The 55,485-nt window shown below is 71.1% G+C and carries 58 protein-coding genes and 1 tRNA gene (2 of these 59 only partly in view); 36 read left to right on the top strand and 23 right to left on the bottom strand.

Going from position 1 to position 55,485, the window contains the following annotated elements:
* Positions 1-364, bottom strand: the beginning of a protein-coding gene (locus ACFO0B_RS19965) for an enoyl-CoA hydratase family protein (RefSeq protein ID WP_378614039.1). The gene continues 401 nt to the left of window position 1, outside the view; only the first 364 of its 765 coding nucleotides appear in the window; the start codon lies at positions 362-364; its stop codon lies off the left edge, out of view.
* A gap of 55 nt (positions 365-419) precedes the next feature.
* Between ACFO0B_RS19965 and ACFO0B_RS19970 the strand changes: the two genes are divergently transcribed.
* The 5 genes from ACFO0B_RS19970 (at position 420) to ACFO0B_RS19990 (ending at position 5,124) form a co-directional block, all read left to right on the top strand.
* A complete protein-coding gene (locus ACFO0B_RS19970; RefSeq protein WP_378614040.1) occupies positions 420-1,211 on the top strand; it encodes an SDR family oxidoreductase in 792 nt (263 codons plus the stop codon).
* A gap of 17 nt (positions 1,212-1,228) precedes the next feature.
* On the top strand, positions 1,229-2,137 hold the full coding sequence (locus ACFO0B_RS19975) for an SDR family oxidoreductase (protein WP_378614041.1): 909 nt from the start codon (positions 1,229-1,231) through the stop codon (positions 2,135-2,137).
* Between the two features lie 130 nt (positions 2,138-2,267).
* Positions 2,268-3,623, top strand: coding sequence for a hypothetical protein (locus tag ACFO0B_RS19980; RefSeq protein ID WP_378614042.1), 1,356 nt, complete (start codon positions 2,268-2,270; stop codon positions 3,621-3,623).
* Positions 3,620-4,120, top strand: coding sequence for an ImmA/IrrE family metallo-endopeptidase (locus tag ACFO0B_RS19985; protein ID WP_378614043.1), 501 nt, complete (start codon positions 3,620-3,622; stop codon positions 4,118-4,120). The genes ACFO0B_RS19980 and ACFO0B_RS19985 overlap by 4 nt, the downstream gene beginning before the upstream one ends.
* Positions 4,117-5,124 carry a hypothetical protein gene (locus ACFO0B_RS19990; protein WP_378614044.1) on the top strand — a complete coding sequence of 336 codons (1,008 nt, stop codon included), beginning with the start codon at positions 4,117-4,119 and terminating at the stop codon, positions 5,122-5,124. The genes ACFO0B_RS19985 and ACFO0B_RS19990 overlap by 4 nt, the downstream gene beginning before the upstream one ends.
* Before the next feature lie 311 nt (positions 5,125-5,435).
* Here the strand turns inward: ACFO0B_RS19990 and ACFO0B_RS19995 are convergent, their stop codons facing one another.
* On the bottom strand, positions 5,436-5,852 hold the full coding sequence (locus ACFO0B_RS19995) for a helix-turn-helix domain-containing protein (RefSeq protein WP_011207048.1): 417 nt from the start codon (positions 5,850-5,852) through the stop codon (positions 5,436-5,438).
* A 364-nt stretch (positions 5,853-6,216) separates the two neighbouring features.
* The gene (locus ACFO0B_RS20000; RefSeq protein ID WP_378614045.1) at positions 6,217-7,380 is read right to left on the bottom strand and encodes a steroid 3-ketoacyl-CoA thiolase; all 1,164 of its coding nucleotides are present in this window, start codon (positions 7,378-7,380) and stop codon (positions 6,217-6,219) included.
* A 113-nt stretch (positions 7,381-7,493) separates the two neighbouring features.
* Between ACFO0B_RS20000 and ACFO0B_RS20005 the strand changes: the two genes are divergently transcribed.
* Positions 7,494-8,735: a cytochrome P450 gene (locus tag ACFO0B_RS20005; protein WP_378614046.1), complete on the top strand. Its 1,242-nt coding sequence runs from the start codon at positions 7,494-7,496 to the stop codon at positions 8,733-8,735.
* Positions 8,736-8,787: 52 nt separating this feature from the next.
* On the opposite strand, the gene ACFO0B_RS20010 is transcribed toward ACFO0B_RS20005, so the two are convergent.
* Genes ACFO0B_RS20010 through ACFO0B_RS20030 form a run of 5 tightly spaced genes read right to left on the bottom strand, consistent with a single transcriptional unit; the run spans position 8,788 to position 13,307 of the window.
* Positions 8,788-9,192 (bottom strand): nuclear transport factor 2 family protein, encoded by a 405-nt coding sequence (locus ACFO0B_RS20010; protein WP_378614047.1) that lies wholly within the window; start codon positions 9,190-9,192, stop codon positions 8,788-8,790.
* Positions 9,189-10,073, bottom strand: coding sequence for a TIGR03619 family F420-dependent LLM class oxidoreductase (locus ACFO0B_RS20015; RefSeq protein WP_378614562.1), 885 nt, complete (start codon positions 10,071-10,073; stop codon positions 9,189-9,191). Before ACFO0B_RS20015 ends, ACFO0B_RS20010 begins: the two co-directional genes overlap by 4 nt.
* Before the next feature lie 8 nt (positions 10,074-10,081).
* Positions 10,082-11,251, bottom strand: a complete 1,170-nt coding sequence (locus tag ACFO0B_RS20020; RefSeq protein WP_378614048.1) for a thiolase domain-containing protein — start codon at positions 11,249-11,251, stop codon at positions 10,082-10,084.
* Positions 11,248-12,297 carry a thiolase domain-containing protein gene (locus tag ACFO0B_RS20025; RefSeq protein WP_378614049.1) on the bottom strand — a complete coding sequence of 350 codons (1,050 nt, stop codon included), beginning with the start codon at positions 12,295-12,297 and terminating at the stop codon, positions 11,248-11,250. Before ACFO0B_RS20025 ends, ACFO0B_RS20020 begins: the two co-directional genes overlap by 4 nt.
* The gene (locus tag ACFO0B_RS20030) at positions 12,294-13,307 is read right to left on the bottom strand and encodes a Zn-ribbon domain-containing OB-fold protein (RefSeq protein WP_378614050.1); all 1,014 of its coding nucleotides are present in this window, start codon (positions 13,305-13,307) and stop codon (positions 12,294-12,296) included. Before ACFO0B_RS20030 ends, ACFO0B_RS20025 begins: the two co-directional genes overlap by 4 nt.
* Before the next feature lie 62 nt (positions 13,308-13,369).
* On the opposite strand from ACFO0B_RS20030, the gene ACFO0B_RS20035 reads away from it, so the two are divergent.
* Positions 13,370-14,407 (top strand): LLM class F420-dependent oxidoreductase, encoded by a 1,038-nt coding sequence (locus ACFO0B_RS20035; protein WP_378614051.1) that lies wholly within the window; start codon positions 13,370-13,372, stop codon positions 14,405-14,407.
* 15 nt (positions 14,408-14,422) lie between these two features.
* On the opposite strand, the gene ACFO0B_RS20040 is transcribed toward ACFO0B_RS20035, so the two are convergent.
* Positions 14,423-15,424 (bottom strand): sigma-70 family RNA polymerase sigma factor, encoded by a 1,002-nt coding sequence (locus tag ACFO0B_RS20040; RefSeq protein ID WP_378614052.1) that lies wholly within the window; start codon positions 15,422-15,424, stop codon positions 14,423-14,425.
* A gap of 119 nt (positions 15,425-15,543) precedes the next feature.
* On the opposite strand from ACFO0B_RS20040, the gene ACFO0B_RS20045 reads away from it, so the two are divergent.
* Entirely contained in the window at positions 15,544-15,963 is a 420-nt protein-coding gene (locus tag ACFO0B_RS20045) for a VOC family protein (protein ID WP_378614053.1), read from the top strand.
* A gap of 68 nt (positions 15,964-16,031) precedes the next feature.
* On the opposite strand, the gene ACFO0B_RS20050 is transcribed toward ACFO0B_RS20045, so the two are convergent.
* The gene (locus tag ACFO0B_RS20050) at positions 16,032-16,811 is read right to left on the bottom strand and encodes a crotonase/enoyl-CoA hydratase family protein (protein ID WP_378614054.1); all 780 of its coding nucleotides are present in this window, start codon (positions 16,809-16,811) and stop codon (positions 16,032-16,034) included.
* 61 nt (positions 16,812-16,872) lie between these two features.
* On the opposite strand from ACFO0B_RS20050, the gene ACFO0B_RS20055 reads away from it, so the two are divergent.
* Positions 16,873-18,516: an acyl-CoA synthetase gene (locus ACFO0B_RS20055; RefSeq protein ID WP_378614055.1), complete on the top strand. Its 1,644-nt coding sequence runs from the start codon at positions 16,873-16,875 to the stop codon at positions 18,514-18,516.
* 62 nt (positions 18,517-18,578) lie between these two features.
* Positions 18,579-19,433, top strand: a complete 855-nt coding sequence (locus tag ACFO0B_RS20060) for an acyl-CoA thioesterase domain-containing protein (RefSeq protein WP_378614056.1) — start codon at positions 18,579-18,581, stop codon at positions 19,431-19,433.
* A 64-nt stretch (positions 19,434-19,497) separates the two neighbouring features.
* Here the strand turns inward: ACFO0B_RS20060 and ACFO0B_RS20065 are convergent, their stop codons facing one another.
* Entirely contained in the window at positions 19,498-20,499 is a 1,002-nt protein-coding gene (locus tag ACFO0B_RS20065) for a saccharopine dehydrogenase (protein WP_378614057.1), read from the bottom strand.
* A 75-nt stretch (positions 20,500-20,574) separates the two neighbouring features.
* Between ACFO0B_RS20065 and ACFO0B_RS20070 the strand changes: the two genes are divergently transcribed.
* Complete coding sequence (locus ACFO0B_RS20070; protein WP_378614058.1) at positions 20,575-21,201, top strand: TetR/AcrR family transcriptional regulator; 627 nt, start codon at positions 20,575-20,577, stop codon at positions 21,199-21,201.
* A gap of 1 nt (position 21,202) precedes the next feature.
* Here the strand turns inward: ACFO0B_RS20070 and ACFO0B_RS20075 are convergent, their stop codons facing one another.
* Together ACFO0B_RS20075 and ACFO0B_RS20080 are read right to left on the bottom strand one after the other, a co-directional pair.
* Positions 21,203-22,306, bottom strand: coding sequence for an acyl-CoA dehydrogenase family protein (locus tag ACFO0B_RS20075; RefSeq protein WP_378614059.1), 1,104 nt, complete (start codon positions 22,304-22,306; stop codon positions 21,203-21,205).
* A gap of 25 nt (positions 22,307-22,331) precedes the next feature.
* On the bottom strand, positions 22,332-23,525 hold the full coding sequence (locus ACFO0B_RS20080) for an acyl-CoA dehydrogenase family protein (RefSeq protein ID WP_378614060.1): 1,194 nt from the start codon (positions 23,523-23,525) through the stop codon (positions 22,332-22,334).
* 165 nt (positions 23,526-23,690) lie between these two features.
* Between ACFO0B_RS20080 and ACFO0B_RS20085 the strand changes: the two genes are divergently transcribed.
* The 12 genes from ACFO0B_RS20085 (at position 23,691) to ACFO0B_RS20140 (ending at position 35,498) form a co-directional block, all read left to right on the top strand.
* Positions 23,691-23,879 (top strand): ferredoxin, encoded by a 189-nt coding sequence (locus ACFO0B_RS20085; protein WP_378614061.1) that lies wholly within the window; start codon positions 23,691-23,693, stop codon positions 23,877-23,879.
* Between the two features lie 43 nt (positions 23,880-23,922).
* A complete protein-coding gene (locus ACFO0B_RS20090; protein WP_378614062.1) occupies positions 23,923-24,828 on the top strand; it encodes a 3-oxoacyl-ACP reductase in 906 nt (301 codons plus the stop codon).
* A 252-nt stretch (positions 24,829-25,080) separates the two neighbouring features.
* Entirely contained in the window at positions 25,081-25,845 is a 765-nt protein-coding gene (locus ACFO0B_RS20095; RefSeq protein WP_233015775.1) for an MlaE family ABC transporter permease, read from the top strand.
* 4 nt (positions 25,846-25,849) lie between these two features.
* Entirely contained in the window at positions 25,850-26,701 is an 852-nt protein-coding gene (locus ACFO0B_RS20100; protein ID WP_378614063.1) for an MlaE family ABC transporter permease, read from the top strand.
* Between the two features lie 92 nt (positions 26,702-26,793).
* A complete protein-coding gene (locus ACFO0B_RS20105) occupies positions 26,794-27,924 on the top strand; it encodes an MCE family protein (RefSeq protein WP_378614564.1) in 1,131 nt (376 codons plus the stop codon).
* On the top strand, positions 27,921-28,952 hold the full coding sequence (locus ACFO0B_RS20110; RefSeq protein ID WP_378614064.1) for an MCE family protein: 1,032 nt from the start codon (positions 27,921-27,923) through the stop codon (positions 28,950-28,952). Before ACFO0B_RS20105 ends, ACFO0B_RS20110 begins: the two co-directional genes overlap by 4 nt.
* Positions 28,949-30,037, top strand: coding sequence for an MCE family protein (locus ACFO0B_RS20115; protein WP_378614065.1), 1,089 nt, complete (start codon positions 28,949-28,951; stop codon positions 30,035-30,037). The genes ACFO0B_RS20110 and ACFO0B_RS20115 overlap by 4 nt, the downstream gene beginning before the upstream one ends.
* The gene (locus ACFO0B_RS20120) at positions 30,034-31,308 is read left to right on the top strand and encodes an MCE family protein (RefSeq protein WP_378614066.1); all 1,275 of its coding nucleotides are present in this window, start codon (positions 30,034-30,036) and stop codon (positions 31,306-31,308) included. The genes ACFO0B_RS20115 and ACFO0B_RS20120 overlap by 4 nt, the downstream gene beginning before the upstream one ends.
* Positions 31,305-32,543: an MCE family protein gene (locus ACFO0B_RS20125; RefSeq protein WP_378614067.1), complete on the top strand. Its 1,239-nt coding sequence runs from the start codon at positions 31,305-31,307 to the stop codon at positions 32,541-32,543. Before ACFO0B_RS20120 ends, ACFO0B_RS20125 begins: the two co-directional genes overlap by 4 nt.
* Positions 32,540-33,949, top strand: a complete 1,410-nt coding sequence (locus ACFO0B_RS20130) for an MCE family protein (RefSeq protein ID WP_378614068.1) — start codon at positions 32,540-32,542, stop codon at positions 33,947-33,949. Before ACFO0B_RS20125 ends, ACFO0B_RS20130 begins: the two co-directional genes overlap by 4 nt.
* Positions 33,946-34,869, top strand: coding sequence for a hypothetical protein (locus ACFO0B_RS20135; protein ID WP_378614069.1), 924 nt, complete (start codon positions 33,946-33,948; stop codon positions 34,867-34,869). The genes ACFO0B_RS20130 and ACFO0B_RS20135 overlap by 4 nt, the downstream gene beginning before the upstream one ends.
* Positions 34,870-35,015: 146 nt before the next feature.
* Positions 35,016-35,498, top strand: coding sequence for a h domain protein (locus tag ACFO0B_RS20140; RefSeq protein WP_378614070.1), 483 nt, complete (start codon positions 35,016-35,018; stop codon positions 35,496-35,498).
* Here ACFO0B_RS20140 and ACFO0B_RS20145 read toward each other — a convergent pair.
* The 4 genes from ACFO0B_RS20145 to ACFO0B_RS20160 all read right to left on the bottom strand — a co-directional run bounded on the left by ACFO0B_RS20145 (position 35,485) and on the right by ACFO0B_RS20160 (position 39,603).
* Positions 35,485-36,939 (bottom strand): sensor histidine kinase, encoded by a 1,455-nt coding sequence (locus tag ACFO0B_RS20145; protein ID WP_378614071.1) that lies wholly within the window; start codon positions 36,937-36,939, stop codon positions 35,485-35,487. The genes ACFO0B_RS20140 and ACFO0B_RS20145 overlap by 14 nt on opposite strands.
* A complete protein-coding gene (locus ACFO0B_RS20150; RefSeq protein ID WP_378614072.1) occupies positions 36,936-37,658 on the bottom strand; it encodes a response regulator transcription factor in 723 nt (240 codons plus the stop codon). The genes ACFO0B_RS20145 and ACFO0B_RS20150 overlap by 4 nt, the downstream gene beginning before the upstream one ends.
* Before the next feature lie 66 nt (positions 37,659-37,724).
* A complete protein-coding gene (locus tag ACFO0B_RS20155) occupies positions 37,725-39,311 on the bottom strand; it encodes an alpha,alpha-trehalose-phosphate synthase (UDP-forming) (RefSeq protein WP_378614565.1) in 1,587 nt (528 codons plus the stop codon).
* 121 nt (positions 39,312-39,432) lie between these two features.
* A complete protein-coding gene (locus ACFO0B_RS20160; protein WP_378614073.1) occupies positions 39,433-39,603 on the bottom strand; it encodes a hypothetical protein in 171 nt (56 codons plus the stop codon).
* Between the two features lie 217 nt (positions 39,604-39,820).
* On the opposite strand from ACFO0B_RS20160, the gene ACFO0B_RS20165 reads away from it, so the two are divergent.
* From ACFO0B_RS20165 to ACFO0B_RS20175, 3 genes are all read left to right on the top strand, one after another.
* On the top strand, positions 39,821-40,654 hold the full coding sequence (locus tag ACFO0B_RS20165) for an alpha/beta fold hydrolase (RefSeq protein WP_378614074.1): 834 nt from the start codon (positions 39,821-39,823) through the stop codon (positions 40,652-40,654).
* 115 nt (positions 40,655-40,769) lie between these two features.
* Positions 40,770-41,012, top strand: a complete 243-nt coding sequence (locus ACFO0B_RS20170) for an MbtH family protein (protein WP_233015787.1) — start codon at positions 40,770-40,772, stop codon at positions 41,010-41,012.
* A 101-nt stretch (positions 41,013-41,113) separates the two neighbouring features.
* Positions 41,114-41,185 (top strand) — tRNA-Thr (locus ACFO0B_RS20175).
* 36 nt (positions 41,186-41,221) lie between these two features.
* On the opposite strand, the gene ACFO0B_RS20180 is transcribed toward ACFO0B_RS20175, so the two are convergent.
* Both ACFO0B_RS20180 and ACFO0B_RS20185 read right to left on the bottom strand, forming a co-directional pair.
* Positions 41,222-41,608 (bottom strand): VOC family protein, encoded by a 387-nt coding sequence (locus ACFO0B_RS20180; protein ID WP_378614075.1) that lies wholly within the window; start codon positions 41,606-41,608, stop codon positions 41,222-41,224.
* 26 nt (positions 41,609-41,634) lie between these two features.
* Entirely contained in the window at positions 41,635-42,234 is a 600-nt protein-coding gene (locus ACFO0B_RS20185) for a TetR/AcrR family transcriptional regulator (RefSeq protein WP_378614076.1), read from the bottom strand.
* A gap of 97 nt (positions 42,235-42,331) precedes the next feature.
* Here ACFO0B_RS20185 and ACFO0B_RS20190 point away from each other — a divergent pair, with 97 nt between their 5' ends.
* From ACFO0B_RS20190 to ACFO0B_RS20205, 4 genes are read left to right on the top strand one after another with little or no spacing between them, the layout of a single operon-like run.
* Positions 42,332-43,192, top strand: coding sequence for a metal-dependent hydrolase (locus ACFO0B_RS20190; RefSeq protein WP_378614077.1), 861 nt, complete (start codon positions 42,332-42,334; stop codon positions 43,190-43,192).
* Between the two features lie 35 nt (positions 43,193-43,227).
* Positions 43,228-44,214 (top strand): PDR/VanB family oxidoreductase, encoded by a 987-nt coding sequence (locus tag ACFO0B_RS20195; RefSeq protein ID WP_378614566.1) that lies wholly within the window; start codon positions 43,228-43,230, stop codon positions 44,212-44,214.
* Positions 44,215-44,224: 10 nt separating this feature from the next.
* Entirely contained in the window at positions 44,225-45,676 is a 1,452-nt protein-coding gene (locus tag ACFO0B_RS20200; RefSeq protein WP_378614078.1) for a flavin-containing monooxygenase, read from the top strand.
* Positions 45,673-46,542 (top strand): short-chain dehydrogenase/reductase, encoded by an 870-nt coding sequence (locus tag ACFO0B_RS20205; RefSeq protein ID WP_378614079.1) that lies wholly within the window; start codon positions 45,673-45,675, stop codon positions 46,540-46,542. Before ACFO0B_RS20200 ends, ACFO0B_RS20205 begins: the two co-directional genes overlap by 4 nt.
* Here the strand turns inward: ACFO0B_RS20205 and ACFO0B_RS20210 are convergent, their stop codons facing one another.
* Together ACFO0B_RS20210 and ACFO0B_RS20215 are read right to left on the bottom strand one after the other, a co-directional pair.
* A complete protein-coding gene (locus ACFO0B_RS20210; RefSeq protein WP_378614080.1) occupies positions 46,543-46,968 on the bottom strand; it encodes an HIT family protein in 426 nt (141 codons plus the stop codon).
* A 14-nt stretch (positions 46,969-46,982) separates the two neighbouring features.
* The gene (locus ACFO0B_RS20215) at positions 46,983-47,360 is read right to left on the bottom strand and encodes a PH domain-containing protein (RefSeq protein ID WP_378614081.1); all 378 of its coding nucleotides are present in this window, start codon (positions 47,358-47,360) and stop codon (positions 46,983-46,985) included.
* Between the two features lie 94 nt (positions 47,361-47,454).
* Between ACFO0B_RS20215 and purD the strand changes: the two genes are divergently transcribed.
* Positions 47,455-48,729, top strand: coding sequence for a phosphoribosylamine--glycine ligase (gene purD / locus ACFO0B_RS20220; protein ID WP_378614082.1), 1,275 nt, complete (start codon positions 47,455-47,457; stop codon positions 48,727-48,729).
* On the opposite strand, the gene ACFO0B_RS20225 is transcribed toward purD, so the two are convergent.
* A complete protein-coding gene (locus tag ACFO0B_RS20225; protein WP_378614567.1) occupies positions 48,716-49,588 on the bottom strand; it encodes a M23 family metallopeptidase in 873 nt (290 codons plus the stop codon). The genes purD and ACFO0B_RS20225 overlap by 14 nt on opposite strands.
* A 479-nt stretch (positions 49,589-50,067) precedes the next feature.
* Between ACFO0B_RS20225 and ACFO0B_RS20230 the strand changes: the two genes are divergently transcribed.
* From ACFO0B_RS20230 to ACFO0B_RS20245, 4 genes are all read left to right on the top strand, one after another.
* On the top strand, positions 50,068-51,231 hold the full coding sequence (locus ACFO0B_RS20230; protein WP_378614083.1) for a pyridoxal phosphate-dependent aminotransferase: 1,164 nt from the start codon (positions 50,068-50,070) through the stop codon (positions 51,229-51,231).
* Positions 51,232-51,390: 159 nt separating this feature from the next.
* The gene (locus tag ACFO0B_RS20235) at positions 51,391-52,029 is read left to right on the top strand and encodes a TetR/AcrR family transcriptional regulator (RefSeq protein ID WP_378614084.1); all 639 of its coding nucleotides are present in this window, start codon (positions 51,391-51,393) and stop codon (positions 52,027-52,029) included.
* Between the two features lie 6 nt (positions 52,030-52,035).
* The gene (gene purB / locus ACFO0B_RS20240) at positions 52,036-53,499 is read left to right on the top strand and encodes an adenylosuccinate lyase (protein ID WP_378614085.1); all 1,464 of its coding nucleotides are present in this window, start codon (positions 52,036-52,038) and stop codon (positions 53,497-53,499) included.
* Between the two features lie 7 nt (positions 53,500-53,506).
* The gene (locus tag ACFO0B_RS20245) at positions 53,507-53,932 is read left to right on the top strand and encodes an HIT family protein (RefSeq protein ID WP_378614086.1); all 426 of its coding nucleotides are present in this window, start codon (positions 53,507-53,509) and stop codon (positions 53,930-53,932) included.
* A 1-nt stretch (position 53,933) separates the two neighbouring features.
* Here ACFO0B_RS20245 and ACFO0B_RS20250 read toward each other — a convergent pair whose 3' ends face one another.
* Entirely contained in the window at positions 53,934-54,986 is a 1,053-nt protein-coding gene (locus ACFO0B_RS20250; protein WP_378614087.1) for a DUF2330 domain-containing protein, read from the bottom strand.
* A gap of 46 nt (positions 54,987-55,032) precedes the next feature.
* On the opposite strand from ACFO0B_RS20250, the gene ACFO0B_RS20255 reads away from it, so the two are divergent.
* Positions 55,033-55,485, top strand: partial view of a S9 family peptidase gene (locus tag ACFO0B_RS20255; RefSeq protein WP_378614088.1) — the 5' portion only. The gene runs 1,704 nt beyond the window's last position; the window shows 453 of its 2,157 coding nt (coding positions 1-453); it begins with the start codon at positions 55,033-55,035; its stop codon lies off the right edge, out of view.

The following is a 55,485-nucleotide window of genomic DNA, read 5'->3' on the forward strand; positions in this document are numbered from 1 at the left end:
TGGCGACGATGATGTCGGCATTGCCGACCAGCCCGATCCCGCCGCCCAGGCAGAACCCCTGCACCACCGCGATCACCGGCACCGGGCAGTCGTACACCGCGGCGAAGGCCTCGAAGCAGCCGTGGTTGGCGTCGATCAGCGCCTGGTGCCCCGGCTTGCTCTGCATCTCCTTGATGTCGACGCCCGCGTTGAAACCCCGGTTCTCCGCGCGCAGCACCACCACCCTGGTCTCCTGATCGCGCCCCGCCGCGCGGATCTCGTCGGCCAGGGTGAACCACCCGGCCGACGGAATGGCATTGACCGGCGGGTAGTCGACCGTGACGACGGCGACGCCCGGGGCGGCGGAGTGACGGTTGATTCCCATCGCGTGTCCCATCGAAGCGTTGGCAAAGCAAGCAGTTGCTTGGTAGGTTAGCACGGTGGCCATCGATATCGACCTGACCGATCACGTCGTGCTGGTGACCGGTGGCGTTCGCGGTGTCGGCGCCGGAATCAGCCGGGTCTTCCTGGCCGCGGGCGCGACCGTCGTGGCCTGCGCGCGGCGCCCGCCGGACGCGCCGATCACGGTGGGCGAGCGCACGGTCGAGTACCTGCCCGCCGACGTTCGCGATCCGGAATCCGTTCGCGTGCTGATCGACTCGATCGTCGAGCGGCACGGCAGGCTGGACCACCTGGTGAACAATGCCGGTGGCGCGCCCTTCGCCCTCGCCGCCGACGCGAGCCCGAGCTTCCACAGCAAGATCGTGGCGCTCAACCTGCTCGCCCCGCTGCAACTCGCGCAGGCCGCGCAGGCGGTTATGCGGGACCAGCCGAGCGGCGGAACGATCACCAGTATCACCAGCGTGAGCGGGGTGCGGCCGTCGCCGGGCACCGCCGCCTACGGCGCCGCCAAGGCCGGGGTGGACAGCATGACCACCTCGCTCGCCGTGGAGTGGGCGCCGAAGGTGCGGGTGAACACGATCGTCGCGGGCCCGGTCGAGACTGAGCTGAGCGAACTGCACTACGGCGATGCCGACGGCGTCGCCGCGGTGGGCCGGACCATTCCCATGGGCAGGCTGGCCAGCCCGGAGGACATCGGCCGCTGCGCCGTCTTCCTTGCCTCGCCGCTGGCCGGCTTCATCACCGGAACCGCGCTGCTGGTGCACGGGGGCGGCGAGCTGCCGGCCTTCCTCGGCGCCGCGACCACCGAACACCACGAGCAGCTGAGCTGACCAGGAGAAGGACGAGCATGAGCGAGCAGATCTGCGCCGGGCGCACCGTCATCGTCACCGGCGCCGGCCGCGGTATCGGCCGGGCGCACGCGCTGGCCTTCGCCGCGGCGGGCGCCAGGGTCGTGGTGAACGACCTCGGCTCGGCGCTGGACGGCGCCGCCACCGGCGAGACCCCGGCCGAGCAGGTGGTCGCCGAGATCCGCGCCGCGGGCGGCGAGGCCGTCGCCAACGGCGACGACGTGGCCGACTGGGACGGCTCGCGCAACCTGGTTCGCCAGGCCATCGACACCTTCGGCGGGCTCGACGTGCTGGTCAACAACGCGGGCTTCGTCCGGGACCGGATGCTGGTCAACCTGGCCGAGGACGAGTGGGACGCGGTGGTCCGGGTGCACCTCAAGGGGCACTTCGCGCCGCTGCGGCACGCCGCCGAGTACTGGCGCGGGGAGTCCAAGGCCGGGCGCACGCCGTCCGCGCGGGTGATCAACACCAGCTCCGGGGCCGGGCTGCAGGGGTCGGTCGGGCAGGGCAACTACGGCGCAGCCAAGGCCGGCATCGCCGCGCTGACCCTCACCGCCGCAGCGGAATTCGGCCGCTACGGCGTCACCGTGAACGCCATCGCGCCCTCCGCGCGCACCCGGATGACCGAGACCGTCTTCGCCGAGATGATGTCCACCCAGGGCTCCGACTTCGACGCCATGGCGCCGGAGAACATCTCGCCGCTGGTGGTCTGGCTGGGCAGCGCGGAATCCGGCGACGTCACCGGGAAGATCTTCGAGGTCGAGGGCGGCAAGGTCGCACTGGCCGACGGCTGGCGGCACGGCACCCCCATCGACAAGGGGCAGCGCTGGCACCCGGCCGAGCTCGGCCCGGTGGTTGCCAAGCTGATTGCCGAATCGGTGCCGCAGGAGCCGGTCTACGGCGCCTGAGCCGATTTCGGCGAGCACCTTCCCAGTCGGTGCGCTCCGGCTATGATGGGCTCGCGTTCGCCCGAAACCCCTGACTGAAACAGCAGCAGGCCCGTGGGTCGAGCTCGCTTCAGGAGGGGAGGGCTGGCGCATGCCCGGTGGTCGTTCGGTTCGCCGCATAGCTGTTGCTGCGGCTGTTGCCGCGATTGCGCTGTCGGTTCAGGTCGTGGCGATTGCCGAGCCGTCCGAGACGGGTTCGGCGCCGCCGTCCGCGACCACCACGCCGAGCATGACGCCGTCGGAGGCGCCGACCACCACTTCTTCCGTGCCAGACCCTACCGAAGAGGTGCTGCCGACGACTACGACGGAGGTTTCGCCGTCGTCGACGGGCGTGCCGGTGACCCGGACGGCGGAGGCCGTTCCGGAGGAGGCGCCGAGCGCGGAGAGCACCGCTGAGCTCGAGCGGAAGGTCGAGGCCGGAGCGGCGGTGAGCGCCACTGTCGCGCCACCGGTCGCCGCGCCCCCGGTGCTACTCGGTGCCGGCTCGGCCGGGCTCGGCCCGATGTTCATCGGGTCGGCCGGAATCAGCGCGGGCGCAACCGGTTCCGGAGGTGTCGGGCTCTCGGTATCCGCCGGTCTCGAGCTGGGCGTGGGCGGGTCGATCGGGGGGCAGGCCGGTTCCGGTGCGCCCGTACCCGAGAAAGCGGACCCCGTCGCGTTCGACCCGGCCGCGGTCATCTCCACCGCGACGGCACTGGCCCTCACCTCCGCCGTCCCCCTGCTCCTCCTCATTCCGCTCCCCGCCCTCCCGTCCCTGTCGCAGCCCGGGGTGGAACCGGCTCCCTCCGGGCCGCGCACGCCCGATCCGGACAATCCGGTCATACTCGATGCCCCGGAGCGCGAGAGCGGCCCTGAGGGTCCCGAGCGCCCTGAGGGCACGGACAGCCCTGATGGTGTCGGCAGCCCCCGGGTGCCGGGCAGCCCCGAGGCGCCGGGCACGGGTGGGGGCGCCGACAGCGCGGACACGCCCGGCACCCTCGCGGTCCCCGATTCCGCCGCACCGGATTCATCGCCGGACCCGGCCGCGCCCGGTGCGCCGCCGAACTCCGTCGCGCCCGCGAGGCCGCCGAACTCTGTCGCGCCCGCGAGGCCGCCGAACTCTGTCGCGCCCGCCGGGCCGCCGAACTCCGTCGCGCCCGCCGGGCCGCCGAACTCCGTCGCGCCCGTCGCGCCACCTGGACCCGCCGCCCCACCGGGAACCCCGATCCCGATCGGCGCACCGGAAAATGCCCCGCCGCAACCGAACCCACCGGATCCCGAGATCCGCGCCACCGCCGACGGCGACCCGATCCCCGCCGCCCCGCTCCTCCCGGTACTCGGCGGCCTCGCCGCCATGGCCATGGCGGCAGCCGCCTCCGGCGTCGTGAGCTTCCGCAGCGCTGCCGCCGCGCAGGCCAGGCTCGACGCCGCGCGGGCCGAATTCTTCGGACGGGGACGCGACCGATGACCAGAACCCTCTCCCGCTCGTATCGCCGCGTCGCCGCCGCGGTCGACGCCGTCTGCGCGGTCGCCGCCGACTCCGACGCCACCACCCTGGACGAGGTGGTGCTCGCCATCGGCCGGGAGCGCGGCCGGGACATCGAGATCACCAGCGCCAGGCTCGGCCCCGGCGTCTGCGGCCAGCGCCGCCGCTACCCGGAGCGCGACGTGATCGTGCTCGCCGAGACGCTGCCCGGCCGCGACCACACCCTCGCCCACGAACTCGGCCACATCGTCTTCGCGCACGAGGGCGCGCCCGCCGAGGAGGTCACCCTGGCCGCGAGCGACGACCTGATCGCCTACATGCTCAGCCAGCGCGCGCACGAGATCGTCGAAGACGGCGCCGACGAGCACGCCGAGTGGGAGGCCGAGACCTTCGCCGCCATGCTCATGACGCGGCTGCGCGTCTTCACCAACCGGGGCGCGGGCGTCTCGGTCCTGCGATTCGACGAGGCACTCGGATGACGCCGTGGATCACCGCCCTGCTGGTCTGGATCGCCGCGGGTGCGCGGGTGGGGCGGGTACTGGTCAAGCCGGCCACCACCGCGCGGGTGGCGATCGTGGTCGCGGTCGCCGCGGTGGCCACCGCGGCGACCACCGCGGTGCCGGAGATCGGCCTCGCGCTCGATCACGCGCTGCCCGGCGGGGTGCCGTCCGGGCTGCTCTCCAGCGCGATCCACACCGCCGCCTGGATCGGCTTCGCCACCGCCACCTCGGTGGTGGCCTCGGCGGCCTGGCCGGTGGTCTCGCGCGGCAACCTGCGCCGGATCGCGGCCGGCATCTACGGCATCGGCAGCGCGACCGCGGTGGTGGCGATCGCCTGGTCGACCACCTTCGGCTGGGCCGTCGTCGCGCTCGGCTGCCTACTGGTGGTGGTCACCGGCCTGCGCAACCTGGACTGGACCGCGCTCGGCCGCGGCATCGCGCTCTACACCGCGGGCACCGCCCTGGTCGGGGTGCTCGCCGCGGGCGAGATCCGCGCGGCCGCGGCGGGGGAGCCGGCGCGGGCGGCGGGCGCGGCGCTCCCGTTCGGCCTGCTGTGGGAGCTCGCGGCGCTGCTGATCGGGCTCGGCGCGGTCTGGATCGTGGTCGAGCTGTGGGTGCGCGCCCGGCTGCTCATGCGCCGCACGCACGCGCTGCACAGCTTGCTGGTGCACCGCTTTCCGCAGGTCATCGCGCACGAGCAGTCGGCGTGGTCGACCCAGCTGCGCGCCTCGGACCAGATCACCCAGATCATGGACGCGCTCTACCTGCAGGCGGGCGGCGGAGCGCGGTTCGCCGCGGGCGGGCCGCCTGCCTCGGTGCCCGAACGGGCGGCCGCGGTCGCCCGCTGGGCGCGCGATCCGCGCGGCACCGACGGGGTGGACGCGCGCTGGCTCGCGCCGCCCGCCGGAATCAGCCCGCGCGGTTGGGTGCGGGCGATTGCCCGCGCCTTCGAACCGGGCCGCGGCGCGCACCTCCGACATTGATCGGATGAATCCGGGTGCCCGTAATTCCGGGGGCACTCGAGGGGTCCGCTGGAGATTCGCCGATCGGACCGATGGGTCGGAATCGCTGCCGGATGGAATGTCGGCGGAACCACCACTATCGATCTGACGGGAATCCGTTTCGCTTCGCCCGTGCATTTTTGCGAATGCACGTGCAGATGAACGTTAAGCGCACACACTGGACACCCGGATGTCCGGGAAGTGTCCCGGCGCGGAGCTGCCACGTTGTGATAGATCACAAAGCGGAGCGGTGCGGCCCCCTGGACCGCACCGCTCCGCGTTGTCGTGTAACCCTATTCCGTCCCGTCCGGAGGAATTTCCGGCAATCCCTCGCTGGCTCGCAACTTCTCCGCCATGGAGGTGAGAAGGTTCTGCGATTCTTCGGAGAGGTCGAACGCCCGGCTCGACAGCCTGCGCAGCCCGTAGCCCTGCAGCTGCGACAGCAGCTCCAGGTCGTGGTCGATCTTGGCCGCGTAGATGTCGTTGAAGAAGTAGTCCGGCTTGACCTTGAAGAACTTGGCCAGTGCCGCCACCGTCTCGTCCGACGGGTTCGTCCGCTGCCCCGAGCGCAACTGCGACAGGTACGGTTTCGAGATCGGATGCCCGGAGGCTGTCAGCGCTGCCGCAACCTCCGCGTTGGTGTGCGGCTTGCGCCCCGGGGGATGCACGGTTTCGAACAGCTTGTTCAGCCGCGCCGCGAAATCAGCCATTGTGAGCCGCCCAATTCCCTTCGCTGTACTAAGAGAGGTTATCTCGGATACCTATCATTGATATTAGCGGCTCAGTAACTGAAAACCTACGCCTGATTGCGTATTTCCTGACGCCTCACGCCACTCCGTGGACTGAAGTGGCTTCGAATCGACGTTTGCGGGTAGACGCGGGGGTCTCTGGGCGAGCGGCACATGGCAACGGTTCCCGCCTGTCGGGCGAACGGTCGACGCCGGACCGAAGTTCGCTCGAAAGTAGCTGATGTCTCATCTATTCCGGTCGGTTTGCTGACATGTGGTGTACAACACGTTCTCGCCACTAGGAGATGAACGTTCAACGAAACCGACCGGAATCGACACTTCTGGGCTAGAGCCGCTCGATGATGGTGCCCGTGGCGAGCGCGCCGCCCGCGCACATCAGCACCATCGCGGTGCTCCCGCCGGTCCGCTCCAGCTCGTGCAAAGCCGTTGTGAGCAAACGGGATCCGGTCGAGCCGACCGGGTGCCCGATGGCGATCGCACCGCCGTTCACATTGACCCGGTCGAAGTCGGGTTCGTGCACTCGCGCCCAGGAGAGCGCCACCGAGGCGAACGCCTCGTTGATCTCGAACAGGTCGAGATCGCCGATCTTCATCCCGGACTTCGCCAGCAACCGGGTGCAGGCCTGCACCGGGCCGTCCAGGTGGAACTCGGGCTCGGCGCCCACCACCACCTGGGTGACGATCCGGGCCCGCGGCCGCAGCCCGGCCCGCTCGGCGGCGGCCTGATCCATGAGCAGCACGGCGGCGGCGCCGTCCGAGATCTGCGACGAGCTGCCCGCGGTGTGGATGCCGCCATCCAGGACCGGCTTCAGCGTGGCCAGCCCCTCGACGGTGGTCTCGCGCAGCCCTTGGTCCCGGCTGACCGAGAGCGTCTGACCGGTGCGGTTGCCCTCCCTGTCCACCTCGGGCGCGCTCACCGTGAGCACCTCACGGTCGAACCGCCCCTCGGCCCAGGCCTGCGCGGCCAGCCGCTGCGAGCGCGCGCCGAACTCGTCCACGTCGGCGCGGGTGATGCCGCGCCGCTTGGCGATCCGCTCCGCCGCCTCGAACTGGTTCGGCAGGTCGATGGTCCAGGAGTCCGGCCGGCGCGGGCCCGCGTTCTCGCCCAGATTCGCGCCGAGCGGAACCCGGCTCATGGCCTCCACCCCGCAGGCGAGGCCGATCTCGATGGCGTCGGTCGCGATCAGCCCGGCCACCAGGTGCGCGGCCTGCTGGGCCGAGCCGCACTGGGTATCGATGGTGGTGGCCGCGGCCTGCCAGGGCAGCCCCTCGTTCAGCCACGCCACCCTGGTGACGTTGTTGGATTGTTCGCCTGCCTGAGTGACGCAGCCGCCGATGACCTGCTCCACCTGGCTCGGATCGACCCCGGCCTTCTCCAGAATGCCGCGCTGAGCAGTGCCGAGGAGCTCCGCGGCGTGCAAGCCGGAGAGCTGGCCGCGGCGCTTGCCGATCGGGGTACGGGCCGCTTCGACGATGACGGGAGTGCCCATCTCCACCCTTTCCTTCGGGATAAAAATGAAACGTGTTCACGCACTATGTGCTGTAATGAGTGTAGAACGTGTTTCAGTTTGTCGTTCGAGGACAGTGTCGAAGGAGACATCTGGTGGTAGACACACGGAACCGGCCGAACCTGCCGGAGGGCTTCGATGTGACCGACCCGGCCATCTATGCCGAGCGGGTTCCGGCCGCGGAATTCGCCGAGCTGCGGCGGGCTGCGCCGGTCTGGTGGAACGAGCAGTCGCGCGAGGTCGGTGGGTTCCGCGACGGAGGGTTCTGGGTCGCCAGTAAGCATGCCGACGTCAAGGAGATCTCGCGCCGCAGCGACGTCTTCTCGACGCACGAGAACACCGCGATCCCGCGGTTCAACGACGACATCACCCGCGAGCAGATCGAGCTGCAGCGGTTCGTCCTGATCAACAAGGACGCGCCGGAGCACACCAAGCTGCGCAAGATCATCAGCCGCGGCTTCACCCCGCGCGTGATCAACGGGCTGCGCGAGGAGCTCTCCAACCGGGCCGAGCAGATCGTCAAGACGGCCGCGGAGAGGGGCACCGGCGACTTCGTCGAGCAGATCGCCTCGGAGCTGCCGCTGCAGGCCATCGCCGAGCTGATCGGCGTGCCGCAGGAAGACCGGATGAAGCTCTTCACCTGGTCCAACGAGATGACCGGGTACGACGACCCGGACATCGACGTCGATCCGGCCGCCTCGTCGGCGGAGATCCTGATGTACGCGTACCAGATGGCGGCGGATCGCAAGGCCAACCCGGCGCACGACATCGTCACGCAGCTCATCGAGGCCGACCTGGACGGCCACAAGCTGAGCGAGGAGGAGTTCGGCTTCTTCGTCATCATGCTGGCGGTGGCGGGCAACGAGACCACGCGCAACGCCATCACGCACGGCATGATGGCGTTCCTCGAGCACCCCGACCAGTGGGAGCTGTTCAAGAAGAACCGGCCGGCGACGGCGGCGGACGAGATCATCCGCTGGGCCACGCCGGTGACCTCGTTCCAGCGCACCGCGCTGGAGGATGTCGAGCTCGGCGGGGTGGAGATCAAGAAGGGGCAGCGGGTGGTCATGCTGTACCGCTCGGCCAACTTCGACGAAGAGGTCTTCGAGAACGCCGACACCTTCGACATCACCCGCGACCCGAACCCGCACCTGTCGTTCGGCGGGACCGGGGCGCACTTCTGCATCGGGGCGAACCTGGCCCGGCTCGAGGTCGATCTGATCTTCAACGCGATCGCGGATCACCTGCCGGATATCAGCCGGATCGGCGGGGAGAAGCGGCTGCGGTCCGGGTGGTTGAACGGGATCAAGCACCTCCCGGTGAACTACACGCCGTAGGCAATGGAAGAAGCCCCCGCGAATCTCGCGGGGGCTTTTCCGTACCGGTCTGTCAGGCGGGGCGAGCCGTCTTCACGGCCCGGTCCACTTCCCAGAAGGCGCGCAGGGCGGCGATGCGTCCCTGGTCGTCCACGCGGTAGGTGAAGACGCCCTCGGCGTCGACGATGTGCCCGCCGAGGGTGGAACGGATGAGGCCGGTGAAGGCGATCTCGTTGCCGCAGGCGAAGGAGTCGCCGAAGTGGAACTCGATGGCGTCGGTGGGGGCGATCGCCTTGTCCCAGAACGCCGCGATGGCCTCGGGGCCGTGGTGACCCCTGCCCTCCGGGTCGAAGCCGGAGGGGCCGACCGGGTCCTCCACCACCCCGTCCGGGGCGAAGAGCGCGAGCCAGGCGTCCTTGTCGCGAGCCCGCACGGCCGCCTGCGAGGCCAGCCCGGCCTCGCGCGCCGTGCCGCTCACGACGCGGCCACGATCGGGTCGGTGATGTACTCGGCGGCGAACTTGCGCATCGACTCCTGCTTGGCCTCGATGGGCCCGTCGAAGCCGATCCCATCGGCCAGCCAGGGCATGGTGATGGCGTCGGTGACGCCTGCGTCGGCCAGATCCTGGTACCCGGCCCGGCCGAACTTGTCGACGCAGACCGCCTGGATCTCGAACGGATCGTCGGCGCGGTCGTACTCGGCGCGCAACTCGCGCAGCGTGCCGATGGTCGCGACCAGCTCGTCGTAGGTCATCATGGCCGAGGCCCAGCCGTCGCCGACCTTGGCGGCCCGGCGCAGCGCCACCTTGGTGTGCCCGCCGACGTAGAACGGCACCGGCTCGCTCGGCGCGGGGCTGATCTGCAGCGGGTCGAAGTCGAAGAACTCGCCGTGGTACTCGACCATCCCGCCGGCCAGCACCAGCTTGATGACCTCGATCATCTCGTCCACCCGGGCGCCGCGGCGCGCGTAGGGCACCCCGCACCACTCGAACTCCTCCGGCGCCCAGCCGATGCCGACGCCGAAGCCGAACCGGTTGCCGGAGAGGTTCGCCACCGAGCCGACCTGCCTGGCCAGCAGCAGCGGATTGCGCGAGCCGAGCTTGAGCACGTTGGTGTAGAAGCGCAGCGTCGAGGTGACCGCGGCCATCGCGGCGGTGGCGATGAGCGGGTCCACCCACGGGGTGTCCGGGCCCCAGAACCGGCTGCCGTCCGCGGTGTACGGGTACTTGGCCGCCGCCGACTCCATGTAGAAGAGGGAGTCGGGCAGCGCGATGGAGGTGAAGCCGACCTCCTCGGCGGTCTTCGCCAGCGCGGGCAGCTGCTCGAGCGGGCTCAGCGCGATCCCGACGGTGAACTTCAGCGGGGTGCTCATTCCGGACGCTCCGATCCGACGACCCACATGCAGAAGTACTGCGAGCCGCCACCGTAGGCGTGGCCGAGCGCCTTGCGCGCGCCCGGCACCTGGTAGTCGCCTGCCCGGTCCATGACCTGCTTGGCCGCCTCGGCGAAACGGATCATGCCGGAGGCGCCGATCGGGTTGGAGGAGAGCACGCCGCCGGAGGGGTTCACCGGCAGCTGGCCGCCGATCTCGGTCTCGCCCTTCTCGGTGAGCTTCCAGCCCTCGCCCTGCGCGGCGAAGCCCAGGTTCTCCAGCCACATGGGCTCGAACCAGGAGAAGGGAACGTAGATCTCGGCCGCGTCGATCTCGGCCAGCGGATCCTTGATTCCCGCGGCCTCCCAGAGCGCGGCCGCGGCGTCCCGCCCGGCCTGCGGGTTCACCTGGTCGCGGCCCGCGTAGGTGGTCGGCTCGGTGCGCATGGCGGTGCCGTGCACCCAGGCGACCTTGCGGCCGGTGGCCTCGATCGCCTCGGCGGCCTCGGCGTCCCCGATGACCAGCGCGCAGGCGCCGTCCGATGAGGGGCAGGTCTCGTCGAAGCGGATCGGGTCCCAGAGCATCTGCGAGGCCAGCACCGACTCCACGGTGATGTCCGGCTGGCGCAGGTGCGCGAGCGGGTTCTTGGCGCCGTTGCGCCGGTCCTTGGCCGCGACCATGGCGCCGATGTGCAGCGGCGCGCTCGAGCGGCGGATGTAGGAGCGCACGTGCGGGGCGAAGTAGCCGCCCGCGCCCGCGCCGACCGGCATGGTGAAGGGCACCGGAATCGACAGCGCCCACATGGCATTCGACTCGGACTGCTTCTCCCAGGAGACCGCGAGCACCTTCCTGTGCACGCCCGCCTGCACCAGGTTCGCCGCGACGACGCTGGTCGAGCCGCCCACCGAGCCCGCGGTGTGCACCCGGATCATCGGCTTGCCGACCGCGCCGAGTGCGTCGGCCATGTACAGCTCCGGCATCATGACGCCCTCGAAGAAGTCGGGCGCCTTGCCGACGACGACGGCGTCGATCTCGGCGATGGTGAGGCCGGAATCGGCGAGTGCGCGATCGATCGCCTCCCGGCACATGCCCGCCATGGACACGTCGGTGCGTTTCGTCACGTGATTGGTTTGACCGGTGCCGAGCACCGCGGCCGGGAAGCTCATCGGTTCTCCGATTCGATGACGGTGACCAGGTTCTGCTGCAGGGCGGGGCCGCTGGTCGCGTGGGCCAGCGCCCGGTTCGCGGAACCCGAGATGATCGCCTCCGCGGCGTAGCCGATGCGCTCCAGCCCGGCGGCGAACATGGGGTTGCCCGCCAGCGCGCCGCCGGAGGGGTTGATCCTGGTCTCCGGCTTCAGCCCGATGGCATCGGCCAGGATCAGCTGCTGGTGGCTGAACTGCGCGTGCAGCTCGGCGATGTCGAAGCCCGCGGTGTCGCCGCCGGTGACGGCCTGCGCGGCCGCCGCGGTGGACGGCGAGCGGGTGAGGTCGCGGACGCCGAAGGCCTGCGAGTCGATGCGGTGCGCCATGCCGGTGATCCAGGCGGGGCGGTCGCAGAGTTCGCGGGCCCGGTCGCCGACCGCGAGCACGATGGCGGCGGCGCCGTCGGTCACCGGCGCGACGTCGTGCGCGCGGAACGGGTTGGCGGTGTAGGGATTCGCGAGCAGCGCGTCCACATCGCCGTCGGCCCCGGCGGCGACGGCGGCCATGTCGCGCTCGGACCAGCGGCCGGCGTCCAGTCCGGCGCGCGCCTGCAGCCCGGCCACCGAGACGGCGTCCGGCCAGAGCGGCCCGACCAGGTACGGATCCAGCTGCATGGTGAGGGTCCGGCGCAGGGTGCCCGCCGAGGACTTGCCGAAGCCGTAGACCAGTGCGGTCTGCGCTTGGCCGGAGCGGAGCTTCACCCACGCCTCGTAGAGCGCCCAGGCGGCGTCCATCTCCACGTGCGACTCGTTGATCGGCGGCACCGCGCCGATCGAGTCGACCGCGGAGATGAAGGAGAAGGCGCGCCCGGCCAGCCAGTCGGAGGAGCCGGAGCACCAGAAGTCGATGTCGGACTTGTCGATTCCGAGCCGGTCGTAGAGCTTCTGGAAGATCGGCACCAGCATCTCCACGCCGTTCGTGGTGCCGAAGGTCTCGGGCACGTGCGGGGCGTGGGCGAAGCCGACGACTGCGATGTCGGTGGCGTGGTCGGTCACGGTTGGCCTCACAGGTGGTGTTTGTAGGTCTCGTAGTCGGCGTCCGGTTCGCCGCTCGGCCGGAAGTGGTCCACGTTCTCCAGCCCGTGGCCCCACTCCTCGCGCGGTTTCCAGACCGCCTCCACCCGCATGCCCATCCGCACCTCGCTCGCATCGCAGCCGAGCACCAGGTGCAACACCGGGATGTCGGCGCCGTCCAGCAGCACGTAGGCCGCGACATACGGCGGCTTGATCCGCTGGCCCAGGAAGGGGACGTTCACGATGCAGAAGGTGGTGACGGTGCCCTTGTCGCTGAGCTCCACCATGTCGTCGGTGGGGATGCCGTCGGTCGGGCTGGCGCCGCGCGGCGGGAAGTAGACCTTGCCGCCCGCGTCGGTGCGGCCGCCGATGAGCTTGCCTTCGGCCAGCCCGCGCAGGTAGACCGTCTCCTGAGGAGAGGCGGTGTGGTTGTAGTGCAGCTCCACCGGCGTGGTCAGGATGGTCACCGGCTCGGCGACGGCGGAATCCGCCGCGGGCTCGGCGGTTTCGCCGGGGACGAAGTGCGCGATGTCGTTGATCGAGCCGGTGCGCTCGGCCGCCCACCGCACCCGGACCCGGAGGCCGGTGCCGATGTCGTCCGCGCTCGGCACGTCGACGGCGTGCAGCAGGGACGTGTCGGCGCCGTCCAGCTGGATCAGCGCCCAGGCGAAGGGCCGGTCGAACGGCTGACCGGGCAGCGGGTCGCTCACCCAGCTCCACGACGTCACGGTGCCGACCTCGGCCACGTCGACGAACTCGGTCAGCGGCTCGCTGGTCACCGGGTCGAACTCGGCCGGCGGCACGAGCACCCGGCCGTCCGAGCCGCGGATGCCGGTGATCTTGCCCGCGCGCAGCCCGCCGAGGAAGGCGCCGATGATCGGGCCGACCGATCTGGTGTAGTCGAAGTGCACCCGCAGGGGCGCGCTGAGTACGTCGGGCGCATGGTCCGGATCATTGCCGGGTGCGGCCGCGACGACGGCGGAAGCAGTATTCCCCTGAGTCACGATATCGAGTAGAACAGGTTCTTATTCTGCTGGCAAGCAGTTGGCCGCGAAAGGGGTCGATCGTGAAGTTCGGATTGCAGCTCGGGTATTGGATGGCCGCCCCGCCCGCCAATGCGGGCGAGATGGTGACGGCGGCCGAGGAGGCCGGTTTCGACGCGGTGTTCGCCGCCGAGTCGTGGGGCTCGGACGCCTTCGGCCCGCTCGCCTGGTGGGGCTCGCGGACCAGCCGGGTGCGGCTCGGCACCTCGGTGGTCCAGCTCTCCGCGCGCACCCCCACCTCCACCGCCATGCACGCGCTCACCCTCGACCACCTGAGCGGCGGCCGGGCCGTGCTCGGGCTCGGCGTCTCCGGCCCGCAGGTGGTGGAGGGGTGGTACGGCCAGCCGTTCGCCAAGCCGTTGCAGCGGACCAGGGAGTACGTCGACATCGTGCGCCAGGTGCTGGCCCGCGAGGCCCCGGTGACCAGCGCGGGGCCGCACTACCCGCTGCCCTACACCGGGCCGGGCGCCTCCGGGCTCGGCAAGCCGCTGAAGCCGATCACGCACCCGCTGCGCGCGGATCTGCCCATCTGGCTGGGCGCGGAGGGGCCGAAGAACGTCGCGCTGACCGCCGAGATCGCGGACGGCTGGCTGGCCATCTACTACGCGCCCCGGCTCGCCGGGATGTACAACGAGTGGCTGGACGAGGGCTTCGCGCGCGCGGGCGCCCGGCGTTCGCGGGCGGACTTCGAGATCGCCGCGAGCTGCCAGGTGGTCGTCACCGACGACGCCGCGGCCGAGATCGAGCGGATGCGCTGGGTGATGTCGCTCTACATCGGCGGCATGGGCGCGCCCGAGCTCAACTTCCACGCCCACGTCTACCGGCGCATGGGCTACGACCGCGAGGTGGACGAGATCACCGAGCTCTTCCGGGCCGGGAAGAAGGCGGAGGCCGCCGCGGCGGTGCCGGACGAGATGATCCTCGACACCGCCATCATCGGCGACGAGGACCACGTGCGCGCGCAGCTCCCGGTCTGGGAGAAGGCGGGCGTCACCATGCTCCTGATCGGGGTGCCGGACCTGGAGTCCATGCGCCGGATCGCCCCCCTCGTGCAGGGCTAGAACTCGTTCTAGAAATCAGGCGGGCTCCCGCAGTTCCGGCGGGAGCCCGAAGAGCGGGAAGAGCCGGTCGGTGTCGAGGAAGAAATTCAGCCCGGCCACTGCGCCGCCGTCCAGCTCGAGCACGGTGATCGACCACGGCGTCCAACGCCCCGGCTCGCCGCTCGGCTTGTAGTGCCCGAAGGCGGGCAGCCCGTTGGCGCCGGCCAGCCGCACCATGCGGGAATCGCGGCAGGCGGCGCCGTGCCCGAGCATGAAGGCGGCGACATCCTCCGGCCCGGAGACCCACAGCTCCAGCGGCGGCATGGAGAGCGCCACGTCGGTCTTGAGCAGTGTGGTCAGCGTGTCCATGTCGTAGGCCTCGAAGGCGGCGACGAAATCGTCGACCAGCTTGCGCTGCTGCTCGTTCGCCTCGTCGTACTCGTCGGTCTCGGCCGGCGTCACCTTGGACATGGTGGCGCGCGCCCGCTGCAGCGCGCTGTTGACCGAGGCGGGGGACATGGTGAGCGCCTGCGCCGTCTCGTTCGCGGAGAAGCGGAGCACCTCGCGCATGATCAGGATGGCGCGCTGGGTGGCGGGCAGGTGCTGGCAGGCCGCGACGAAGGCGAGCCGCAGCGTGTCCTTGGTGCTGGCGTGCTCGGCCGGATCGGCGCCGAAGGCGAGCGCGTTCGGGATCGGCTCGATCCAGACGTAGTCCGGCTGCGGGGCGGGCAGCGTGGAATCCGGGCGGGAGGGCCCGTTCATGTCCATCGGCCTGGCCCGGCGCTGCGGGCCGTCCAGCATGTCCAGGCAGACATTGGTCGCGATCCGGTACAGCCAGGACCGCAGGCTGGCCCGCCCCTCGAAGGAGCCGTAGGACTTCCAGGCGCGGGTGAAGGTCTCCTGCACCGCGTCCTCGGCCTCGAACGAGGAGCCGAGCATGCGGTACGCGTAGGCGCAGAGTTCGCGCCGGTGCCCTTCGAAGGCGGTGAGCACCTCCGGGGTGACACCGGCGCCGGTAGCAGCGGTGGGGGTCTCCATGGGCTCACCCTGCCACAGCGCCCCGACAGAAATGAGCCCCGAAATTCCCGACGATGAATCCGGGCTCGCGGTGCCGTCTCTTCTGGTGACCCCCGAACGCACCACGTCAGGAGGCCACCATGGCCAGCAAGATGATTTTCGTGAACCTGCCAGTCGCCGATCTGCCGCGTGCCAAGCGCTTCTATGAGGCGATCGGCTGGAAGGTGAACGAGGACTTCACCGACGCCAACGCGTCCTGCATCGTGATCGACGACAACATCTGCCTGATGCTGCTGACCAGGGAGTACTTCCAGACCTTCGGCAAGCGCCCGACCGCGGACACGGTGGCGGCCCGTGCCGCCTCCTACGCGCTCGCGCTCGGCAGCGCGCAGGAGGTGGACGCGCTGGTCGAGGCCGCGCTCGCGGCCGGCGCCACCGAGGAGGTCGACGAGACCAAGAAGGCGGAGGAGGCGGCCGTCGGCATGTACGGCCGCAACTTCATCGACCCCGACGGCCACACCTGGGAGCCGTTCTGGATGGACTACCCCGGGGCGGAGTAGCCCGCTGGGCGGTAGTGCCCGGTGCCGCGGTGGCCGCCTACCGCCGCGGCACCGGGCAACGCCGCCAACTACTCGCCGGTGAAGACCGCTTTACGCTTCTCGGCGAAGGCCCGCGGCCCCTCCTTGGCGTCCTTCGTCTTGAAGACCGCCATCCCGACCTCCCCGTCGATCTTGAACGCCTCGTCCTCCGGCATGCCCTCGGTCTCCCGGATGGTGCGCAGTATGGCCTGCACCGCCAGCGGGCCGTTCCCGGCGATCACGGCCGCGATCTCCAGCGCCTTGTCCAGGGCGCCACCGTCCGGCACCAGGTAACCGATCAGCCCGATCTCTCTGGCTTCCGCCGCGGTCAGGTGCCGCCCCGTGAGCAGGATGTCGGCCGCGATCGTGTACGGCAGCTGGCGCACCAGCCGGACCGCCGACCCGCCCAGCGGGTACAGCCCCCAGCGCGCCTCGGAGACGCCGAACTTCGCGCTCTCGCCCGCGATCCGGATATCGGTGGCCTGCAGAATTTCGGTGCCGCCCGCGATGGCCGCACCCTCCACCGCCGCGATCAGCGGCTTACGCAGCCGGCGCCCCTTGAGCAGCGCGGGCAGCGTGGTGGCGTCGAACCCGCCGCTGAAGCTCTCGCCCGGGTGCTGCTTGGTCATGCCCTTGAGATCGGCGCCCGCGCAGAAGGCGCCGCCCGCGCCGGTCAGGATCGCGACCCGGATTTCCGGATCTTCGTCCACCTGGTCCCAGGCATCGAGCATGATGCCCATCATCTCGGTGGTCAGCGCGTTCCGCGCCTCCGGTCGATTCAAGGTGACGATGAGGACGTGGTCCCGCTTCTCGACGAGGCACTGCGCCATACCGGATTCTCCTGACTTCTGAGGCTTGTCAGAAACAGTAACACGTTCTATTTTTAGCTCTGTGAGCTACAACATAGCGGATCTCGTCGAACACGCCATCGATCTCATGCCGGACCGGATCGCTCTGGCCGACGACGCCCGTGAGATCAGCTACGCCCAGTTGGAGGAGCGGGCCAACAAACTGGCTCATCACCTGCTCGAACAGGGCGTACGTCCGGGTGACAAAGTCGGCATCTACTCGCGGAACACGATCGAGGCCATCGAGGCCATGATCGCGGTCTTCAAGGCGCGGGCGGTGATGATCAACGTCAACTACCGCTACGTCGAGAACGAGTTGCAGCACATCTTCGAGAACTCGGACATGGTGGCGCTCGTGCACGAGCGGCGCTACGGCGACAAGGTCGCGGCGGTCCGGGCGAAGGTGCCCGCGCTGCGCACGCTCGTCGTGGTGGAGGACGGCACCGACACGCCGTACCCCGAGGGCGCGGTCGAGTACGAGGCCGCGCTGGCCGCGGCGAGCGGCGAGCGCGACTTCGGCGAGCGCTCGCCGGACGACGTCTACATGCTCTACACCGGCGGCACCACCGGCCTGCCGAAGGGCGTCATGTGGCGCCAGGAGGACGTCTGGCGGGTGCTCGGCGGCGGCATCAACTTCATGACCGGCGAGTACGTCGAGACCGAGTACGAGCTGGCCGAGCAGGGCGCCGCGAACCCCGGGCTGACCCGCTTCCCGATCCCGCCGATGATCCACGGCGGCTCGCAGTGGGCCAGCTTCCAGAGCCTGTTCGGCGGCGGCAAGCTGGTGATGATCCCGGAGTTCAGCGGGCACGGGGTGTGGCAGCACATCGACCGGCACACCATCAACGTCGTCTTCATCACCGGTGACGCGATGGCACGGCCCATGCTGGACGCGCTGATCGAGGGCAACCCGGAGACCGGGAAGCCGTACGAGCACTCCGCGCTCTACGCGCTGGCCAGCTCGGCGGCGCTCTTCTCGCCCAGCCTCAAGGACAAGTACGTGGAGCTGCTGCCGAATACCATGATCACCGACTCGATCGGCTCGTCGGAGACCGGTTTCGCCGGGCTCAGCATCGTCGCCAAGGGCAGCGCGTCGGACGGCGGGCCGCGGGTCAAGATCGACGCCTCCACCTCGGTGCTCGGCGAGGACGGCAAGCCGGTCGAGCCCGGCTCCGGCCAGATCGGCATCCTTGCTCGCAAGGGGCACATCCCGCTCGGCTACTACAACGACCCGGTCAAGACCGCCGCGACCTTCCGCGAGTACGACGGCGTGCGCTACTCCATCCCCGGCGACTACGCGCGGGTCGAGGAGGACGGCTCGGTCACCATGCTCGGCCGCGGCTCGGTGAGCATCAACTCCGGTGGCGAGAAGATCTTCCCGGAGGAGGTCGAGGGCGCGCTCAAGGCGCACCCGGACGTCTTCGACGCGCTGGTGGTCGGGGTCCCGGACGAGCGCTGGGGGCAGCGCGTGGTGGCCGTCGTGCAGCCGCGCGACGGCGCCAAGCCCACCCTGGCCGAGCTGCACCCGACGATGTGCGAGAGCATCGCCAGGTACAAGCTGCCGCGCAGCCTGTGGTTCGTGGACGAGATCAAGCGGTCGCCCGCGGGCAAGCCGGACTACCGCTGGGCCAAGGAGCAGACCGAGGCACGGCCCGCCGACGAGCACGCCGAGGCGACCGGCAAGTAGGCGCTTTCGACGGGCCGTCGCGCGGGGACGCGCGGCGGCCCGTTGCTGTTGTGGAGGGTGAGATGGATCTTCCGTGGGCGTTCTTCGAGCGCACCGCCGAGCGGGTGTTCACGCCGCTGGCCATGGCGGCCAGCGCGTGGTCGCCGGACATGGTGAACGGGCCCGCGCTCTGCGGGCTGCTCGCCGAGTGTCTGGATCGGGAGTACGGCTCGCCGGAGTTCGCGCCCGCGCGGCTCACTGTCGACCTCTTCCGCCCGACCCTGCGCAAACCGCTCGAGATCGCCACCAGCGCGGCGCGCACCGGGCGGCGGATCGTGGTCGCCGACGCCGAGCTGCGGCAGGACGGCCATGTCGTGGCGCGGGCCAGCGCGGTCTTCCTGCGCCGCTCCGAGCAGCCGCCCGGCGCGCTCTGGACCCGCTCCGAGCAGCCCGCGCCGCCGCCCGCCGCGCTGCGCGCCGGGAGGGCCACGCACATCTGGGGCAGCGACGCGCATCCCTCGGGGTGGAGCTCGGAGCTCGGTGAGCACCAGAACGACAGCCGCAAGCGCTGCTGGCAGGAGCCGGTTCCGGTGGTGCTCGACGAGACGGCCGGTCCCTTCGCGGCGGCCGCGATCATCGGGGAATCGACCAGCCTCATGACGAACTGGGGGACCGAAGGGGTCGGGTTCATCAACGGTGACCTGACGCTGGCCCTGGCACGGCTGCCGCGCGGGAAGTCGATCGGGGTGGAGGCGGACAATCACATCGGGGTCGATGGAGTCTCGGTCGGTACCGCGACGCTCTTCGACGTTGACGGGGTGTTCGGCAGCTGCATCGTCACCGCGGTCGCCAATCCGGCGGCGCAGGTGGATTTCACCCGGGAGAACGAAGCGATGGATGATCGTCGCAAGGCCGCCGCCGCGCGGCGAGGTGCGTGATTCAGCGGTGGCGCTGTAACCGGTCGACCAGCCCGCCGTCGCGCGGGCTGTGCAGCTAACGGATTCAGGCTGTCCGGGTCAGCCACGCGCCGATCTCCGCCAGCCGCTCGGCCGCGTAGGCCGGGTCGACCAGCCCCTCCGGGGTGTGGATGCCCGGTGCCGCCGCCGTACCGCGGAGTCCGAGCAGCCGCTCGACGCCGAGGGCGACACCGAGGGCGGTCAGCGGGCGCTGGCCCTCGGGGTGGACCAGGTAGTGGGTGGTGGCGAGCGATTCGCCGGTGCTCGAGGTGCCGTCGATATCGATGCGGACCTCGGTCGATGCGGGTTCACCGCGGCGGCGGCTCGCGGATTCGCCGACGGCGAGGTCGAAGCGGACGTCGTGGGCGCCGGTGGCGAGCGCGATGCTGGGGACGTCGAGGAAGGCGAGGCTCCGGCCGGGAAGCTCGGTGCCGTCGATACCGCGGACGGTCGCGTCGGCGTCGCTGCCGGTGATCCAGGTGAAGACTCCGTCGCGGCGGACGTATCCGGCGTCCGGGGCCGCGGCGAGGCGTTCCATGTCGACCGCGCCCGCCGGGCCGCCGGTATCGGTCTCGTCCAGGACGGCGCCGAGCCGGACGGTCTCGATCCGGCCGAATTCGCGCGCGGCGTGCAGTGCCGCGAGGGTGAGGGTGCCCGCGAAGCAGTGGCTCGCCACCAGCACCGGCGCGGCACCCGCCCGCTGGCCGCTCAGCACGACCTCGGGGGCGATGTCGGTGAGGCCGCTGGAGATGCTCAGGTAGGGCAGGTTGTGCCGCTGGGCGTGGCGCAGGCCGTGCAGGCGGTCGTCCCAGAGCGCCGCGACAACCGCCGAGTGCGTTCCGCCGTGGAGGCCGAGGTCGGCGCGGTGCAGGTCGACGGTGACGGCGGTGGCGGTGCCGAGTTCGTCGGCGACGCGCTGGGCGCGCGCTAGATCGCGGGCGGCGATGGTGAGCGGCAGGGTCGGGTGCCAGCGGCGCAGTAGTGCGGCCGCGGTGGCGCCCGCCTGGCCCGAGCCGCCGAGGAGCAGGACTGGATTCGTCGGGTTCACAGTGTCCTCCGAGTAGCTACATTTTGTAACTTACATTTTGTAGCTAAACTGGGCGGCAACGCAAGGGAGGGACAGATGACACCGAGCCGGTTGACCAAGCAGGCCAGGCGGGAGCAGTTGCTCGACACCGCACTGGCGCTCGTGCGCACCCGCGGCGCCGACGGGCTCACGCTGCCGACCCTGGCCGAAGCCGCGCAGGTGAGCAGACCGATCGTCTACGGCCACTTCGGAACCCGGCCGCAGCTGCTGCTCGAGCTCTACCGCAGGCTCGACGAGCGACACCGCTCCGCCATCGCGCTGGCTCTGGAAACCGCGGCGCCGGACGAGATCGCCCCCGTCCTGAGCGCCGCCTACTTCGCCTGCGCGACCGACATGCCCGAGTTCGCCGCCGTCTCGGCGGCCCTGAAGGGCGATCCGGAAGCGGAAGCCGCCCAGCGCGCACTGCTCGACGCTTACGTCGACCTGATGGCCGCCGCCCTCGCGCCGCACACCGCCCTCGAGCCCGGCGCGCTCCGGCTCCGCTGCATCGGGATCCTCGGCGCCGCCGAAGCCATCGCCGCCGAACTCAACCGCAGGGCTGTCACCGCCCCGGCGGCGGTCGGGGCACTGACCGCCCTGATCACGAGTGGCGTCGACCCCTTCGACGCCGCAGCCGACCACGTCCTCCGGACGAGCGAGGAGCTCAACCGTCGGCTGGCGTGAGCTAGACCGCGGCGATATCGGCCCGGTCGGCGAAGAGCGCGCCGATGGCGCGGAGGTGGTCGGTGGCGCCGCCCAGGGCGAACTCGTTGTGCTTGGCGGCGATGAAGTAGCTCTGCACGATGTGGTCGCGGTCGATCCCGACCCCGCCATGCACGTGCACGACGGTGTGCGCGACCCGGTGCCCCGCCTCGGCGGCCCAGAACTTGGCGGTGTGCACGGCACCCGCCGCGTCCAGCCCCTCGGCCAGCTGCCAGGCCGCCTGGGTGACCGCGAGCCGCAGCCCCTGGACGTCGATGTAGGCGTCGGCGAGCCGCTGCGCGACGGCCTGGAAGCTGCCGACCGGCTTGCCGAACTGCTCGCGCTCGCGGGCATACCCGGCCACCAGCTCCAGCGCCCGCTCCAGGGTGCCGAGCTGCAGCGCGGCGAGCCCGAGCCAGGCGCGCAGCCGCAGCCAGTCGAGCACGCGCGGACCGTCTTCCACGGTGCCGACCAGCTCGGCGGGGGCATCGGCGAGCGCCACCAGGTACTCCGGGCTGCGGTCGACCACCAGCTGCTCGGTGATCGTGACGCCTGCCCCGGCGGGGTCGACGAGCGCGACGGCGACCGCGTCGCCCACCGCGACCGGGACGAGGATCCGCTCGGCCTGCGCCGCGAACGGCACCGTGATCAGCTCACCGGTCACCGTCAGCGCGGCGCCGTCGGCCCGGGCGGTGGCGGCCGGAACCCCGCCCCAGTTCCGCTCCTCGGCCAGCGCGACCGTGAGCAGCGCCCGCCCGGCCAGCTCGCGCTGGGATTCGGAGCCGAACTCGGCGAGCGCACCGGCCCCGAGCACCGCGGACCACAGGTACGGCACCGCCGCCACGTGCTTGCCGAGTTCGCGCAGTACCGCGGTCTGCTCCAGCACGCCGAAGCCGTTGCCGCCGACCGACTCGGGCAGCGTCGCCGCAGGCACCCCGGCCTCGGTCAGCGCCGCCCAGAGCGGCTCGTCGAAGCGGACGGCGGTGGTGTCGAGTTCGCGCAGCCGATCGGCGGTGACGAGCTTGCCGCACACCTCCGCGGTGAGCCTGCCCAGATCCTGCTGCGCCTCGGTGGGGGTGAAATCCATGGTTGTTCGACCTCTCCGGGGGAGTTCAGCGGGCGGCGGCGGGCTGGCGCAGCGCGGTCATGGCGATGATGTCGCGCTGCACCTCGTTGGTGCCGCCGCCGAAGGTGAGGATGAGCGCGGCCCGGTGCATCCGCTCCAGCCGCCCGCGCAGCGCCGCGCCGGGGGAGTCCTGGCGCAGGTACGCCTGCGGGCCGAGCACCTCCATGAGCAGCCGGTACGCCTCGGTGGAGAGCTCGGTGCCGTACACCTTGCAGGCCGATGCGTCCCACTGCCGCGGCGCGGCGTCGCCGCCCGCGTCGGCGCGGCTGGAGATCTCCCAGTTCAGCAGCTTGAGGTGCTCCACCTTGGCGTGCACCCTTGCGAGGTTGAGCCGCACCCATTCCTGATCGATCACCCGGCTGCCGTCCCGCGACGTGGTCTCGCGCGCCCACTCGACGGTCTGCCGCAGCGCGAGCTGCAGCGCCGCGGCGGAGGTGAGCGCCACCCGCTCGTGGTTGAGCTGGTTGGTGACCAGCGACCAGCCGCCGTTCTCCGCGCCGACCCGGGCCGACACCGGAACCCGGACGTCCTGGTAGTAGGTGGCGCTGGTGTCCGGGCCCGCCATGGTGTGCACGGGCGTCCAGGAGAAGCCTTCGGCCGTGGTCGGCACGATGAGCATCGAGATGCCCTTGTGCTTGCGGGCGTTCGGATCGGTGCGCACGGCCAGCCAGATGTAGTCGGCGTAGGCGATCAGGCTGGTCCACATCTTCTGGCCGTTGATCACGTAGTCGTCGCCGTCGCGCACCGCCGCGGTGCGCAGCGAGGCCAGGTCGGTGCCCGCCCCCGGCTCGGAGTAGCCGATGGCGAAGTGCAGCTCGCCCGCCGCGATCTTCGGCAGGAAGAACTTCTTCTGCTCGTCGGTGCCGTAGTGCATGATCGTCGGCGCGACCGAGTTGATGGTCAGGAAGGGCACCGGCGCGCCCGCGATGGCGGCCTCGTCGGTGAAGATCAGCTGGTCCAGGATCGGCCGGTTCTGGCCGCCGAACTCCTCCGGCCAGCCCAGCGCCAGCCAGCCGTCCCTGCCCATCTCGGCGACGACCTCGCGGTAGACGTTGCCCTCGCCGTACTCGCCGGTCTGCGCGCTCAGCGCCGTCCGGCGCTCGGGGGTGATCAGCTTCGCGAAGTAGGCGCGGAGCTCGGCGCGGAGTTGTTCCTGTTGCGGCGTGTACGCGATGCGCATCGGCAGAACCTCATACTCGGATCGGTCGAGGAGAGCCACTCGAGGGGCTTCGACGGAAATGGATTGCCCCGATCATTGCATATCGGCTGAAACATGTTCCAGTATTGATCCACGATCCGGACCTGATCGGGCGCACGAGCCGCAGCCGAGGCAGAGGAGAACTCGATGAAGATCATCTTGGATACCGACCAGTGTGAGGCGAACGGCGTCTGCGTCGGAATCGCCCCCGACGTGTTCGAACTCGATGATGACGACTACCTGCACATCCACGGCGACGAGGTTGCCGATGGCGACCTGCCCGCGGTGACGGAGGCGGTGGCACAGTGCCCGAAGGCCGCGCTGCGGCTCTCCTGAGAATTGCTTGCGGTGAACTGGAACACGTTCTAAAGTCGGCGCCGTGAGCGAAGCAGAACCGATCCTTGCCGGGCGAGTGGCCATCGTGACCGGCGCCGGCGCCGGGCTCGGCAGGGCGGAGGCGCTCGCCCTCGCCGCCGCGGGCGCTTCGGTCGTGGTCAACGACCTGAGCGAGAACGAGGCGGTGGCCGAGACGCTGGCCGCGATCCGCGCACTCGGCGCCGAGGCGGAGTTCGTCGCGGGCAGCGTCGCCGAGCGGGAGACCGCCGACGCGCTGATCGCCACGGCCGACGAGGCATTCGGCGGGCTGGACATCGTTGTCAACAACGCGGGCATCACCAGGGACCGCATGCTGTTCAACATGTCCGACGAGGAGTGGGACGCGGTGATCGCGGTGCACCTGCGCGGCCACTTCCTGCTCATCAGGAACGCCGGCGCCTACTGGCGCGGCAAGTCCAAGGCGGCGGGCGGCCCGGTGTACGGGCGGATCGTGAACACCTCCTCCGAAGCCGGGCTGCTCGGCCCGGAGGGGCAGGCGAACTACGCCGCCGCCAAGGCGGGCATCACCGCGCTGACGCTCACGGCGGCGCGCGGCCTCGCCCGGTTCGGGGTGCGTGCCAACGCGATCTGCCCGCGCGCCCGCACCGCCATGACGGCGGCGGTCTTCAGCGACGCACCCGAGGGCGACGTCGACCCGCTGGCGCCGGAGCACGTCGCCCGGCTGGTGACCTACCTGGCCTCGCCCGCCGCGGAGGCGGTGAGCGGGCAGGTCTTCGTCGTCTACGGCCCGATGGTGGCGCTCATGGCGGCGCCCGAGGTCGAGCGGCGGTTCGACGCGGCCGGGCCGGAGTGGTCCGACGCGGGACTGGCCGAGACACTCGGCGCCTACTTCGCCGAGCGGCCCGAGGGGCGTAATTTTTCCGCCAAGTCCCTGACCGACCTGGGTTGATGGCTGTTCCGCCCCCGGACCGCCGTGTTGATCACCTGTCCAGGACTGTTGATCGTGGCGGCCACGCAGGGTAGGAATGGGGTTGCGCTGTGGGGTGCCTCACAGACACCTGTCCAACTCTGAATAGATACTCGTTACAATTTCAATCCGCAAATTGGAGGAAATCAGCACTTCAAAGTGCTGAAATCCCCCTCTGAGCGGGGTGAACATGTTCTAATCATGCGAAGCAGGGTCGAGCAAGGAGGATCGCCGATGAACCCCGTCCTTGCTGTGCCCCTCAGGGCCGTCGGGGGATTCTTCGAACTCACCGCCGACGTCGGTCGCGCGGCTTTCCGCCGCCCGTTCCAGGCGCGCGAGTTCGTCGATCAGTCCTGGTTCATCGCCAGGGTCTCGCTGGTGCCGACGCTGCTGGTCGCCATCCCGTTCACGGTGCTGGTCAGCTTCACGCTGAACATCCTGCTGCGCGAGATCGGCGCCGCCGACCTGAGCGGGGCGGGCGCGGCATTCGGGTCGGTGACCCAGGTGGGGCCGATCGTCACCGTGCTCATCGTGGCCGGTGCGGGCGCCACCGCGATCTGCGCCGATCTCGGCGCGCGCACCATCCGCGAGGAGATCGACGCCATGCGGGTGCTCGGCATCGATCCGATTCAGCGCCTTGTGGTTCCGCGCGTGCTGGCCTCGATGTTCGTCGCGCTCATGCTGAACAGCCTGGTCTGCACGATCGGCATCGCGGGCGGCTTCCTCTTCTCGGTCTTCCTGCAGGACGTGAACCCGGGTGCCTTCGTCAACGGGATCACGCTGCTCACCCACCTGCCCGAGCTGATCATCTCCGAGATCAAGGCCGGGCTCTTCGGGCTGATCGCCGGGCTGGTCGCCTGCTACCTCGGGCTGAACGTCAAGGGCGGGCCGAAGAGCGTGGGCGACGCGGTGAATCAGACAGTCGTCTTCGCCTTCATGGCCCTGTTCGTGGTGAACGTGGTCGTCACGGCGGCCGGCATCAAGTTCACGGTGCGGTGACGCCATGGCCTTCGTGATCCAGTCCCGCTTCCCGCGCACGGTCCGGCGGCTGCGCCGCAGCTCGGACTCGCTCGACGCGATCGGTAAGCAGGCCGTCTTCTACGTGCGGGCGCTGGCCTCGGTGCCGCGCGCGATCACCCACTACCGCACCGAGACCATCCGGCTGATCGCCGAGATCAGCATGGGCACCGGTGCGCTCGCGGTGATCGGCGGCACGGTGGTGATCGTCGGGTTCCTGACGCTCTTCGCCGGCGGCACCATCGCGGTACAGGGCTACAGCTCGCTCGGCAATATCGGCGTCGAGGCGCTGACCGGCTTCTTCGCCGCCTTCATCAACGTCCGCATCGCGGCGCCGGTCATCTCCGGCATCGGCCTGGCCGCCACCATCGGCGCCGGCTCCACCGCGCAGCTCGGCGCCATGCGGGTGGCCGAGGAGATCGACGCGCTGGAATCCATGGCGATCCGGCCGGTGCCGTACCTGATCGGGACCAGGGTGCTGGCCGGGATGATCGCGATCATCCCGCTCTACGCGCTCGCGGTGATCGCCTCCTTCGTGGCCAGCCGCTTCGCCACCGTCGTGATCTACGGGCAGTCGGCGGGCGTCTACGACCACTACTTCTCCACGTTCCTGATCCCCAGCGACATCCTCTGGTCCTTCGCGCAGGCCATCTTCATGGCGCTCGCGATCATGCTGATCCACACCTACTACGGCTACACCGCGTCGGGCGGCCCGGTCGGGGTCGGCATCGCGGTCGGCAATGCCGTGCGCACCTCGCTGGTCGCGGTGGTGTCGGTGACGCTGCTGATCTCGCTGGCGATCTACGGAACCTCCGGCAACTTCCATCTCTCGGGGTGACGCGGACCATGACGACGCAGCAACGCGCGGCCGAGCCGGGCCGGGGCGCCCGGTTCCTCGACCGGTTCGGGCTCAAGCTCGCCGGGCTGGCGATGGTGCTCCTGCTGGTGGCGGTCGCCGCGGTGGCGCTGACCATGTTCGTCGGCGGGTTCACCCCGGTCGCGGCGGTCACGGTGGAGGCCCCGCGGAGCGGTCTCGTGCTGGACCCGGACGCCAAGGTGCGGGTGCGCGGGGTGGAGATCGGCCGGGTCACCGGGGTCGACACCACCGGTGCCGACGCCAGGATCGCGCTCGCGCTCGACCCGGACCAGCTGCACCTGGTGCCGTCGAACGCGCGCGTCGACATCCGCTCGACCACCGTCTTCGGCGCCAAGTACATCAACTTCGTGATCCCGGACGACCCGTCGAGCACCCCGCTGCGGTCGGGCGCGACGGTCGCCGCGGAGTCGGTGACGGTCGAGTTCGACACCATCTTCCAGCACCTCTCCCAGGTGCTGAACGCGCTGGAGCCGGAGAAACTGAACGCCACGCTCGCCGCGCTCGGCTCGGCGCTGGACGGCCGCGGCCAGAAGCTCGGCGAGCTGCTGAGCACCAGCGACGCCTACCTGCGCGAGATGAACCCGTACCTGCCGACCCTGCAGCGCGACCTCGACGCCACCGCGCAGGTCACGAACATCTACGCCGATGCCGCGCCCGACCTGCTCCGCGCGGTCGACAACCTGACCGTCACCGGCGGCACCCTCGTCCAGGAACAGCGCAACTTCGACGGCCTGCTGCTGAACGTGATCGGCATGGCCGACACCACCGGCGCGGTGCTGCGCGAGAACGAGACCCAGGTGATCACCGCGCTGGAGCTGCTCACTCCCACCACCTCGCTGCTGAATCAGTACTCGCCCGCCCTGTACTGCCTGGTCAACGGCTTGGCCACCGCGCTGCCGCTGGGTGAGGCGGTCTTCGGCGGCGGCCAGGAGGGAGTCGCGCTGAACACCAACTTCATGTACGGCGCCGAGCCGTACACCTACCCGAGGGACCTGCCGAAGGTGAACGCCACCGGCGGCCCGAGCTGCCGGGGCATCTCCGACCGCTACCCGGGCATGCACTCCGACTACACCGTCACCGACACCAGCGAGGGCGCGCCCTACACCCCGAGCACCAGGCTCACCCTCGGCCCCAAGGTGTTCGAGATCCTCTTCGCCGGCATGCCGGGGGTGGGGCAGCCGTGAAACGCAGCAATGCCACCGGCATCAAACTGGCGATCTTCACCGTGGTGATGACGCTGATCTTCGCCGGGCTCGTCGTGGTCTTCAGCCAGATGCGGTTCTCCCGGGAGGAGGGCTACCACGCCGTCTTCACCAGCTCGTCCGGCATGCTGCCCGGCGCGAAGGTGCGGATCGCCGGGGTTCCGGTCGGGTCGGTGAGCTCGGTGAAGGTCGGCGACGACCACCGTGCGCACGTGGAGTTCGACGTCGATCGCCGGTTCCCCCTCTTCACCAGCACCAGGGCCGCGATCCGGTACGAGAACCTGGTCGGCGACCGCTACCTGGAGCTGCTGGAGGGGCCCGGCTCGGCCGAGCAGCTGCGCTCCGGCGGCAGCATCCCGCTGGAGCGCACCGCGCCCGCGCTCGACCTGGACATGCTGCTCGGCGGCTTCAAGCCGCTGCTCCGCGGGTTGGATCCGGGCCAGGTGAACGACCTGACCAACGCGCTGCTGCAGATCTTCCAGGGCCAGGGCGGCACGCTGGTCTCGCTGCTGAACAGCGGCGGCTCCTTCTCCCGCACGCTGGCCGACCGGGACGCCCTGATCGGCAGCGTGATCACCAACCTGAACACCGTCCTCGCCACCATCGACGAGCGCGGCGACCAGTTCGAGACCACCATCGCCGAGCTACAGCGCCTGGTCAGCGGGCTGGCCGAGGACCGCGACCCGATCGGGGCCGCGCTGCCCCGGATCGCGGGCGCCACCGGCGATCTGACCGACCTGCTCGCCCAGGCCCGCCCCGACCTGCGCGCCACCATCGCGCAGACCGACCGGCTGGCCACCAACCTGAACGCGGGCGAGGCCGACGTGCAGTGGGTGCTCGACAAGCTCCCGGAGACCTACCGCAAGCTCATCCGGATCGGCTCCTACGGCTCCTTCCTGCAGCTCTACGTCTGCGAGACGAACATCGTGATGGACGGCCCGAACGGGCAGCCGATCCAGATCAACCTGCCCGGTCCGCAGTCGAGTGGAAGGTGCGCTGACACAGAATGAGCGAACAGCGTTCCCCCACACTGACAGACGGTCGTTCCACGACGATGACGATCGGCATCGTCGGCCTCGTGCTCGCGGTCGCGATCGCCCTGTCGGCGCTGCAGTTCGACCGGCTGCCCTTCATCCGCTCCGGCGCCACCTACACTGCCTTCTTCGGCGACGCGGGCGGGCTGGTCCCCGGCGACGCGGTGCAGGTGGCCGGGGTGCGCTCGGGCCGGGTCGAGGACGTCCGGCTGGACGGCGCGAAGGTGCTCGTCACCTTCAGTCTCAATGAGTCGATCGTGCTCGGCGAGAAGACCGGCGCGGCGATCAAGACCAACACCGTGCTCGGCCGCAAGTCGCTCGAGGTCTCGCCGGACGGGCCCGGCGCGCTGCGCGCCACCGACACCATCCCGCTGGAGCGCACCAACTCGCCGTACTCGCTGAACGAGGCGCTCGGCGACCTGGCGGGCACCGTGCAGGGCCTCGACATGCAGCGGGTGGACGAGACGCTGGACGCGCTCTCGGTGAGCTTCGCCGACACTCCGGCCCCGCTGCGCTCCGCGCTGGACGGCGTCACCGCGCTCTCGCGCAGCATCAACACCCGCGACCAGGCGCTCACCGACCTGCTGGCCAGGGCGCAGCGGGTCACCGAGATCCTGGCCGAGCGTGGCACCCAGATCAACGCGCTGCTGCTCGACGGCAACGAACTCCTCGGCGAACTGGACCGCAGGCGCACCGCGATCAGCCAGCTCATCGTCTACGTGAACGGCCTGGCGCTGCAGCTGCGCGGCGTGATCGCGGACAACGAGGCCCAGCTGAACCCGGCGCTGCGGAAGCTGGACCAGGTGCTCGACCTGCTGACCAGGAACCGGGAGAACATCTCGCTGGCGCTGGACCGGCTCGGCCCGTTCTCCGCCGCGCTCGGCGAACAGGTCGGCAGCGGGCCGTACTTCCAGGCGTACGTGGTGAACGCGACGAGTACCGGGCTGCAGATCCTGGTCGACTCGCTGGTCTGGCCGCAGCACCTGCCCGACTCGCTGCGCCAGTACCTCGCCGACCCACCGCCCTCGATCGGGCCCGCCGTTCAGGAGCCGCCGCGATGACCGTGCGGAACACCGTCAGCAACATCCCGCGCCGGACCCTCGCCATCGGGGCCGCGGTGCTGGTCGTCGCGCTGCTCGCGGTGGCCGGGTACTTCGGCCTGCGCAATATCGGCACCACCACCGTGACCGCCGAATTCGCCTCCACCGCGGGGCTCTACGAGGGCGACGACATCCGGATCCTCGGGGTCGAGGTCGGCCGGATCGACGAGATCGAGCCCGGTGACGACAAGGTCGCGGTGACCATGACGCTGAACCGCGGTGTCGAGGTCCCGGCCGAGGCCCGCGCCGTCCTGATCGCCCCCTCGCTGGTCTCGGCACGATTCATCCAGCTCGCCCCGGCCTACACCGGCGGCGCGAAGCTGGCCGACGGCGCCACCATCGGGCTGGAGCGCACCGCGGTCCCGGTGGAGTGGGACGACATCAAGACCGAGCTCTCCAAGCTGGCCACCACGCTCGGCCCGGTCGGTGACGACGAGCAGGGCTCCTTCGGCCGCTTCGTGAACGTGGCCGCCGACAACCTGGACGGCAACGGCGACCGCTTCCGGGACACGCTGCGCGAGCTCTCCGCGACCCTGACCACGCTCTCCGACGGCCGCACCGACCTCTTCGGCACCATCCGCAACCTGCAGAAGTTCGTCGAGGTGCTGAGCGCCAGCAACGAGCAGATCGTGCAGTTCGGCGGCAGGCTGGCCTCGGTCTCCTCGGTGCTGGCCGGGGTCTCGGCCGAGCTCGGCGCCGGGCTGGACAACCTGGATCTGGCCATCGTGGACGTCCGGCGCTTCCTCGACGACAGCGGCACCCAGCTCACCGACAGCGTGCAGAAGCTGGCCCAGGCCACCCAGATCCTGGCCGACAAGCGCCCGGAGCTGGAGCAGGCGCTGCACTCCGGCCCGACCGCGCTGGTGAACTTCTATCAGCTCTACAAGCCCGCCCAGGGCACGCTGACCGGCGCCATCGCGCTCGCCAACCCGGGCAACCCGATGAGCTTCCTCTGCGGCTCGGTGCGCGCGCTGGAGAAGAACCAGTCCGACCGCAGCGCGGATCTCTGCAACGAGTTCCTCGCCCCGGTGATCCAGTCGCTCGGCATGAACTACCTGCCGATCATGACCAACCCGGCGACCGGCGTCACCGCCTTCCCCGACCAGCTCGTCTACAGCCCGCCGAGCCTCGCCGCCGAGGGCCCGCGGGATCAGGGCCCCGCCCCCGCGCAGGCGCCGATCTCGGTGCCGCAGGGGCTGGCCGGGCTCGCCATTCCGGGAGGTGGGCGATGAACCGCCGATGTCTGACCGTGCTCGCCGCGGCCGCCGCGATCGTGCTCGGCACCACCGGCTGCGAGTGGGACGGGCTGAACTCGATTCCCATGCCCGGCGCCAAGGGCACCGACGCCGGCGCCTACCAGGTGCACATCCAGATGCCGAACGTCACCACGCTGACCCGAAATTCGCCGGTCCGGGTGAACGACGTCGCGGTCGGGACGGTCGCCGACATCGCGGTCGAGGGCTGGCACGCGCTGGTCACCGTCTCGCTGGAGCAGGACGTGCGGCTGCCCGCCAATGCCACCGCCGCGATCGGCCAGACCAGCCTGCTCGGCAGCAACCACGTCGAACTGGCGCCGCCGAGGGACGCCGCGCCCGAGGGCGAACTGCGCGACGGCGACACCATCCCGCTGGCGCGGGCCTCGGTGTACCCGACCACCGAGCAGGTGCTCTCCTCGCTCTCGGTGGTGCTGAACGGCGGCGGCATCTCCCAGCTGGAGAACATCACCCGCGAGCTGAACACCGCGCTGACCGGCCGCGAGAGCGACGTCCGCGACCTGATCGTCCAGCTCAACGACCTCACTATCGGCCTGAACGGGCAGACCCAGAGCATCATCGACGCCATGGGCGGGCTGGACCGGCTCGGCGGAGAGCTGGTCGCGCAGCGCGACGTGCTCGCCGCCGCCATCACCGACATCCACCCGGCGCTCACCGTGCTCGCCGACCGGCGGGCCGAGATCACCAGGGCGCTCACCGCGCTCGGCGACCTCAGCGACGTCGCCGAGCGGATCATCGACGCCAGCGGCGACGACCTGAAGGCCAACCTCGCCGCGCTGCACCCGGTGCTGCAGACGCTGGCCGACACCGGGCACAACCTCACCGAGTCGCTCAAGATCATCGCGACCTTCCCGTTCCCGATGAAGAACCTGGACCGGGCGATCAAGGGCGACTACCTGAACCTCTTCATGACGCTGGACCTGACCGCGGCCAGGCTGGACTCCAACTGGCTCACCGGAACCCCGCTCGGCGGCCGGTTCGGCGGGATCGAGGGCGTGCTCGGCACCATCGCGCCGGAGACCGCGAGCCAGCCGGGCAACCCCGCGCTCGGTCCGCTGGCCGCGCCTGACCAGGGGCCGGGCCCGACCCCGACCATTCCCGGGCTGCCGCCGATCCCGGGGCTGCCCGCCATTCCCGGCCTGACCGTGCCGCTGCCCGGAGCACCGGCCGCACCCGGAGGTGCCGGGCAATGACGCTCACCCGTTTCGTCCGCATCCAGCTGGTCATCTTCGCGATCCTGACCGCGGTCGGGCTGATCATCATGGGCGGCACCTACGTCGGCGTGCCCGCCATGCTGGGCATCGGCCGCTACCAGGTGACGGTGCAGCTCGCCGCCACCGGCGGGCTCTACCCGAACGCCAACGTCGCCTACCGCGGCACCAATGTCGGCAAGGTGCAGGAGGTCAAGCTGACGCCGGACGGGGTGGACGCGGTCATCTCCATCGACAGCGACCACAAGGTGCCCGCCGACGTCGACGCCTGGGTGCGCAGCGTCTCCGCCATCGGCGAGCAGTACGTCGACCTGATCCCGGCCGAGAACCGCAGCGCCGACGGCGATCTGCGCGACGGCGACGTCATCCCGGTGAACCGGACCAAGCTGCCGCAGGACGTCGGGTCGCTGCTCGACCAGACCGACCGGCTGCTCTCCAGCGTCGCCGACACCAGGCTGCGCCAGGTGATCGACGAGGCGTTCCGCGCCTTCAACGGCGCAGGCCCCGACCTGCAGCGGTTCATCGACTCGGCCGCGCTGCTGGTGCAGGAGGCGCAGAGCAGCGTCGAGCCGACCAAGCAGCTGCTCGACCAGCTCGGCCCGTTGCTCGACACCCAGGTGCAGTCGGACGCGAACATCAGGAGCTGGACCGCCGACCTCGCCACGGTCACCGATCAGCTGCGCGCGCACGACCCCGCGCTGCGCAATATCCTCACCGAGGGTCCCGGCGCGATGCAGCAGGTCACCGACCTCTTCCAGACGCTGCGCCCGACGCTGCCGCTGCTGCTCGCCAACCTGGTGAGCGTCGGGCAGGTCACCACCATCTACCACGCCGGGCTGGAGCAGATCCTGGTCGTCTACCCGCCGCTGGTGGCGGCGCTGCTCACCGCGGTGCGCGGGCCGCTGGAGTACGGCGCGATGGTCGACTTCATGGTGACCGTCAACGACCCGCCGCCCTGCACCACCGGCTTCCTCCCGCCCGAAGAGCGCCGCGACCCCACCCTGCTCGACATCCCGGACACCCCGCCCGGGCTCTACTGCAAGGTGCCGCAGGACGCGGCCGAGGCGGTGCGCGGCATCCGCAACACGCCCTGCCAGGAGTACCCGGGGCGGCGCGCCCCCACCCCTGAGCTGTGCCGCACCGGCGCCTACACCCCGCTCGGCAACAATCCGCCGTTCGGCCCGCCGCAGCCGGTCGAGCCCGCCGGGTACACCGGCGGTGGCTCCGACGGCACGGCCGTGACCCCCGCCTCGGCGCGGGCCTACGACCCGGGCTCCGGGGTGTACATGGGCCCCGACGGCCGTTCGTATCGGCAAGGCGACGTGGCCGACGGGTCGGGCACGGTACCGTCGAGCTGGCAGGCGATGCTCGAGGAGCAGCAACGATGAGCGAGATCAACGACGACAAGCCGCGTGCTCGCCGCCGGGCGCTGCGCTCGGCGGGGCCGCCGCCCGCCGACGGCGGGGACGTCTCGGGTGCCGCACCCGAGGGGACGGCCTCCGGTGACCGCGGTTCCTCCGCGGCGGCGGCCGCCGGGCGGAGCGCGTCCACTGCCCCGGTGCCCACCGCCTCCGACGTGGCGCCGAAGAAGGCCGAGCCTGCGGCATCCGAAGCCGCGCCTGCGAAGGCAGAGCCATCGGCTGCCGCCGAAACCGTGCCGGTGGCTGCGGCCGAGACCGCGCCTTCCGCGGCCGGGCCTGCGGCCGATACCGCGCCGTCGAAGGCCGACACCGTGGCGGCGAAGGCGGAGCCCGCGGCGGCGAAGGTCGCGCTCGACGAGGACGCCGACGAGGCCCCAGCGCCGGAAACGGCCACTCCGGCGCGCTCCTGGAAGCGCCTCGCGCTGACCGCCGCCGCGGCGATCGCCGCCATCGCGATCGTGGTGAGCGCGGTCATCTCGACCCTCGCGGTCCGCGCGAACGACGCCAGGGACGAGCGCCGCAACGAGTACCTGCAGACCGCCCGCCAGACCGTCCTGAATTTGACCACGATCCGCGCCGACTCCGCACGGGAGGACATCGACCGGATCCTCTCCGTCGCCTCCGGCGACTTCAAAACCGAGTTCGACGGCCGCGTCGACCCCTTCACCGACATCGTGCAGCAGGCCAAGGTCGTCTCCACCGGCGACATCGTCGAAGCCGCCCTGGAGCGCGACGACGAGAACTCCGCCCAGGTCCTCGTCGCCGCCAAGCAGACCCTGACCAACGCGGGCCAGGCCGAGCCACAGACCCGCTACTACCGGTTCCGCGTCACCGTCACCCGCGGCGACGAGGGCCTCACCGCGTCGAAAGTGGAGTTCGTGGCATGAGCGAGTCAGGCCCGGAGACGGAAGCGAAGCGTAGCCGCGGAGGGCCCTCGCTCAGGCCGCGTGGATACAGCATGAGCGAGTCAGGCCCGGAGACGGAAGCGAAGCGTAGCCGCGGAGGGCCCTCGCTCAGGCCGCGTGGATACAGCATGAACCGAACCAAGGTCCTGGCCGGTGCCGCGGCCCTTCTACTCCTCGCCGCCGCGATCCTGGCCGGCGTCAACGGCTACCGACTCTGGGACGACAACCGCACCGAGCAGGCCCGCTCCGACGCCGCGACGACCGCGAGCCGCACCGTCTCCGCCATGTTCAGCTACGACTTCAACTCCGTCGACACCGAACTCCCGAAGGCCGCCGACAACCTCGCCCCCGACTTCCGCGCCGACTACCTCACCCTGATCCAGGACGCCATCGCCCCCGGCGCCAAGGAGAAGCAGCTCAGCGTGCAGGCCGACGCCCAGGCCGCGGGCATCGTCTCCGCGGACGCGAGCCACGCCGTGGTCATGCTCTTCCTGAACCAGATCACCACCAGCAGGGACAGCCCGGAGGGCACCACCAGCGGCAGCCGCGTCAAGGTCGAGCTGGACCGCGACGGAGACCGCTGGCTGGTCGCCGCCGTCACCCCGGTGTGAGTTCGCGGGGCAGCCGCACCGTGAAGGTGGTGCCCTGCCCCGGCGCACTCGCCGCCCGCACCGCACCCCCGTGCGCCGTCACCAGCGCGCGCACGATGGACAGCCCCAGCCCGGTACCGCCACTGGCCCTGGTCCGCGAGGTGTCGGTCCGGTAGAAGCGCTCGAAGATCCGCTCCGCCTCGTCCCGGGGCAGCCCGGGCCCGGTATCGGCCACCTCGAGCAGCACCTCGTCCGCCGCGGGGGTGAGCCGCACGGTGACGGCCGTGCCCGGCGGGGTGTGCACCACGGCGTTGCTCAGCAGATTGCCGAGCACCTGCCGCAGCCGGGTGTCGTCGCCGAGCACCTCGAGCGTGCCGGTGCCCGGCCGCACCTCCAGCTCGACGGTGTGCGGCTCGGCGTCCTTGGTCCCCAGCATCCGCGCACTGTGCACGGCATCGCTGGCCAGCGTCAGCAGGTCGACCGGCGCGAGGTCGAGCGGCCGGTCGGCGTCCATCCTGGCCAGCATGAGCAGGTCCTCGACCAGCAGCCCCATGCGCTGCGATTCGCGCTCGATCCGATCCATGAAGAGCGCGGGATCGCTGGTCGCGCCCTGCCGGAAAAGCTCGGCGAAGCCGCGGATGGTGGTGAGGGGGGTGCGCAACTCGTGGCTGGCGTCCGCGACGAACCGGCGCATGCGCTCCTCCGAGTGCCGCGCGGCCTCCTCGGACGCCGTGCGCGCCTCGAACGCGCGCTGGATCTGCGCCAGCATGCCGTTCAGCGAGCGAGAGAGCCTGCCCACCTCGGTATTGGCGTTCTGCTGCGGGACCCGCCGGTGCAGGTCGCCCGCGGCGATGGCGGCGGCGGTGCGCTCGACGTCGCGCAGCGGCCGCAGGCTCCGATCGATCACGAAGTACGCCGCGACGGCGAGCGCAACCAGTACCAGCACCCCGACCACGACCAGCAGCATGATCAGCTGGTCGACGGTGTCCCGGTTCTGGGTGAGCGGCGCCGCCACGGTGGTGGTGCCGTCCCCGGTGCGCAGGCTCAGCACCCGCCACTCGACGTCGGCGTTGTCGGTGGAGCCGACGGTCACCGGCCGTCCGATCGGCGGCTCCGGCAGCGCGGGGGTGGCGTCGATGTTGAAGGGGCGCAGCACCAGCCGGGCGGGGTCGTCCGGCCGCTCCACCTCGACGAAGAACGGGCTCGGCGGCTGCCTCCCGTCCGCCGGGAGCGGCCCGACCAGCCGGTCCGGCCTGGCCCAGGAGAGCGCGGCCTCGCGCAGCTGCTGGTCGGTGCGGTTCAGCAGCGAACGCTCCAGCGCCGAGGTGACCAGCATGCCGGAGGCGACCAGCCCGGCGGCGCAGAGCAGCACCAGCGCCAGCACCAGCCCCACCCGCAGCGGGATCGCCGACAGCCGGGCGCCGAGCGCACGGCGGGCCCTCGCCACCGCGGCCCGGTTCACCGCCCCGACCGCGCGCGCTGCGGTTCGCGCATCACGTACCCGACCCCGCGCAGCGTGTGGATCAGCCGCTGACCGCCGGTGTCGACCTTCTTCCGCAGGTACGACACATAGGTCTCGACCACCCCGACCTCGCCGCCGAAGTCGTAGCGCCACACGTGATCCAGGATCCGCGGCTTGGAGAGCACGGTGCCCGCGTTGACCATGAAGTAGCGCAGCAGCGTGAACTCGGTCGGCGAGAGCGCCACCGGTTCACCGGCCTTCCACACCTCGTGCGTGTCGTCGTCCAGCTCGATATCGGCGAAGCGCAGCCGCGACGTCTCCTTCGGCGGCTCGCCGTGGCCCGCCCGGCGCAGCACGACCCGCAGCCGGGCGACCACTTCCTCCAACGAGAACGGTTTGGTGATGTAGTCGTCGGCGCCGAGCGTGAGCCCGGCGACCTTGTCCTGCACCTCGTCGCGCGCGGTCAGGAAGAGCACCGGCGCGTCGATGCCGTCGGCGCGGAGCCTGCGGAGCAGTCCGAAACCGTCCATGCCCGGCATCATGACGTCGACGATCAGCGCCTGCGGCCGGAAGCCGCGCGCCCGATCCAGCGCCTGCGCGCCGTCCGCCGCCGTCGCCACCTCGAAGCCCTGGAACCGCAGGCTCACCGCCAGCAACTCCACGATCATGGGCTCGTCGTCGACGACGAGCACCCTGGCCTCTGGCGGTGCGGCTGTCATGGAGACCATCGTCGGTCACCGGCCTCCGAAGTCGCTGGACCTTTCCTGTGAAGTCGCTGTGCGCGGTCAGTCGTCGGTGTCGCGATCCACTTCGTCGTCGTCCTCGTCGCCCACGTTCATCAGCGCGCTGCCCGCCACCTGGTCCTGCGCGAGCGCCTCCAGGAAGGCCCGCGCCCAGCGGTCGACGTCGTGCGCAAGCACCTGCCTGCGCAGCGCCCGCATGCGGCGGCGCCTGGTGTCCCTGTCGTCGTCCACCGCGGCCACGATGGCGTCCTTGACGCTGTCCAGGTCGTGCGGATTGCACAGGTAGGACTGGCGCAGCTCGGCGGCCGCACCGGTGAACTCGCTGAGGACGAGCGCGCCGTTCAGCCCGCTGTGGCAGGCCACGTACTCCTTGGCCACCAGGTTCATGCCGTCGCGCAGCGGCGTCACCAGCATGACGTCGGCCGCGACGAAGAACGCGACCAGCTCCTCGCGCGGGATGGGCCGGTGCAGGTAGTGCACCACCGGGTAGCCGACCCTGGCGAACTCGCCGTTGATCCGGCCCACCTGGCGCTCGATGTCGCCGCGCATCTGGATGTAGCTCTCCACCCGCTCCCGGCTCGGCGTGGCGAGCTGCACCATGACCGTGTGCGTCGGATCGACCCGGCCGTCGACCAGCAGCTCCTCCAGCGCGTTCAGCCGGATATCGATGCCCTTGGTGTAATCCAGCCGGTCGACGCCGAGCAGGATGGTCTTCGGGCTGCCGAGCTCGGCCCGGATCTTGGCGGCCCGCTCGCGCACCGACCGGCGCCGGGAGAGCTCGTCCAGCTCCGCGGAGTTGATCGAGATCGGGAAGGCGCCGACCCGCACCGTGCGGAACCCGACCTGCACGACGCCCAGCTTGGAGCGCACGCCGATGGTGCCGCGCGAGGTGGGCTGCCCGGCCAGCCTGCGGGCCAGGTAGAGGAAGTTCTGCGCGCCGCCGGGCAGGTGGAAGCCGATCAGGTCGGCGCCGAGCAGCCCCTCCACGATCTCGGTGCGCCACGGCATCTGCATGAACAGCTCGACCGGCGGGAACGGGATGTGCAGGAAGAAGCCGATCGTCAGGTCCGGCCGCAGCATCCGCAGCATCTTCGGCACCAGCTGGAGCTGGTAGTCCTGTACCCAGACGGTCGCGTTCTCCGCCGCCACCTTGGCCGTCGCCTCGGCGAAGCGCCGGTTGACCTCGACGTACGCGGCCCACCAGGCCCGGTCGTACACCGGGCGCACGATGACGTCGTGGTAGAGCGGCCACAGCGTGGCGTTGGAGAAGCCCTCGTAGTAATCGGCGACCTCGTCCGCGGAGAGCGGCACCGGGTACAGCTCCAGGCCGTCCTCGATGATCGGGTCGACGTCGACGTCCGGGATGCCCGCCCAGCCGACCCAGGCCCCCCTGTTGCTGCGCAGTACCGGCTCCAGCGCGGTGACCAGGCCGCCCGGGCTGCGCTTCCAGCGGCGGGTGCCGTCCGGCAGCTTCTCCAGGTCGACCGGCAGCCGGTTGGCGACGACGACGAAGCCGGAGCCGCTGCCCGCGACGGGTGCGTAGTCGGCAGCGGTGCCGCCGCGGCCGATCGGTTCGGGCCCTGCGTCGGGCGAGACGGTGTCGGAGTCGTCGGACTGGTGGTCGTTCATGTGATCCACTCACGCATCCTTTGCGCAACGAGGCCGCTGACGAGCGTCTGCCGCAGTGTGCTGTTGTATGTGTCGGTCCGGCCGGTCGACGGCGCCCTCGGCGTCGACTGCCCCGGTCTGCCTACTCGGCGCGGACGCCCGTGCCGATGCCGAGCATCGCCAGCAGCATCCGGCACTCGTCGGCGTCCGCGGCGTATGCCGCGACCACCCGCTGTGCCTGACGTGCGGTCTCGTCGGCCAACGGCTCGAGATCGTCGTCCGCGATGTCGTTCGCGCTGCTCTTCGCGGCCATCTGTCAGTCCTCCCGGCTAATACGCTGGTCTCTGCGAATAGTCAATGATATCCGGCGCCGGGGAGCGGGTGTCCCGCGCCCGCGCGGCGAATGCCACGTGCGGCGGCATTTATGCACAGCCCTCGAGTTGTGCACAGCCGCCACCGGTGCCGTGCACACCGCCACCCGCTCCCTATACCGTGGACGACGAACCACCTCCACGAAAGGATCGACGACGATGCCGCTGGCCACGGTGAACGGAATCTCGCTCAACTACCAGGTCAAGGGCGACCGCACCAGGGGCACCGATGTCAAGGGCGCGGGGCCGCTGGTCGTGCTGATCATGGGTACCGGCAGCCCCGGCCGGGTCTGGGAACTGCACCAGGTGCCCGCCCTCGTCGCCGCGGGCTACCGCGTCTGCACCTTCGACAACCGCGGCATCGCCCCGTCCTCCGAGTCCGCCACCGGCATCGCCATCGAGCAGATGGTCGCCGACACCGCCGGGCTGATCGAGCTGCTCGACGAGGGGCCCGCCCTGGTCGTCGGCACCTCCATGGGCGCGCGGGTCGCCCAGGAGCTGGCGCTGGCCCGGCCCGAGCTGGTGCGCAAGGCCGTGTTCATGGCCGGGCACGGCCGGCTGGACCAGTTCCAGAAGACGCTCTCGGCCGGCGAGCACGAACTCGACGCCAGCGGCGTCCGGCTGCCGCCCAAGTACGAGGCCGCGCTCACCGCCGTCATGAACCTCTCGCCCGCCACCATGGCCGATCGCAACGCCGCCCGCGACTGGCTCGACCTCTTCGAGTTCACCGGAGGCCCGGTCACCCCCGGTATCCGGGCACAGCGCAAGATGGACCACGATTTCGATCGGGTGCAGGCATACCGAGGCATCACCGTGCCGTGCCTCTCGGTCGGTTTCGCCGATGATCGGATGATCCCGCCCTACCTGTCCCGCGAGGTCGCCGACGTCATCCCGAACGCGCGCTACCAGGAGGTTCCGGACGCCGGGCACTACGGCTACCTGGAGCGGCCCGAAGCGGTGAACAAGATCCTGCTGGATTTCTTCGCCGCCTGAGGTAACGGCCCAGCCGTAACACCCGGCTTGCTAGGGTCGAAACAACGCTCGGGCTCAACGTGGTCGTGCCCGAGCCCGATCCCCGACCAACGCGCCAGTATCTCAGTGAGGTGAAATGAGCACCAACCCCTTCGATGACGAAGACGGCCGCTTCTTCGTTCTGGTCAACGACGAGGAACAGCACTCCCTGTGGCCGGCCTTCGCGGAGGTCCCGGCCGGATGGCGAGTGGTTTTCGGCGAGGACAGCCGCACCGCGTGCGTCGAGTACGTGGAGAAGAACTGGACCGACATGCGGCCCAAGAGCCTGCGTGACGCGATGGCCGCCGACGACGCGGCCCGCCAGGGCGCCCAGTCCTGACCCTCGTTCCGATACTGCGCCGGGACGATCGACCCCTCACCGGGTGGCACGAAACCCTCGTGCCACCCGGTGCGGTGCCGTATATGATGGCACCGCTTTCCGCCTCCTTAGCTCAGTGGTAGAGCACTCGCCTTGTAAGCGAAAGGTCGTCAGTTCAATCCTGACAGGGGGCTCTTCCCAGCGAGCGGCGGCTGCCCGATGCAGCCGTCCTACTCGAATTGCTCGAACGTCACCTCGTACCCGTCCGGGTCGAGGCCGGAGAAGATGCGGGCCCAGACGACGCTCTCCCGTTCATTGGTGATCGGCAACCCCTCCGCCTGCCACAGCTCGTAGGCCGCGTCCAGGTCGGGGACGGGGATGGCGAGGACGACGCCGAGGCCGCGGATGCCGGTGCGGACGAGTTGTTCGCGTTCGGTGTTGTCGTATCCGTGGCTGTCGAGCGCGGAGAGGATGAGCCAGGTGTTGCGGAAGGTGAGGTAGCGCAGGTCGGGTTGGTCGTCGCTGGGGATTTCGCGGAAGCCGAGGCGTAGGTAGAGGGCGGCGGAGCGATCCAGGTCGCGGACGCGGAGGCCGATCTTGAGCTGTTTGGCACCCATCACCGGAACGAGTCTGGCAGAAATCCTCAGCCGGTGATGATCGGGACCAGGTAGCGGCGGGCGAACTCGTCGAGCTCCGCTTCCGTCGAGAGATCGCGACTTCCGTGCGGGGCGAGGATCAGCGAATGCACGATGCGACAGACGATTTCGGCACGGGTGACGGGGTCGTCGGGGGAGACGATGAGCCCGCGGTCGGCGGCGCGCTGGAGGGCGGCGGCGGTGGCGGCGATGGACATGGCGAAGGTGGTGGCGCCCTCGAAGGTCAGCTTCAGGACCACGCGCTCGGGTTCCAGCGACAACATCCGCTGGGCGAGCGGATTGCTGCGCCAGCGGCCGATGACGGTGACGAAGATGTCGACGACCAGGTCGTCGATGGTGTCGTGGCGCTCGGCGATGGCGGCGATCTCCGCCAGGACCGTGCCGACCTCGCGGCTGACGACGGCCTGCACCAGGTCGTCGCGGGAGCCCATGCGGCGGTAGACGGTGACCCGGTCGACGCCGGCTTCCCTGGCGACATCCTCGATCGTCGTCTTCTTCACGCCGACGGCCTGGAAGCGGGTGAGCGCGGCATCCAGGATCCGCGTTTCGACGGTGTCGGAGACGGCGTTCTCGAGGGAGGCGGACACCCCTCGACGCTAGCAGAACCCAACGCCGGTGCAACATTTGTCGTTGAATTGTTGCCGCAACATTGAAATGTAGTTTGTTGCACTGTACGGTCGGCTCATGGCTGAAACAGAGGCGCACGCGATCGAGGCCCGCGATGTGCGGTTCGACTTCGATTCGGTGCCGCTGCACTACATTCCGGGTGAGGTCCTGGCCACCCACATCGTGAACGTCATGCACCTGGTGCTGCCGGAGGGGGAGCGGGCGATGGCGCAGGCGCTCAGCGAGGCGCTCCCGTCCATCCACGATCCGCGGCTGCGCGAGGAGGTGCAGGGGTTCGTGGGTCAGGAGACCACGCACGCCGATTCCCACGAGGCGGCGCGCAGGCACCTGCAGTCGCTCGGGCTGGACGTGGAGTCCTTCGTCGGCAGGATCGGCTGGCTCGTCGACCGGCTGCTCGGCGACCACGGGCTGGACGGGCGGGCCAAGGAGGAGTGGCTCAGGGAGCGCCTCGGGCTCTTCGCGGGGATGGAGCACTACACCGCGGTGATCGGGGAGTGGCTGCTGAACGCGGACGTGCTCGCCGAGAAGAACATGCACCCGGCCATGCTCGACCTCGTGCGCTGGCACGGGGCCGAGGAGGTCGAGCACCGGAGCGTGGTCTACGACGCCTACATGTACCTGGACGGCGGTTACGCGCGGAAGGCGCGCACGGCGGTGCTGGCGAGCGCGACGCTGCTGCCGCTCTTCATCATCTCGACGGCGTACCTGTACCGGAAGGATCCGTCGCCGGACAAGGGCCGGTTCTGGGGGTCGCAGTTCGTCGGCGCGACGCTGCGCGGGGTGGTGCCGAGCTGGACCGTCTTCTTCTCCGAGCTGCCCCGCTACCTGCGCCCGGGCTTCCACCCCTCGCAGCTGGGGCCGATGGACAAGGCGCTGCGCTACCTGGCGCACTCACCCGCGGCCAGGGCGCACTCGTGACAGCCCCCGGCGCGCTGCGGCTGCTCGGCACCGCGATGGACCTCTACAAGCAGGTGTTCGTCGCGGGGGCGGTGGCACCGCTGCTCTCCAGCCCGCAGCCGGTGCGGAACAGCGGCTTCGACCGGGACGTGGTGGTCGAGGCGGTGGAGCAGGTCGCGCTGGACGTCGTCGCGCTGACGCTGCGCGCGCCGGACGGCGGCGTGCTCCCGGTCTGGCGGCCCGGCGCGCACCTGGAGCTGTTCCTGCCCTCGGGCAGGCAGCGCCGCTACTCGCTCTGCGGCAATCCGCGCGACCGCTTCCGCTACCGGATCGCGGTGCGGCTCATCCCGGACGGTGACGGCGGCTCGCGCGAGGTGCACGAGCGGCTGCGGGCCGGCTCGGTGCTGCGGATTCGCGGGCCGCGCAATGCCTTCGGGTTCGTCGAGGCGCCGTCCTACCTGTTCATCGCGGGTGGTATCGGGATCACGCCGATCTTGCCGATGGTGCGGGCGGCCGGTGCCCGCGGGCGGCTGGTCTACCTGGGCAGCAGCCGGGACCGGATGCCGTTCCTGGCGGAGCTGACCGGCGCCGAGGTGCGCCCGGACGACGAGTTCGGCCCGCCGGACCTCGCCGAGCTGCTCGGCGAGGCCGAGCCGGGCGCGGCGGTCTACGTCTGCGGCCCACCCGGCATGCTCACCGCCGCGCAACGGCTGGCCTTCGACAGCAACCCCACCGGGTCGCTGCACGTGGAGCGCTTCGCGCCCGCGCCGGTCGATGGCGGCCGGGAATTCGACCTCACGCTGGCGCGCACCGGCCGCACGGTCCGGGTCGGCGCCACCGAGACCGCGCTGGCCGCGATCCAGCGGGTGGACCCGCGGGTGCCCTACTCGTGCAGGCAGGGCTTCTGCGGCAGCTGCGAGACCAGGGTGCTCTCCGGCGCGGTCGAGCACCGCGACCGGGTGCCAGCCGCGCTGGCCAGGCCGGACCGAATCCGCCCGTGCGTCTCCCGCGCGGCGGGTGACGCCCTCGTACTCGACCGCTGAGAGGAAACCGATGGAACACAACCACGTGCTGATCGTCGGTGCCGGCTTCGGCGGCATCGGGCTGGCGATCAAGCTGCGCGAGGCGGGCTTCGACGACCTCGCGGTGCTGGAGCGCGCCGACGAGCTGGGCGGCACCTGGCAGGCCAACACCTACCCGGGCGCCGCCTGCGACGTGCCATCGCACCTGTACAGCTACTCGTTCGCGCCGAACCCGGACTGGTCGCGCACCTACGGCAGGCAGCCGGAGATCCTGGCCTACCTGCGCCGGGTCGCCGAGCGGCACGATGTGCTGCGGCACATCGAATTCCGCACCGAACTCGAGGACGCGCGCTGGGACGAGGAGGCCGCGCTCTGGCGGGTCGAGACCTCGCGCGGGCAGCGCACGGCCGACTTCCTGATCTCGGCGGCAGGCGTCTTCGCCGAGGCCAAGTACCCGAACCTGCCCGGACTGGAGACCTTCGAGGGCACCGCCTTCCACTCGCTGCACTGGGATCACGATCACGACCTCACCGGCGAGCGGGTCGCGGTGATCGGCACCGGCGCCTCCGCGGTGCAGTTCGTGCCGGAGATCCAGCCGAAGGTCGCGAAGCTGACGGTCTTCCAGCGCTCGGCGCCGTGGATCGTGCCGCGGATGGACCGGGCGACGCTCGGCGCGGAGCGGCTGCTGCTGCGCCGGGTGCCGCTGCTGCGCCGGGCGATCCGCGCGGGCTGGTACACCGCCATCGAGGGGTTCGGGCTGGTCTCGCTGGTGGACAAGCGGTTCCGGCACCTCTACGAGGCGCTCGGGCGGTTCCAGCTGCGCAGGCAGATCGCCGATCCCGCGCTACGCGCCCTCGTCACCCCGGACTACATGATCGGCTGCAAGCGCGCCATCTTCTCCGACGCCTACTTCCCGGCGCTCACCGCGCCGAACGTCGACGTGGTGACCACCGGCATCGCCGAGGTGCGGGCGCGCTCGATCGTGCTGCGGGACGGCACCGAGCGGCCGATCGACACCATCGTCTACGGCACCGGCTTCACCCCGACCCCCAGCGTGTACAGCAGGTACATCGGCCGGGACGGGCGCAGCATCGCCGAACTCTACCTGGACGAGCCGCAGAGCTACCTCGGTATCGCGGTGGCCGGGTTCCCGAACTTCTTCAGCACGCTCGGCCCGTTCGGGGCGGCGGGCAACCAGTCCGCCATCTTCATGATCGAGTCGCAGATCGGCTACATCGTCGACGCGCTGCGCACCGCGCAGCGGGCGGGCGCGCGGCGGGTGGAGCTGCGGCCCGAGGTGCAGACCGAGTTCCTGGCGGAGATGCGCCGCCGCAGCGCCGACACGGTCTGGCTGACCGGCGGCTGCGACAGCTACTACACCACCGCGGACGGCGCCAACTCCGGGCTCTACCCGAACTGGAGCTTCGAATACCGCCGCCGCACCAGCCGTTTCGACATCGACTCCTACGAGGTGAGCGCATGATCCGCGGACTGTTCCGGGTCACCGAGCCCGACCACCGGGTTCGCGGGCAGGTCGTCCTGATCACCGGGGCGGCGCAGGGCATCGGCCGGGAGCTGGCCACGGTGCTGCACCGGCGCGGCGCGGTCGTCGCGCTGGTCGACGTGGACGAGGTGGGTGCACAAGCGGCGGCCGCGGCGCTCGGCAGCAGGGCCGCCGCCTTCGGCGCCGACGTCACCGACCGGGCGGCCATGGCCGCCGTGGTCGAGCGGGTGCTGGAGCGGTTCGGCGGGCTGGACGTGGTGGTCGCCAACGCGGGCATCGTGCCGAAGCCCGCCACGCTGCGCACCATGGACCCCGCCGTCTTCGACACCGTGCTCGGGGTGAACCTGACCGGCGCGTTCAACACCGTCAAGCCCGCGCTGGACGCCATCGTGGCGAGCCGGGGACACGTGGTCGTTGTCTCGTCCTGCGCGGCCTTCGCGCCCGGCATGGCCGGTTCGCCGTACATGATCAGCAAGGCCGCGGTTGAGCAGCTGGGCCGGGCGCTGCGGGTGGAGCTGGCCGCGCACGGCGCCACCGCCGGGGTCGCCTACTTCGGCATCGTCGACACCGCCATGACGCACGAGACGCTGGACAACGACGACCTCGGCCGCCGGGTGGAGGCGCTGCTGCCCTGGCCGCTGAACGTCAGGATCAGCGGTGCCGAGGCCGCGCGGGTGATCGCGGACGGCATCGAGCGGCGGGCGCCGCGCACCGTCGCGCCCGCGGGCTGGGAACCGTACGCGCTGCTGCGCGGGGCGATCAACGTCGCGCTGGACGCCCAATTGACCAGGGACCGCGGGCTGCACGCGCTGCTGCACGCGGTGGAGCAGCGGGTGCGCGGGTAGTCAGTCCGGGACGTTGTCGGAGAAGCCGAGGTCGCGCAGCGCGGACTTGATCTTCACCTGCGCCTCGTCCAGCGATTCGGCGCTCGGGTTCGGGTCGGCGCCGGAGATGTCGAAGTTGCCCATGTCGAAGGCCGGGAAGACGTGCACGTGCAGGTGCGGCACCTCCAGTCCGGCGATCAGCAGCCCGGCGCGCGGCGCGTCGAACGCCGCGCGCACGGCCTTGCCGACGGTCTGCGCGACGCCGCTGATCCGGGCGAAGACGTCGGCGTCGACGTCCTGCCACTGGTCGATCTCCTTGCGCGGCACCACGAGCACGTGGCCCTGGGTGACCGGCGCGATGGTCAGGAACCCGACGAACTCGTCGTCTTCCCAGACGAAGCGCCCGGGCAGGTCACCGGCGATGATCGCGCTGAATACGGAAGCCATGCCCGGCAGCGTAGTCAGACGCCGACGAAGTGCGACAGGACGCCCTGCACCTCGTAGATGTCGACCTGCCGGTTGAACTTCTTCTGCAGCGGCTCGGCCGCGCCGGAGATCCAGATGACCAGCTCGGCGTCGAGGTCGAAGGTGCCCGCGGTCTCCACCGCGAAGTGCGTGATCGAGCGGTACGGCACGCTGTGGTAGCTCACCTTGCGCCCGGAGAGCCCCTGTTTGTCGACCAGGATCAGCCTGCGGTTGGTGAAGAGCATGGCGTCGCGCACCAGGATGTAGGCCGAGTAGATCTGCTCTCCGTTGCCGAGCAGCCGCCCGTACTCCTGCTGCGCCCGTGCGGGATCCACGCTGCCCGCGTTGCCCATGATTCCGTCGATGAAGCCCATCGGATCTCCCCGTCCCGGTCCAGCGGCGGCGCGGTGGCGCCCCCTCTCCACTATGCCTGCGAGCAGGACACCTTCGTCCTCTACTCTGTTGCGCGTGCGCGCACTCGTCATCGGTTCCGGAGCCCGTGAACACGCCCTCGTCCTCGCCCTGCGCAGGGACCCGGCGGTGACGGCGGTCGTCGTCGCGCCGGGCAACGCGGGCATCGCCCAGCACGCCGAGCTGCGGCCGGTCGACCCGTCGTCCGGGGAGGCGGTGGCGGCGCTGGCCCGCGAGATCGACGCCGACCTGGTGGTGATCGGCCCCGAGGTGCCGCTGGTGCTCGGCGTCGCCGACGCGGTGCGGGCGGCCGGGATCGCCTGCTTCGGCCCGTCGGCCTCGGCCGCGCGGATCGAGGGGTCCAAGGCGTTCGCCAAGGACGTCATGGCCGCCGCGGGGGTGCGCACCGCGCACAGCGAGATCGTGGACACCCCCGCCGACCTGGACGCCGCGCTGGACCGCTTCGGCCCCACCTGGGTGGTCAAGGACGACGGGCTGGCCGCGGGCAAGGGCGTCGTGGTGACGCCGGACCGCTCGGCCGCCCGCGACCACGGCGCCGAGCTGCTGGAGCAGGGGCACCCGGTGCTGCTGGAGTCGTTCCTGGACGGGCCGGAGGTGTCGCTGTTCTGCCTGGTCGACGGGGAGACGGTGGTGCCGCTGCTGCCCGCGCAGGACCACAAGCGGGTCGGCGACGGCGACAGCGGCCCGAACACCGGAGGCATGGGCGCCTACACGCCGCTGCCCTGGTTGCCCGCCGGCGCGGTCGAGGAGATCGTGCGTGACGTGGTCGCGCCGGTCGCGGCCGAGCTGGTGCGCAGGGACGCGGCCTTCTCCGGGCTGCTCTACGCCGGGCTCGCCATGGGCGCGGCCGGGCCCGCCGTCGTCGAATTCAACTGCCGCTTCGGCGATCCGGAGACCCAGGCGGTGCTCGCGCTGCTGGAGAGCCCGCTCGGCGAGCTGCTGCACGCCACCGCCACCGGGCGGCTCGCGGAGCTGCCCGCGCCGCGCTGGGCCGACGGCGCCGCGGTGACCGTCGTGCTCGCCGCCGAGAACTACCCCGCGCACCCCCGGCTCGGCGACGTCGTCGCCGGGGCGGGCGAGACCGGCCCGGACGAGGCGACCGTGCTGCACGCCGGGACCGCGCTGCGCGACGGTGCGCTGGTCTCGGCGGGCGGCCGGGTGCTGAGCGTGGTCGGCACCGGCGCCGACCTGGCCGCCGCGCGGGAGCAGGCGTACGCGCGGATCAGCTCGATCAAGCTGCCGGGCAGCCACTACCGCACCGATATCGGGCTCGGCGCGGTGCAGAACCGGATCGCGCTCAGTTCAAGCTGAGGCCGCGGAGCGCGAACCAGCGCTGCGGGTCGACGTGCTGGCCGCCCTCGATCACCTCGAAGTGCAGGTGCGGGCCGGTGGAGTCGCCGCGGTTGCCGATGCGGGCGATCTGCATGCCCGCGGGCACCCGCTCGCCGACCGAGACGAAGAAGTCGTACATGTGGCCGTAGACGGAGATGGTGCCGTCGTCGTGCCTGATCCGCACCCACAGGCCGAAGCCCTGGGCCGGGCCCGCGTCGACGACGGTGCCGTTGGCGACCGCGTAGATCGGTGAGCCGATCGGGCCGGCGATGTCGATGCCCTGGTGCATGGTGCCCCAGCGGGAGCCGAAACCACTGGTGAACAGGCCGCGGGCGGGGAGGACTAGGCCGCCGGGGCCGGGGATCACCGAGCCGGGCGTGCTGCCGGGGACCGGGGCGATGCCGGTGGTGAGCCAGGGGACCGGTTCGCCCGCGGCGGCCGCGGCGGCCTCGGCGCGGGCGCGCTCCAGGGTGGCGCGGGCGGCTGCGGCCACGACGGCCTGCTCGCGCAGGCGTTCGCCGTTGGCGACGGCGTCGAGGAGGCGGCGGATCGACGGGGTCGAGGTCTGGACCTGCGGGGGGTAGGGGAAGGCGACGCGCTGGGCTTCGCCGGGGGCGAGGGGGCGGTTCACGATGGCGCCGTTGTTCGCGGTGTCGCCCGCGGCGAGGACGAGGAGCACCAGCAGACCCGCGATGAGGTAGCGGTGATCCTTGGCTCGGGTGAGCAGTTCGTCGCGGGTGGGGCGGCGCTGCCAGAGTTCGCGGGGGGTCGGGGCCTCGCGGAGGGTGGCGGCGGCGTCGTGCCGCAGGGTTTCCAGGGTGGACCAGCCGGCCCAGATGCCGGGGTCACGGGCGCGGAGCCCGGCGGGGCGGGTTGCCGTCGCAGGCACGCGCTCGGTGTCCGCCGCGGAATGGTTGCGCTCGGCGTCGTCGCCCTCGCCCGCGTTGGAGTCGCCCCCGCCCGCGTTGGAGTCGTGCGCGCCCGCACTGATCTCGTCGCGTTCGCCCGCGACGGACTCGCCGATCTCCGTCGCATCGTCGGCACTCGCGCTCGAGTTCGAATGCGGCTCGTCCGCGCTGGAGTCACGGGGGACGGCGCCCGGCGCCTCGCCGTTCTCCGCCGGACCCCCGGCCCCGTTCTCCGCCGGCTCCGGCGCAGCCGACTTCCCCCGCCGCCACCGGTTCCGCCAGTCCGGCGGGACGATCACGGTGCCCCCGGTGGCCCCGGCGCGGTCGAGGCGGGGGCGGCGCGCCTCATCGTCCATTGCGCCGACCATAACCCCGGCTACCCGCGGACGGGTGCTCTACCGTCGGACGGGTGTCCATGCAATCGCGCCGGTCGACCATCCCCCCTTTTTACGTCATGGACGTCTGGAAGGCCGCAGCCGCGCGCGCCCGCAGCCACGGTGACGTGCTGGTACTCGCCGCGGGGCAGCCCTCGACCCCCGCCCCGGCGCCGGTGCTGCGCGCCACCGGAGCGGCCCTCGGCACCGAGCTGCTCGGCTACACCGAGACCTTCGGCATCCTGCCGCTGCGCGAAGCCGTCGCCGAGCACCACACCGCCACCTACGGCTACCCTGTCGACCCGGACGACGTCGTGGTGACCACCGGCTCCTCCGGCGCCTTCACCCTGCTCTTCCTGGCCGCCTTCGACCCGGGCGACACGGTGGTGGTGGCCCGCCCCGGCTACCCCGCCTACCGCAACACCCTCACCGCGCTCGGCTGCCGGGTGCTCGAGCTCGACTGCGGCGAGCAGACCAGGTTCCAGCCGACGGTCGCCATGCTGGCGGCGCTGCCCGAGCCACCGGCCGGGCTGGTGGTCGCCAGCCCGGCCAACCCAACCGGAACCATGATCGACCCGGCCGAGCTGGCCGCGCTGGCCCGCTGGTGCGAGGCGAACGGCACCCTGCTGATCTCGGACGAGATCTACCACGGCATCACCTACTCCGACAGCATCGGCGGCACCTCGTCGGCCTGGGAGACCTCCAGGGAAGCGGTGGTGATCGGCTCGGTGTCGAAGTACTTCTCGATGACCGGCTGGCGGCTCGGCTGGATGCTCGCCCCCGCCGGGCTGCGCCCCGCGCTGCAGCGGCTGGCCTCGAACATGACGGTCTGCCCGCCCGCGATCTCGCAGTACGCGGCGGTGCACGCCTTCGGCACGGAGGCGAAGCAGGAGCTCGACGGCCACGTGCGGCGCTACGCCGTGAACCGGAGACTGCTGCTCGAGGGGTTGCCGAAGATCGGGATCACCGATCTGGCCCCGGCCGACGGCGCCTTCTACGCCTACGCCGACGTGGGGCACCACACCAGGGATTCGCTGGCCTGGTGCGCGGAGGTGCTCGCGCACACCGGCGTCGCGCTGGCGCCCGGACTCGATTTCGACACCGCGCGCGGGCACCGCACGGTTCGCTTCTCGTTTGCCGGGGCCACAGCCGACATCGAGGCGGCGCTGGCCCGGCTCGGCCCCTACCTGACGCGCTGAAACATCGTGTCTCAGTGGCTTTGTCCGAAGTAGCTGACTGGCAACAACTTTGCGCGGTACGGCACCGAAGGCGGCTCGAGTGGGTAAAAATCGGGTAACTGTGTTCTTCCTCTTTCGATTTCGCACGGATGTATTGATGACGACTGGCACGATGGCACGGTGATAATCGCGACGACCCCGAAAGGCGAACGGCGTCGCCAGGCTCTGGTTGCAGCCGCCGCAGACCTCCTGCTCGAAGGCGGTTTCGAGGCGGTGCGGCACCGATCGGTCGCAACCCGCGCCGACCTGCCACTGGCATCGACGACGTATTACTTCGAATCCCTCGAAGATCTGATCGCGCGCGCGGTCGAGTTCGCGGGCAACGCCGAAGTCGACGGCATGCGCAGGCGGGTCGGCGAGGTGAGCCACCGCCGCCGCGGCGCCGAGGCGACCGTCGACCTGGTGCTGGACCTGCTGATCGGCCCGGAGGGCACCGACGACGGCGCGCGCGGCAGGCTGATCGCCCGCTACGAGCGCTCGGTCGCCTCCGCCAGGCACCCCGAGCTACGCGGCGTCCAGCTCCGACTACGCCAGCAACTCGACGAGCTGCTCGCCGACGTGCTGCGCCGCTCCGACCGGGTGGTCAGGCAGGAGCAGCTGCGCAGGCTGGTCGCGGTGGTGGACGGCGCCGTGGTCGCCGCGCTCGGCGAGATGAACCCGGAGCCGCGCCGGGCGGCGCGCGGCGCCCTGCTCGAGGTGATCGACATCGTCGCCCCGCCGACGTCCCAGCAGCCCGATCGGCCGCGGTCACTAGACTGACCGGACGTGACCACTGCCGAGACCGCCCCCGCACCCGAGAACACCGCGCCCGGCCGGGTGCCCAACGTGCTCGCGACCCGCTACGCCGGGCCCGAGCTGGTGCGGCTGTGGTCGCCGGAGAACAAGATCGTGCTGGAGCGCAGGCTGTGGCTCGAGGTGCTGCGCGCGCAGTCCGAGCTCGGCGTCGACGTGCCCGCCGAGGTGGTCGCCGACTACGAGCGGGTCATCGATCAGGTCGACCTCGGCTCGATCGCCGCCCGCGAGCGCGTCACCAGGCACGACGTCAAGGCCAGGATCGAGGAGTTCAACGCCCTGGCCGGCCACGAGCACGTGCACAAGGGCATGACCAGCCGCGACCTCACCGAGAACGTGGAGCAGCTGCAGATCCGGCTCTCGCTGGAGCACGTGCACACGCACGGCGTCGCGGTCGCGGCCAGGCTGGCCGAGCGCGCCGCCGAGTACCGCGCCCTCGTCATGGCCGGGCGCTCGCACAATGTCGCCGCGCAGGCCACCACGCTCGGCAAGCGCTTCGCCTCGGCCGCCGACGAGCTGCTGATCGCGCTCACCCGGCTGCGTGAGCTCATCGACCGCTACCCGCTGCGCGGGATCAAGGGCCCGATGGGCACCGCGCAGGACATGCTCGACCTGCTCGGCGGCGACCCGGAGAAGCTGGCCCGGCTGGAGCGCCAGGTCGCCACGCACCTCGGCTTCGCCACCGTGCTGACCAGCGTCGGCCAGGTGTACCCGCGCTCGCTCGACCACGACGTGCTCTCCGCGCTGGTGCAGGTGGGCGCCGGGCCGTCGTCGTTCGCGCACACCGTGCGGCTGATGGCCGGGCACGAGCTGGTCACCGAGGGTTTCCAGCCCGGGCAGGTGGGCAGCTCGGCCATGCCGCACAAGATGAACACCCGCTCCTGTGAGCGGGTGAACGGCCTGCAGGTGGTGCTGCGTGGGTACGCCTCGATGGCCGCCGAGCTGGCGGGGGCGCAGTGGAACGAGGGCGACGTCTTCTGCTCGGTGGTGCGCCGGGTCGCGCTGCCGGACGCCTTCTTCGCCATCGACGGCATGATGGAGACCTTCCTGACCGTGCTCGCCGAGTTCGGCGCCTACCCGGCGGTGGTCGCCAGGGAACTCGACCGCTACCTGCCGTTCCTCGCCACCACCCGGATCCTGATGGCGGCGGTGCGCGCCGGGGTCGGGCGGGAGACCGCGCACGAGGCCATCAAGGAGCACGCGGTCGCGGTGGCGCTGGCCATGCGCGAGCAGGGGCGCGAGCCCGACCTGCTGGACCGGCTGGCCGCCGACGACCGGCTGCCGCTGGACCGCGCCGCGCTGGACGCCGCGCTCGCCGACAAGTCGGCCTTCGTCGGCGCCGCCGAGGCGCAGACCGGTGCGGTCGTCGCGGCGGTCGAGGAGCTGGTCGCGCGCTACCCGGACGCGGCCCGCTACACCCCCGCGCCGATCCTCTGAGCACGCCGTGAACCCGTACACGATCTTCGCCGACATCATCGCCGGGCGCGCCCCGGCCAGCGTGGTGTACGACGACCCCGACGTGCTCGCCTTCCTCGACATCCGCCCGGTCACCCCCGGCCACCTGCTGGTGGTGCCGAAGGTGGTCGCGCGCAACCTCGCCGAGCTAGATCCGGCGCTCGGCGGGAAACTGTTCCAGGTGGGGCAGCGGCTGGCGGCGGCGCTGCGGAGCAGCGAGGTCGGCTGCGACGGGGTCAACTTCTTCCTGGCCGACGGGGTGACCGCTGGCCAGGAGGTGTTCCACGTGCACCTGCACGTCATCCCGCGCACACCGGGCGACGGGTTCGGGCTGCGCGCGCGGGCGACCAGCCCGCCGCGCGCCGACCTGGACTACCTCGCCGGTTCCATCCGCGGGGCGCTCACCCGCGGGTAGCTCAGCGCGGCCTGCGGAAGACCCGGAGCACCGCGATCACCACCAGCGTGACGGCGAGCAGCGCGGCGCCGAGGATCACCGGCCCGGCCGGGGCGCCGAGCACCTCCGCCTGCTCGGTGCGGGTGATCCGCTCCCGGTAATCGGCGTCGGAGTCGGCATCGGCGAAGGTGAAGTCGCCGGTGATGCGGGCCGGCTCGGCGATCGAGACGGCCAGTTCGGTGAGGTAGTCGGTGCCACCGGCGGTGAGCTCGCGGAGCAGCGGGTCGTCGGTCTCGTCCAGCCGCCCGGCGAACTCGACCTCGGTGAACTGGTGCGCGGCATCCGGGTCGGCGCGGCGCACCCGGTGCTCGCCGAGCACGTAGAGCCGCACCGACTGCGGCAGCGTCGCCGCCGACGACATGCGCATGGGGTAGACCGGGGCGGAGGCGTCGAAGGTGAGCCGCACCGGGTCGAGCGCGCCGTCGAGCCCGTCCGCGCCGGTGAGCCGGATGGCGACGAACGACCACCCCTCCGCCAGGTACGGCGCGAGCGTCTCGACCACCTCGGGTCGCATGCGATAGCCGTTGTCGCGCAACCAATTCCGCACGCCGTCGAGGCCGCCGCCCGCCAGCGTGGTCGCCTCGAGCGGGCCGAGCGTCACCTGCTTCAGCACGGTCGGGCCGGTGCCGGGGGCGGCGCCCGAGCTCAGCCCGTCGAACTCGCCGGAGCCGAAGAATTCCCGCTCGGTGACGATCTCGGGCGCGGTGCGGCGCTCCAGCTCGGTGAAGGTGTCCGCGGAGCCCGCGCTCACCGTGGCGGGGGCCGGGGTCGGGATGACGAGGGCGGCGCGGTCGCCGTCGGCGCGCAGCGCGAGCCGCATGAGGATGGTCTGCCGCGCGCCGTCCCAGTGCACCAGCGCCACTTCGTCGTTCACCGTGGCGATCTCGCCGGTGCCCGCGACGGCGCCGCAGGCACAGGCCGCCGCCGGGACGGCGGCGCCGCCGGTCAGCGCGGCCACCGCGAGGAGCAGGGCTGCCAGCACACCGGCCGGACGGGGGGGTGCGGCGAGAGGCATGGAGCGAGCCTAATCATGGCGGCTTCGCGACAGTAGGGTGGTGCGCATGTCTGTCGAGAGTGTGCCGCCCCCCGTCGCGAAGACCGTGCCGACCGAGCGCGTGCAGCACGGCGATGTCGTGATCGACGAGTACGAGTGGCTCCGCGACAAGGACGACCCCGAGGTGATCGCCCACCTGGAGGCGGAGAACGCCTACACCGAGGCGAACACCGCGCACCTGGCCGAGCTGCGCACCGCCGTCTTCGAGGAGATCAAGGGCCGCACCCAGGAGACCGACCTCTCGGTCCCGACCCGGCTCGGGCAGTACTGGTACTACTCGCGCAGCTTCGAGGGCAAGCAGTACGGCGTGCACTGCCGCTGCCCGGTCGACCCGGCCGCCGCCGGGCTGGACGCCTGGACTCCGCCGGAGCTGGAGGTCGGCGCCGAGATTCCGGGCGAGCAGGTGCTGCTGGACAGCAACGTGCTGGCCGAGGGGCACGACTTCTTCGCGCTCGGCGCC

This window comes from Nocardia jiangsuensis (genome assembly GCF_042650385.1).
Lineage (GTDB): Bacteria > Actinomycetota > Actinomycetes > Mycobacteriales > Mycobacteriaceae > Nocardia > Nocardia jiangsuensis.

Coding starts and splice junctions, on each gene's coding strand:
- ACFO0B_RS20095 (WP_233015775.1), top strand. CDS start 25,081: ATGAACCCCGTCCTTGCTGTGCCCCTCAGGGCCGTCGGGGGATTCTTC.
- ACFO0B_RS20155 (WP_378614565.1), bottom strand. CDS start 39,311: ATGAACGACCACCAGTCCGACGACTCCGACACCGTCTCGCCCGACGCA.
- ACFO0B_RS20130 (WP_378614068.1), top strand. CDS start 32,540: ATGACGCTCACCCGTTTCGTCCGCATCCAGCTGGTCATCTTCGCGATC.
- ACFO0B_RS20070 (WP_378614058.1), top strand. CDS start 20,575: ATGACACCGAGCCGGTTGACCAAGCAGGCCAGGCGGGAGCAGTTGCTC.
- ACFO0B_RS20190 (WP_378614077.1), top strand. CDS start 42,332: ATGGCTGAAACAGAGGCGCACGCGATCGAGGCCCGCGATGTGCGGTTC.
- ACFO0B_RS20200 (WP_378614078.1), top strand. CDS start 44,225: ATGGAACACAACCACGTGCTGATCGTCGGTGCCGGCTTCGGCGGCATC.
- ACFO0B_RS20000 (WP_378614045.1), bottom strand. CDS start 7,380: ATGGGCACTCCCGTCATCGTCGAAGCGGCCCGTACCCCGATCGGCAAG.
- ACFO0B_RS20075 (WP_378614059.1), bottom strand. CDS start 22,306: ATGGATTTCACCCCCACCGAGGCGCAGCAGGATCTGGGCAGGCTCACC.
- ACFO0B_RS20250 (WP_378614087.1), bottom strand. CDS start 54,986: ATGCCTCTCGCCGCACCCCCCCGTCCGGCCGGTGTGCTGGCAGCCCTG.
- ACFO0B_RS20060 (WP_378614056.1), top strand. CDS start 18,579: ATGGATCTTCCGTGGGCGTTCTTCGAGCGCACCGCCGAGCGGGTGTTC.
- ACFO0B_RS20205 (WP_378614079.1), top strand. CDS start 45,673: ATGATCCGCGGACTGTTCCGGGTCACCGAGCCCGACCACCGGGTTCGC.
- ACFO0B_RS20125 (WP_378614067.1), top strand. CDS start 31,305: ATGAACCGCCGATGTCTGACCGTGCTCGCCGCGGCCGCCGCGATCGTG.
- ACFO0B_RS20150 (WP_378614072.1), bottom strand. CDS start 37,658: ATGACAGCCGCACCGCCAGAGGCCAGGGTGCTCGTCGTCGACGACGAG.
- ACFO0B_RS20040 (WP_378614052.1), bottom strand. CDS start 15,424: ATGGAGACCCCCACCGCTGCTACCGGCGCCGGTGTCACCCCGGAGGTG.
- ACFO0B_RS19995 (WP_011207048.1), bottom strand. CDS start 5,852: ATGGCTGATTTCGCGGCGCGGCTGAACAAGCTGTTCGAAACCGTGCAT.
- ACFO0B_RS20100 (WP_378614063.1), top strand. CDS start 25,850: ATGGCCTTCGTGATCCAGTCCCGCTTCCCGCGCACGGTCCGGCGGCTG.
- ACFO0B_RS19975 (WP_378614041.1), top strand. CDS start 1,229: ATGAGCGAGCAGATCTGCGCCGGGCGCACCGTCATCGTCACCGGCGCC.
- ACFO0B_RS20170 (WP_233015787.1), top strand. CDS start 40,770: ATGAGCACCAACCCCTTCGATGACGAAGACGGCCGCTTCTTCGTTCTG.
- ACFO0B_RS20160 (WP_378614073.1), bottom strand. CDS start 39,603: ATGGCCGCGAAGAGCAGCGCGAACGACATCGCGGACGACGATCTCGAG.
- ACFO0B_RS20120 (WP_378614066.1), top strand. CDS start 30,034: ATGACCGTGCGGAACACCGTCAGCAACATCCCGCGCCGGACCCTCGCC.
- ACFO0B_RS20215 (WP_378614081.1), bottom strand. CDS start 47,360: ATGGGCTTCATCGACGGAATCATGGGCAACGCGGGCAGCGTGGATCCC.
- ACFO0B_RS20115 (WP_378614065.1), top strand. CDS start 28,949: ATGAGCGAACAGCGTTCCCCCACACTGACAGACGGTCGTTCCACGACG.
- ACFO0B_RS20085 (WP_378614061.1), top strand. CDS start 23,691: ATGAAGATCATCTTGGATACCGACCAGTGTGAGGCGAACGGCGTCTGC.
- ACFO0B_RS20105 (WP_378614564.1), top strand. CDS start 26,794: ATGGTGCTCCTGCTGGTGGCGGTCGCCGCGGTGGCGCTGACCATGTTC.
- ACFO0B_RS20045 (WP_378614053.1), top strand. CDS start 15,544: ATGGCCAGCAAGATGATTTTCGTGAACCTGCCAGTCGCCGATCTGCCG.
- ACFO0B_RS20165 (WP_378614074.1), top strand. CDS start 39,821: ATGCCGCTGGCCACGGTGAACGGAATCTCGCTCAACTACCAGGTCAAG.
- ACFO0B_RS20135 (WP_378614069.1), top strand. CDS start 33,946: ATGAGCGAGATCAACGACGACAAGCCGCGTGCTCGCCGCCGGGCGCTG.
- ACFO0B_RS20210 (WP_378614080.1), bottom strand. CDS start 46,968: ATGGCTTCCGTATTCAGCGCGATCATCGCCGGTGACCTGCCCGGGCGC.
- ACFO0B_RS20050 (WP_378614054.1), bottom strand. CDS start 16,811: ATGGCGCAGTGCCTCGTCGAGAAGCGGGACCACGTCCTCATCGTCACC.
- ACFO0B_RS19990 (WP_378614044.1), top strand. CDS start 4,117: ATGACGCCGTGGATCACCGCCCTGCTGGTCTGGATCGCCGCGGGTGCG.
- ACFO0B_RS20180 (WP_378614075.1), bottom strand. CDS start 41,608: ATGGGTGCCAAACAGCTCAAGATCGGCCTCCGCGTCCGCGACCTGGAT.
- ACFO0B_RS20020 (WP_378614048.1), bottom strand. CDS start 11,251: ATGAGCTTCCCGGCCGCGGTGCTCGGCACCGGTCAAACCAATCACGTG.
- ACFO0B_RS20195 (WP_378614566.1), top strand. CDS start 43,228: ATGGACCTCTACAAGCAGGTGTTCGTCGCGGGGGCGGTGGCACCGCTG.
- ACFO0B_RS20140 (WP_378614070.1), top strand. CDS start 35,016: ATGAACCGAACCAAGGTCCTGGCCGGTGCCGCGGCCCTTCTACTCCTC.
- ACFO0B_RS20080 (WP_378614060.1), bottom strand. CDS start 23,525: ATGCGCATCGCGTACACGCCGCAACAGGAACAACTCCGCGCCGAGCTC.
- ACFO0B_RS19985 (WP_378614043.1), top strand. CDS start 3,620: ATGACCAGAACCCTCTCCCGCTCGTATCGCCGCGTCGCCGCCGCGGTC.
- ACFO0B_RS19980 (WP_378614042.1), top strand. CDS start 2,268: ATGCCCGGTGGTCGTTCGGTTCGCCGCATAGCTGTTGCTGCGGCTGTT.